Genomic DNA, 56921 nt, shown 5'->3' on the forward strand with positions numbered 1-56921 from the left:
ACACGGGGGTATCGCACACGGAGGTGTCGCGCTCCGAGTACTGCGTGATCGCCTGCGCGGAGGCCTGGCGCGGGTCGGGTGAGATCCTGGCGAGCCCGATGGGCCTGATCCCCTCCCTCGGCGCCCGCCTGGCCCGGCTGACCTTCGCGCCGGACCTGCTGCTGACCGACGGCGAGGCGACACTGGTCCGCCCGGACGGGACGCCCGAGGGCTGGCTGCCCTACCGGCAGCACCTGGCCCTGGTCTCCGGCGGACGCCGGCACGTGATGATGGGCGCGAGCCAGCTCGACCGGTACGGCAACCAGAACATCTCCTGCATCGGCGACTGGTCCCGCCCCCGGCGCCAGTTGCTGGGCGTGCGTGGCGCGCCCCTGAACACACTGAACAACCCGACGAGTTACTGGGTCCCGAAGCACTCCCGGCGGGTGTTCGTACCCAAGGTCGACATGGTGTGCGGGGTGGGGTACGACCGGGTCGCCGCGCACCCGGGCACGGAGCGCTTCCACCGCATCCCGAGGGTCGTCACCGATCTGGCCGTCCTCGACTTCGAGACCCCCGACCGCTCGATGCGGCTGGCGGCGCTGCACCCGGGGGTGAGCGTGGACCGGGTCCGGGAGGCGACGGACTTCGAGCTGACCGTGCCGGACGAGGTGCCCTGCACCAGGGAGCCCACCGGCGAGGAGCTGCGGCTGATCCGTGAGGTGCTGGATCCGGCCGGCGCCCGGGCCAGGGAGGTCGCGGGCTGATGGAGACCGCGCTGACCCGGCTGGCCGGGATCCGGCACCCGATCGTGCAGACGGGCATGGGCTGGGTGGCGGGCCCCCGCCTGGTCTCGGCCACGGCCAACGCCGGAGCCCTCGGCATCCTGGCGTCCGCCACGATGACCCTGGACCAGCTGCGGGCCGCGATAGCCGAGGTGCGCTGCCGCACGGACGCCCCCTTCGGGGTGAACCTGCGGGCGGACGCGGCCGACGCCGGCGACCGGGTCCGGCTGATCGTCGAGGGCGGTGTGCGGGTGGCGTCCTTCGCGCTCGCCCCCTCCCCCGAGCTGATCGCCGAGCTGAAGGAGGCGGGGGTGGTGGTGATCCCGTCCGTCGGGGCGCGGCGGCACGCCGAGAAGGTGGCGGCGTGGGGTGCGGACGCGGTGATCGTGCAGGGCGGCGAGGGCGGCGGGCACACCGGCGAGGTCGCCACGAGCGTGCTGCTGCCGCAGGTGGTGGACGCGGTGCGGATACCGGTGGTGGCCGCCGGGGGTTTCTTCGACGGCCGGGGGCTGGTGGCGGCGCTGGCGTACGGGGCGGCGGGGGTCGCGATGGGCACGCGGTTCCTGCTCACCTCGGACTCGACGGTGCCGGACGCGGTGAAGGCGAGGTATCTGGCGGCGACGGTCAGGGACGTCACGGTCACCCGGGCGGTCGACGGGCTGCCGCACCGGATGCTGCGGACCGACCTGGTGACCGCGCTGGAGCGCTCGGGCCGGGCCCGGAGCCTGCTGCACGCGATACGGCGCGCGGCGGAGTTCCGGAAGCTGTCCGGGCTCACCTGGCGGCAGATGGTTCAGGACGGCCTGGCCCTCCGGCACGGCAAGGACCTGACGTGGAGCCAGGTCCTGCTGGCCGCGAACACGCCGATGCTGCTCAGATCGGCGATGGTGGAGGGCCGCACGGACCTCGGGGTGATGGCGTCCGGTCAGGTCGCCGGGGTGATCGACGACCTGCCGTCCTGCGCCGAGCTGGTGGAACGCGTCATGAAGGAGGCGGAGGAGGCGAGGGCGCGTCTCGCTGCCGCCCGATGAGCGCGACGTTCACAGCCGCTCCATGACCGTCACGTTCGCCTGTCCCCCGCCCTCGCACATCGACACCATCCCCAACGGCCCCCTCGCACTGCTCGGCCCCAGGGGGCCTCACAGGCTTCGGCGGCCTGCGACCGACTCCGTCCGCCGAAGTCGTGGCCAGGCCGCCCTACTCACTCCCGTACTCCGTCACAGCCGCTCGATGACCGTCACGTTCGCCTGTCCCCCGCCCTCGCACATCGTCTGGAGGCCGTAGCGGCCTCCGGTGCGTTCCAGTTCGTGGAGGAGGGTCGTCATCAGTTTGGCGCCGGTCGCGCCGAGGGGGTGGCCGAGGGCTATCGCGCCGCCGTTGACGTTGACCTTCGCGGGGTCGGCGCCGGTCTCCTTGAGCCAGGCGAGGACGACCGGGGCGAAGGCCTCATTGATCTCGACGAGGTCGAGGGCGTCGATGGTGAGGCCGGTCTTCTTCAGGGCGTGGGCGGTGGCCGGGATCGGGGCGGAGAGCATCCGGATGGGGTCCTCGCCGCGGACGGAGAGGTGGTGGACGCGGGCGCGCGGGCGCAACCCGTGTTCGCGGACCGCGCGTTCGGAGGCGAGGAGCAGGGCGGCGGCGCCGTCGGAGACCTGGGAGGAGCAGGCGGCGGTGATGGTGCCGCCGTCGAGGACCGGCTTCAGGGCGGCCATCTTCTCCAGGGAGGTGTCCCGGCGCGGCCCCTCGTCCACGGCGACCGGCCCGTAGGGGACCGTCTCCCGCTCGAAGCGCCCCTCGTCGATGGCGCGCAGGGCCCGCCGGTGGGAGCGCAGCGCGAACTCCTCCTGGTCCTGCCTGCTGATGCCCCACTTGGCGGCGATCATCTCGGCGCCGGCGAACTGGTTGACGGGCCGGGTGCCGTACCGGGCCCGCCAGCCCTCGCTGCCCAGGAAGGGGCCGTCGGTCAGTCCCAGGGGCTCGGCGGCCTGGCGGGAGGCGAAGGCGATGGGTATCTGGGACATGTTCTGGACACCGCCGGCGACCACCAGGTCCTGGGTGCCGGAGAGCACGGCCTGGGCGGCGAAGTGCACGGCCTGCTGCGAGGACCCGCACTGCCGGTCGACGGTGACGCCCGGCACCTCCTCGGGCAGCCCGGCGGCCAGCCAGCAGGTGCGGGCGATGTCACCGGCCTGCGGCCCCACCGCGTCGAGGCAGCCGAAGACGACGTCCTCGACGGCGGCCGGGTCCACTCCGGCCCGCGCGACCAGTTCCCTGAGCACATGCGCGCCCAGGTCGGCCGGGTGGACCGCGCTCAGTCCTCCCCCGCGCCGCCCGACGGGCGTCCGGACCGCTTCGACGATGTAGGCCTCGGCCATGGCAACTCCCCAATGCGTCACGTCACGTGCGTACGGCGATCCCGTCCAGCACCATCGAGAGGTACTGCCGGGCGATCTCCTCCGGGCTGTGCTGCCCGCCGGGCCGGTACCAGGAGGCGGCGACCCACACGGTGTCGCGCACGAACCGGTAGGTGAGGCGGACGTCGAGGTCGGCGCGGAAGACGCGCGCGGCGACCCCGCGCTCCAGCGTGGCCAGCCACGCCTTCTCGAACCTGTGCTGTGACTCGGCGAGGAAGCCGAACCGCTCCTGTGCGACCAGCTGCTTGCTCTCCTTCTGGTAGATGGCGACGGCGGCGCGGTGCCGGTCGATCTCCCTGAAGGACTCGGTGACCAGGGCTTCGAGGGTCTCGCGGGGACCGAGCCCGGCGGCCAGGACGGTGTCGTAGCCGTCCCAGAGCTCGTCGAGGAAGGTCCGCAAAATCTCCTCCAGCATCGACTCCTTGGAGTCGAAGTGGTAGTAGAGGCTGCCCGCGAGCATGCCCACGTGGTCCGCGATCTTGCGTACGGTGGTGGCGTTGTAGCCCTGCTCGGCGAAGACCTCGGCGGCGGTCTCGAGGAGTTCGCGGCGGCGGGCCTGAGTGGCGGCGGCCGCGGGCTTTCTCGTCGCGGTCACGTGGGGCTTCTTCTTGGTCGGCACGGGTACATTCTGGTCCTACGGGTGCTGGCTGCTGACGGAGACGACCTCGCCGGTGAGGTAGGAGGAGTAGCCGGACGCCAGGAAGACGATGGCGTTGGCCACCTCCCACGGCTCGGCGTACCGCCCGAAGGCCTCGCGGGCGGTGAGCTCCTCCAGCAGCTCGGCGGAGGTCACCTTCACCAGGTGCGGGTGCATGGCGAGGCTCGGTGCCACGGCGTTGACCCGCACGCCATACCCGGCCGCCTCGATCGCCGCACAGCGGGTCAGCGCCATCACCCCGGCCTTGGCGGCGGCGTAGTGGGCCTGTCCGGCCTGTGCCCGCCAGCCGACGACGGAGGAGTTGTTGACGATCACCCCGCCCTGCCCGCTCTCCCGGAAGTGCTCGCGGAAGAGCCGCAGGGCGGCCCGCACGCACCGGAAGGTTCCGTTGAGGGTGACGTCGAGCACGCGTGACCACTGGTCGTCACTCATGTCGACGAGAGCAGAAGTCCCGCCGAGACCCGCGTTGTTGACGACGATGTCCAGCCGTCCGTGGGTCCGCACGGCGGTGTCGAACAGGGCCCGCACCTGGGTCTCGTCGGTGACGTCGCAGGGCAGGGCGGTCACGGCTCCCGGATGGCGGCCGGCCAGCTCGGCCTCGTACTCCTTCAGCCGCCGCGCGTGCGCGTCGCTGATCAGCACGCGGGCGCCCTCCTCCAGGAAGCGGCGCGCGGTCGCCCCGCCGATCCCCGCCCCGGCCGCGGCGGTGACGACGGCGGTACGCCCCTCCAGCAGCCCGTGCCCGGGCACGTACTCCGGACTCTCGACGCCTGTCATGGGCCCACGCTAACCTACCAAACACTTGTTAGGGAAGGACGGTGACGGCGACCGTGGACCTGACCCACAGCCCGGCGGACGAGGAGTTCCGCGCCGAGGCCCGCGCCTGGCTGCGGGCGCACGTGCCGCGCCGCCCGCTCCCCTCCCTGGAGACGGCGGCGGGCTTCGCGGCGCACCGCGCCTGGGAGGCCGAACTGGCCGCGGACCGCTGGTCGGTGGTGTCCTGGCCCGAGGAGTACGGCGGCCGGGGCGCGGGGCTGCTGCGGTGGCTGGTCTTCGAGGAGGAGTACTGGGCGGCGGGCGCGCCCGGCCGGGTCGGCCAGAACGGCGTCAGCCTGCTCGCGCCGACCCTGTTCGAGCACGGGACGGAGGAGCAGCGTGCCCGGGTGCTGCCGTCGATGGCCACCGGGGAGGTGGTCTGGGCGCAGGCGTGGTCCGAGCCCGGGGCCGGTTCCGACCTGGCGTCCCTCACCTCCAGGGCGGTGCGCACGGACGGCGGCTGGCTGCTCCGCGGGCAGAAGACCTGGTCGTCACGGGCGGCCTTCGCGGACCGCGCGTTCGGCCTGTTCCGCAGCGAGCCGCACCGGCCCAGGCCGCACCAGGGGCTGACCTACCTGATGTTCGACCTGCGCGCGCCGGGGGTGACCGTGCGCCCGATCGGCCGCCTCGACGGGAAGCCGGCGTTCGCGGAGCTGTTCCTGGACGAGGTGTTCGTGCCCGACGAGGACGTGATCGGCGAGCCGGGCCAGGGCTGGCGGATCGCGATGTCGACGGCGGGGAACGAGCGGGGGCTGACGCTGCGGTCGCCGGGGCGGTTCCTGGCCGCCGCCGGCCGGCTGCGGGACCTCTGGCAGGCGCGGGGCGGCCCGGCGTCCACCGCGGACCGGGTGGCCGACGCCGTCGTCGGCGCCCGCGCGTACCAGCTGTTCACCTACGCGGCCGCAGCCCGCTTCCTGGACGGTGAGTCGCTCGGCCCCGAGTCCAGCCTGAACAAGGTGTTCTGGTCGGAGCTGGACCTGGCAATGCACGAGACGGCGCTCGATCTGCTCGGCGCGGAGGGCGAGTTGGCGGACACCACGTGGTCCGAGGGCTATGTCTTCGCCCTCGCCGGTCCGATCTACGCGGGCACCAACGAGATCCAGCGCGACATCATCGCCGAGCGGCTGCTCGGCCTCCCGAAGGGACGCCGCTGACATGCGTTTCCTCCTCGACACCGAGCAGCGGGACTTCGCCGGCGCGCTGCGGGCACTGCTGACGGCGGCGGACACACCGTCGGTGGTACGGGACTGGAGCCGCGGCGAGCGGGCGAGCGGGCGGACGCTGTGGGGCCGGGTCGCGGAGGCGGGGGTGTTCGGGCTGGCGGTGCCCGAGGAGTACGGCGGGGTGGGCCGCCGGCCCGTTGAACTCGCCGTCGCCTGCGTCGAGCTGGGGCGGCACGTGGTACCGGGGCCGGTGGCGGAGACGGTGGCGGCGGCCGTGCTGCTCGATGACGGCGAGGGCCTCGCCAAGCGGTTCCTGCCGGGGATCGCGTCGGGGGAGACCATGGCCACGGTCGCGTTCGAGAGCCACGGGTACGGGTTCGCGCTGGACGGGGACGCGGCCGATGTGCGGCTCGCGGCCACGCCGGAGGGCCTGCGCCTGTCCCCCGGCGCCGGAGCGGTACGCCAGTCCCTGGACCCCGCCCGCCGGCTCGCACCGCTCTTTCCCGCCGGTGAGCTGATCAGCGCGGAGCCGCCGTGGGCCGAGGCACTGGTCTGGGCCCGGCTGGCCACGGCCGCGCAGGCGCTGGGAGTGGGGCTGGCGCTGCTCGACAGAACGGTGGCGTACGTGAAGCAGCGGACGCAGTTCAACGTGCCCATCGGGTCGTTCCAGGCGGTCAGGCACCGGCTGGCCGATGTGAAGATCGCTCTGGAGTTCGCCCGGCCGATGGTCTTCGGGGCGGCGGTGACCATGGCTCCGGCGGATGTGGCCGCGGCGAAGCTCGGCGCGTGCGAGGCGGCCCACGCCGCGGCGCGGGCCGCGCTTCAGCTGCACGGGGCGATCGGCTACACCGCGGAGTACGAACTGTCGTTGTGGCTGACGAAGGCGCGGGCGTTGCGGGGGGCCTGGGGGGCACCGGAGGACTGCCGGCGAGACGTGCTCGAAGGTCGTACCTGAACTGCGGGCCGGTGGGGGCCTGTCGCGCCCAGGCGGCGGCAGCCGCATGTCGAGAACAGCCCCGCGCCCCTGGAAGAAGGGGCGTTGTCCCTCCGGGTGATCAATGGTGGTCCCCGCTCGTGATCTCCCGGTACTCCTCCTTCGTCGGCTTCGGGATGTGGGTGTCGGGGCCGAACATGCCCTTGGCCAGACCGGCCCGTACCCGCTGGGAGACGGTGACCTTGCGCCGTACCCCGTTCGCGTCCTCGGCCGGCCCGGTCTCGTACGGCGGGTTCTGTTCGTGCTGGGTCAGGACGAACAGGCGGTCCTGGCTGAGGGGTTCGTGGACCTCGATGTACTCGCCGTGCGGGAGCAGCTTGATGAGGCCGGTCTCCCTGCCGTGCAGGACCTTGTCGCGGTCCTGGCGCTGCAGGCCGAGGCAGATCCGTTTGGTGACGACGAAGGCGAGGACCGGGACGACGAAGACGGAGATCCGGACGAACCAGGTGATCGAGTTGATGGAGAGATGGAGATGGGTGGCGACGACGTCGTTGCCGCCGCCGACCAGCAGGACGAAGTAGAGGCTGAGCCAGGCCACGCCGAGGGCGGTGCGGACGGGGACGTTGCGCGGGCGGTCGAGGATGTGGTGCTCACGTCTGTCGCCGGTGATCCACGCCTCGACGAACGGGTAGATGCCGATGGCCAGCAGGAAGAGCGGGAAGAGCGAGAAGGGGATGAGGACGCCCAGTTCCAGGGTGTGACCCCAGGCGTTGATCTCCCAGCCGGGCATCACGCGGATCAGGCCCTCGGAGAAGCCGAGGTACCAGTCGGGCTGGGCACCGGTGGTCACCAGGTCGGGACGGTAGGGGCCGAAGGCCCACACCGGGTTGATGGTGGCGATGCCGCCGATGAGCGCGAGGATGCCGAAGACGAGGAAGAAGAAGCCGCCGGCCTTGGCCATGTAGACCGGCAGGAAGGGCATGCCGACCACGCTCTTCTGGTCGCGTCCGGGCGCCGGGTACTGGGTGTGCTTGTGGTAGAAGACCAGGATCAGGTGGGCGACGACCAGGCCCAGCATGATCCCGGGCAGCAGCAGCACGTGGATCGGGAAGAAGCGGGAGATGATGTCGTGGCCGGGGAACTCCCCGCCGAACAGGAACATCGAGAGGTACGAGCCGACGATCGGGATCGACAGGATCGCGCCGTCGGCGAACCGGACGCCGGTGCCGGAGAGCAGGTCGTCGGGGAGCGAGTAGCCGGTCAGGCCGGTGAGGATGGCGAGGAACAGCAGGGTCCACCCGAACAGCCAGTTGATCTCACGGGGCTTGCGGAAGGCGCCGGTGAAGAACACCCGCATCATGTGGACGAGCATGCCGGCCACGAAGACCAGCGCCGCCCAGTGGTGGATCTGCCGGATCAGCAGGCCGCCGCGCACGTCGAAGCTGATGTGCAGCGTCGACTCGTACGCTTTGGTCATGATGATGCCGTTCAGCGGCCGGTAGGTGCCGTGGTAGACCACCTCGGCGCCGCTGGGCTCGAAGAACAGGGTGAGGTAGATGCCCGTGAGGATCAGGATGAGGAAGCTGTAGAGGCAGACCTCGCCCAGCATGAAGGACCAGTGGTCCGGGAACACCTTGCGCATGTTCGCCTTGGCCAGGGCGTAGATCCCGAGCCGCCCGTCGGCCCAGTCGGCGAGCTTCTCGCCCTTGCCGGGCGGCTCCGCCCGGTCCGCGGAACTCCCCACCCGTGCCTGTCCGTTCACCGTTCGTGCGCCGTCGTCCATACGTCGCCCGCCTCCCCGCCGGATCACCCCTCAGGGTGGCACGGCAGACCCCCGGCAGCCAACGGTGCGGCGTCAAGTCGGCCGGGGCGGCCGAGTCGGCCCGCGGTCAGCCGGCGCGTACGATGCCCGCCGCCCGCGCCGCCGCCAGCCACTGCGGGAACTCGCCGACGAGACGGTCGTACAACTCGCCGTCCGGCACCTGCCGCGGGTCGGGACCCGCGTGGAAGAACCCCGCGTTGTCCACCACCCGCCTGCCCGGCACCGCCAGTTCGTCGAGCTTGCGCAGGAAGTCGAACTGTTTGCTGTGCGGGTCGCCGAAGCCGACGAACTGCCAGAACAGCGGCAGCCTGGCCGCCTTGCACAGGTAGCGTTCCGCGGCGAGCTTGTTGATCGGGCCGCCGTCGGTCTGGAAGACGACCAGGGCGGGATCGGTGGCACCGCTGTCCAGGTAGTGGTCGATCACCGCGTCCATGGCCAGGTGGTAGCTGGTCTTGCCCATGTGCCCGAGCCCGGCCGCGATCTTCTCGATGCGGCCGGTGTGTTCGGCCAGCTTGATGTCGGTGACCGCGTCGATGTCGGTGGAGAAGAAGACGACGGGGACCCGGCCGTCGTCGTCCAGGTGTGCGGAGAGGCCGAGCACCCGATCGGCGAGTGCCTGCACGCTGCCGTCCGCGTAGTACGGCTTCATCGAGCCGGAGTAGTCGACGACCAGGTAGACGGCGGCGCGCAGCCCGTCGAGGCCGTGCTTGGTGAGGGAGACACCGGCCGCCTTGTACGAGCCGGCCAGCGCGGGCGCGGTCCGCTCCACCTTGCTGAGACTGATCGCGGCCATGCTCTGTGCCCCCTCGCCCTGGTTCAGGAGGCCGAGGTTACTTGATCGTGAAAAGGCGACGGCGCCCGCCCTGTCGTCCGGTCGGGGACTGGGGGGCGGGCGCCGTCAGTGTCCGTACGCCTTTGTACGGGACGTCTGTTGAGGTGTGCCTCAGACCATCAGCGAGCGGTCCGTCGGGCGGATCGGGGCCGGGAGGTCGCTCACGCCCGTGAGGAAGCGGTCGACGCCCTTGGCTGCCGAACGGCCCTCGGCGATCGCCCAGACGATCAGGGACTGGCCGCGGCCCGCGTCACCGGCGACGAAGACGCCGGGGACGTTGGTCTGGAAGTCGGCGTCGCGGGCGATGTTGCCGCGCTCGTCGAGGTCGAGACCGAACTGCTCGACCAGGCCGTTGGCCCGGTCGGTGCCGGTGAAGCCCATGGCGAGGGTGACCAGCTGGGCCGGGATCCTGCGCTCGGTGCCCGGCTTCGGGGTGAGCTTGCCGTCGATGAACTCCACCTCGGTGAGGTGCAGCCACTGGACGTTGCCGTCCTCGTCGCCCTCGAAGTGGGTGGTGGAGACGGAGTAGACCCGCTCGCCGCCCTCCTCGTGCGCCGAGGTGACCTTGTAGAGCATCGGGAAGGTCGGCCACGGCTGGTTCGGCGCCCGGTCCTCGCCCGGCCTGGGCATGATCTCCAGCTGGGTGACCGAGGCCGCGCCCTGGCGGTGGGCGGTGCCCACGCAGTCCGCGCCGGTGTCGCCGCCGCCGATCACGATCACGTGCTTGCCCTCGGCCGAGACGGGAGAGGTGACGTAGTCGCCCTCCTGGACCTTGTTGGCCAGGGGCAGGTACTCCATGGCCTGGTAGACGCCCTTGAGCTCGCGGCCGGGGACCGGCAGGTCACGGGCGGTCGTGGCGCCGGCGGCGATGACGACCGCGTCGTACCGCTTCCTCAGGTCGGTCGCCTTGAGGTCGCGGCCGATCTCGATACCGGTACGGAAGCGGGTGCCCTCCGCGCGCATCTGCTCGATACGGCGGTTGATGTGCCGCTTCTCCATCTTGAACTCGGGGATGCCGTAGCGGAGCAGGCCGCCGACGCGGTCGGCGCGCTCGTAGACGGCGACGGTGTGACCGGCCCGGGTGAGCTGCTGGGCGGCGGCCAGGCCCGCGGGGCCCGAGCCGATGACGGCGACGGTCTTGCCGGACAGGCGCTCGGGGGCCTGCGCGGCGACCGTGCCCGCCTCCCACGCCTTGTCGATGATCGAGACCTCGACGTTCTTGATGGTGACGGCCGGCTGGTTGATGCCGAGCACGCACGCCGACTCACAGGGGGCCGGGCAGAGGCGACCGGTGAACTCCGGGAAGTTGTTGGTCGCGTGCAGCCGCTCGGAGGCGGCCGTCCAGTCCTCGCGGTAGGCGAAGTCGTTCCACTCGGGGATCAGGTTCCCGAGCGGACAGCCGTTGTGGCAGAACGGGATGCCGCAGTCCATGCACCGGCTGGCCTGCTCGCTGATGATCGGCAGCAGTGAGCCGGGGACGTAGACCTCGTTCCAGTCCTTGACGCGCTCGCTGACGGGACGGGTCTTGGCGACCTCACGGCCGTGCTTCAGGAAGCCCTTCGGGTCAGCCATTGATCGCCGCCTCCATCATCTTCTCGTGGGTCTCGGTCTCGGAGAGACCGGCTCGCTCGGCGGCGTCCTTGGCGGCGAGCACTGCCTTGTACGTGCTGGGGATGATCTTGCTGAACCGCTGCGCGGCCGTGTCCCAGTCGGCGAGCAGCTTCTCGGCGACCGTCGAGCCGGTCTCCTCGGCGTGCCGGCGCACCACGTCGTGCAGCCACTGCCTGTCGGCGTCGTCGAGGGCCTCGACGGCGCCGGCGTTGCCGGCGTTGACGTTGTCGACGTTCAGGTCGATCACGTACGCGACGCCACCGGACATGCCGGCCGCGAAGTTGCGGCCCGTCTCGCCGAGGACCACCGCGTGACCGCCGGTCATGTACTCGCAGCCGTGGTCGCCCACGCCCTCCGAGACGACCAGCGCGCCGGAGTTGCGGACGCAGAACCGCTCGCCGGTGCGGCCGCGCAGGAACAGCTCGCCGCCGGTCGCGCCGTACGCGATGGTGTTGCCCGCGATCGTCGAGAACTCGGCCAGGTGGTCGGCCGCCCGGTCCGGACGCACGATCACGCGGCCGCCCGAGAGGCCCTTGCCGACGTAGTCGTTGGCGTCGCCCTCCAGCCGGAGCGTGACACCGCGCGGCAGGAAGGCGCCGAAGGACTGGCCGGCCGAGCCGGTGAAGGTGATGTCGATGGTGTCGTCGGGCAGACCCGCGCCGCCGAACTTCTTCGTCACCTCGTGGCCGAGCATGGTGCCGACCGTGCGGTTGATGTTGCGGACCTTGACCTGGGCGCGCACCGGCTGGGCGTCGGTGGCGCTGGAGGCGGCCAGGGCGTCGGAGGCGAGCTTGATCAGCTCGTTGTCCAGGGCCTTCTCCAGGCCGTGGTCCTGCGCGACGGTCCGGTGCAGCGCCGCGCCCTCGGGCAGCTCGGGCACGTGGAAGAGCGGGGCCAGATCCAGGCCCTGCGCCTTCCAGTGGTTGACGGCCCGGGTGACGTCGAGCGTCTCGGCGTGGCCGACGGCCTCCTCGATGGAGCGGAAGCCCAGCTCGGCGAGGATCTCGCGGACCTCCTCCGCGATGAACTTGAAGAAGTTCACCACGTACTCGGCCTTGCCGGAGAAGCGGTCGCGCAGCACCGGGTTCTGGGTGGCGACGCCGACCGGGCAGGTGTCCAGGTGGCAGACACGCATCATGATGCAGCCGGAGACGACGAGCGGCGCGGTCGCGAAACCGAACTCCTCGGCGCCGAGCAGCGCGGCGATGACGACGTCACGGCCGGTCTTGAGCTGGCCGTCGGTCTGTACGACGATCCGGTCCCGCAGGCCGTTGAGCAGCAGGGTCTGCTGGGTCTCGGCGAGGCCGAGCTCCCAGGGGCCGCCCGCGTGCTTCAGCGAGGTCAGCGGGGAGGCGCCCGTACCGCCGTCGTGACCGGAGATGAGCACGACGTCCGCGTGGGCCTTGGACACACCGGCCGCGACCGTGCCGACGCCGACCTCGGAGACCAGCTTGACGTGAATCCGCGCCTTCGGGTTCGCGTTCTTGAGGTCGTGGATCAGCTGGGCCAGGTCCTCGATGGAGTAGATGTCGTGGTGCGGCGGCGGGGAGATCAGGCCGACACCCGGGGTGGAGTGCCGGGTCTTGGCGACCCACGGGTAGACCTTGTGGCCGGGCAGCTGGCCGCCCTCGCCGGGCTTGGCGCCCTGGGCCATCTTGATCTGGATGTCGTCGGCGTTGACCAGGTACTCGGAGGTCACGCCGAAGCGGCCGGAGGCGACCTGCTTGATGGCGGACCGGCGGGCCGGGTCGTACAGCCGGTCCGGGTCCTCGCCGCCCTCACCGGTGTTGGACTTGCCGCCCAGCTGGTTCATGGCGATGGCGAGGGTCTCGTGGGCCTCGCGCGAGATGGAGCCGTAGGACATGGCGCCGGTCGAGAACCGCTTGACGATCTCGGAGACCGGCTCGACCTCGTCGATGGAGATCGACGGGCGGTCGCTCTTGAAGCCGAACAGGCCGCGGAGCGTCATCAGCCGCTCGGACTGCTCGTTCACGCGGTCCGTGTACTTCTTGAAGATGTCGTAGCGGTTGGCGCGCGTCGAGTGCTGGAGGCGGAAGACCGTCTCCGGGTCGAACAGGTGCGGCTCGCCCTCGCGACGCCACTGGTACTCGCCGCCTATGTCGAGGGCGCGGTGCGCCGGCGCGATGCCGGAGGCCGGGTAGGCCTTGGCGTGGCGGGCGGCGACCTCCTTGGCGATGACGTCGATGCCGACGCCGCCGATCTTGGAGGCGGTGCCGTTGAAGTACTTCTCGACGAAGCCCTCTTCGAGACCGACGGCCTCGAAGACCTGGGCGCCGCGGTAGGAGGCGACCGTCGAGATGCCCATCTTGGACATGACCTTCAGGACGCCCTTGCCGAGGGCGTAGATCAGGTTGCGGATGGCCTGCTCGGACTCCATGCCCGGCAGGAAGGTGCCCGCGCGGACCAGGTCCTCGACGGACTCCATGGCCAGGTAGGGGTTGACGGCGGCGGCGCCGAAACCGATCAGCAGGGCGACGTGGTGGACCTCGCGGACGTCACCGGCCTCGACCAGCAGACCCACCTGGGTGCGCTGCTTGGTGCGGATGAGGTGGTGGTGGACGGCCGCGGTGAGCAGCAGCGACGGGATCGGCGCGTGCTCGGCGTCGGAGTGCCGGTCGGACAGCACGATCAGGCGGGCGCCGTTCTCGATGGCCGCGTCGGCCTCGGCGCAGATCTCGTCGATCCGCGCGGCGAGCGCCTCGCCGCCGCCGGAGACCCGGTACAGGCCGGAGAGGGTCGCGGCCTTGAAGCCGGGCATGTCGCCGTCGGCGTTGATGTGGATGAGCTTGGCCAGCTCGTCGTTGTCGATCACCGGGAAGGGCAGCACGACCGAGCGGCAGGAGGCGGCGTTCGGGTCGAGCAGGTTGCCCGAGGGGCCGAGCGACGAGCGCAGGCTCGTCACCAGCTCTTCCCGGATGGCGTCCAGCGGCGGGTTGGTGACCTGCGCGAACAGCTGGGTGAAGTAGTCGAAGAGCAGCCGGGGGCGCTCGCTGAGCGCCGCGATCGGCGAGTCGGTGCCCATGGAGCCGATCGGCTCGGCGCCGGCCTTGGCCATCGGCGCGAGGATGACGCGCAGCTCTTCCTCGGTGTAGCCGAAGGTCTGCTGGCGGCGGGTGACCGAGGCGTGGGTGTGCACGATGTGCTCGCGCTCGGGCAGGTCGCCCAGCTCGATCTCGCCGGCCTCCAGCCACTCCGCGTACGGCTGCGCGGTGACGAGGGCCGACTTGATCTCGTCGTCCTCGATGATGCGGTGCTCGGCGGTGTCGACGAGGAACATCTTGCCGGGCTGCAGCCGGCCCTTGCGGATGACCTTGGCGGGGTCGATGTCGAGGACGCCGACCTCGGAGGCGAGGACGACCAGGCCCTCGTCGGTGACCCAGTAGCGGCCGGGGCGCAGACCGTTGCGGTCGAGAACGGCGCCGACCTGGACGCCGTCGGTGAAGGTGACGGTGGCGGGGCCGTCCCAGGGCTCCATCATCGTGGCGTGGAAACCGTAGAAGGCGCGGCGGGCCGCGTCCATGGAGTCGTGGTTCTCCCACGCCTCCGGGATCATCATCAGCACGGAGTGCGGCAGCGAACGCCCGCCCAGGTGCAGGAGCTCCAGCACCTCGTCGAAGGACGCCGAGTCGGAGGCGTCGGGCGTACAGATCGGGAAGACGCGGTCCAGCTTGTCCTGCGGGCCGAACAGGTCGGAGACCAGCTGCGACTCGCGGGCGGCCATCCAGTTGCGGTTGCCCTTGACGGTGTTGATCTCACCGTTGTGGGCGACGAACCGGTAGGGGTGCGCGAGCGGCCACGACGGGAAGGTGTTCGTGGAGAACCGGGAGTGCACGAGCGCGATCGCGGACGCGAAGCGGCGGTCGGACAGGTCCGGGAAGAAGGGCTCGAGCTGGCCGGTGGTCAGCATGCCCTTGTAGACGATGGTCCGCGCGGACAGCGACGGGAAGTAGACGCCCACCTCGCGCTCGGCGCGCTTGCGCAGCACGAACGCCTTGCGGTCCAGCGCGATGCCCTCGCTGGCGTGGTCGGTGACGAAGACCTGCCGGAAGACCGGCATGGTGGAGCGGGCGGTGGCGCCGAGCAGCCCCGGGGCGACCGGAACCTCGCGCCAGCCGAGGACGGTGAGGCCCTCCTCGTCCGCGATCGTCTCGATCCGCGAGACGGCGTCCTGGGCACCGTCCTCCGGGAGGAAGGCGATACCGACGGCGTACGAACCGGCCGCCGGCAGCTCGAATCCGGCCACCTCGCGGAAGAAGGCGTCGGGCACCTGGGAGAGGATGCCCGCACCGTCACCCGAGTCGGGCTCGGAGCCGGTCGCGCCGCGGTGCTCCAGGTTGCGCAGAACCGTGAGTGCCTGCTCGACCAGCACATGGCTCGCCTCGCCGGTGAGGGTGGCCACGAAGCCGACGCCACAGGCGTCGCGCTCGTTGCGGGGGTCGTACATACCCTGCGCAGCAGGGCGAGCATCCATGAACGACCGATTCTGGCCATTCGTGGAGTGCTGGGACGGCTGGCGCGGCGTACGCATCGGCTCTCCCGTCGTCGTCAGTGGCATATAGCAGGTGCCGAGGGACGACGCTGGCCCTCTGCGTTTTTGTTGCGAAATTTCACGCAGGTTACATGATGGAGCGATTCTCGGGAACTGGATACACCGTTCCGACATGCGGACGCCGCAGGGGGTTACGGCGAGGGACCGCACAAAGCGGTCAAGGTGGTGGGGGACCGATCCGGACAGATCCGTGTCCATCGGTCCGCGGGGGGCGGGGTGAGCGTCGCGCCACCCCACAGGTGCCCGGCAGGCGTCATTGCCTGCGGCGCTTACGGCTCATGCCCAGTGGTTAAGCATTCGAAACCAGCGAGTAACGGGTACTTATGCGGCCCAACGCATAGGTACCAGTCGCACTATCCTACGGCCGTCCCGAACAGAGTACCCAGGACGTACGTCACACCGGCGGCCGCGCCACCCAGCGCGAGCTGCCGCAGGCCGCTGAACCACCAGCTCCGCGCGGTCACCTTGGCCACCACGGCACCACACCCGAACAGCCCGAAGAGCGCCAGCAGCAGGGCGGGCCAGAGCGCGGTCGCGCCGAGCAGGAACGGCAGCACGGGCAGCAGCGCGCCCAGCGCGAACGCCCCGAAGGAGGAGACGGCGGCAACCAGCGGGGAGGGCAGCTCGCCGGGGTCGATCCCGAGCTCCTCCCGGGCGTGTATCTCCAGCGCCTGCTCCGGGTCGGCGGACAGCTGCCGGGCGACCTCCCGCGCGAGCGCCGGCTCCACGCCCCTCGCCTCGTACAGGGCGGCCAGCTCGGCCTCCTCGTCCTGCGGATGCCTGCGCAGCTCGGCGCGCTCGACATCCAGCTCGGCCTCGACGAGCTCGCGCTGCGAGGCGACGGAGGTGTACTCGCCGGCGGCCATCGAGAAGGCGCCGGCGGCCAGCCCCGCGAGCCCGGTGATGATGATGGTCTGGTGACCGACGGACCCGCCCGCGACACCGGTCATCAGGGCGAGGTTGGAGACCAGTCCGTCCATGGCACCGAAGACGGCGGGCCGCAGCCACCCGCCGTTGACATCCCGGTGGGTGTGGTTGTCGCGGTGGGCCTCGTGCAGGGACGCCTGGGTCTCGATGACGGCCATGTGGGTTCCCCCAAAAGTTCTCGCAGCACGCCTCCAGATAAGCTGAGGCAAAGCTAACTTTGGACAAGTTCTATCTTTCGACAACGCTCACGATACGTCGCGGCATTCCCCGTCGCCAGCAAGGAAAGGCTCGGCTAACCTGCGGTTTTACGCCTCTCCGCTCACACGGGCGAGATGCCGCGCAGATGTCGACCGGGTGATGTGAAGGCCCTCCAGGCTGCGGTCAACCGCCGTTGGTGGGACACATCCGCAAACGGTTCCGCGCCCCCGCGCGAAGCCCCTCCCGGAGAGGCCCGCCCATGTCATCGATCGTCTGCACGCCGCCGGTCCCCACTCCCGACGAGCCCGCCTCCGAACTGCGGGACCGGGCTCGGGGAGCGCTGCTGGGCCTGGCCGTGGGCGACGCGCTCGGGGCGCCGGCGGAGAACATGAAGCCCTCCGAGATCCGCGCCCGCTGGGGCCGCGTCACGGGATACCTGACCGACCGCCCCGCCGGTACGGACGACACCGAGTACGCGATCTTCTCCGGCCTCCTCCTCGCCCGCCATGGCTCGGCACTCACCAGCGCCCATGTCGAGGCGGCCTGGCACGAGTGGATCGCCGACCGCGCCGAGGGCCCCTTCAAGGGCGCCGGCTTCAGCGAGCGCGGGACCCTGGAGAACCTCCGCCGGGGCCTGGCCGCCCCCATCTCCGCCCAGCACCGGCACGCCTGGAGCGACGGCCTCGCGATGCGGGCGGCCCCCTTCGGCGTCTTCGCGGCGGGCCGCCCCGCCGAGGCGGCCCGGCTCGTCGCCGTCGACGGCTCGGTGAGCCACGAGGGCGAGGGCATCTACGGCGGCCAGGCGGTGGCGGCGGGGGTCGCGGCGGCGATGGCCGGGGCCCCTCCGACGGCGGTGGTGGCGGCGGCCCTCGCGGTGATCCCGGACGACTCGTGGACGGCCCGCTCGCTGCGCCGCGCGGTGTCGGTCGCCCACCGCGGCGAACGCGCGGTCCGCACCGCGGTGGTCATCGGCGGCTACCCCTGGACCGACCTGGCCCCGGAGGCGGTCGCGCTGGCCTTCGGCGCGTACGCGGCGGCGGACGGCGACTTCCGCGACGCGGTGCTGACGGCCGTCAACATGGGCCGCGACGCGGACACGACAGCCGCGGTGGCCGGCGCGCTGGCGGGCGCGACGCGGGGCGAGACATCGATCCCACCGGAGTGGGGTGCGGCGATCGGCCCGGCCCGGGGCAGCTGCCTGCCGTCGATGGCGGGCCGCCACGTACTGGAGGTGGCGGAACTGCTGACGGCGGCGGCTTGGGGGACAACGGGGCCACGCTCCTCACCACCGGCGCCCCCGCCGACCGAACCGCACCCCTCGGCGCCGCCCGCACCACCAACTCCGACCGCCACCGAGCCACCACCCCCGACACCGGCCTCACTGCCCACCGAGCCACCCTCCTCAGCACCGACCGCACCGCCCACCGAGCCGCAACCCGCTACGCCGGCCCTGCGCCCGGCCGAGCCACAACCCGCTACGCCGGCCCTGCGGCCGGCCGAGCCACAACCCGCTACGCCGGCCCTGCGGCCGGCCGAGCCGCCACCCCCCGCACCGGTCCTTCCGCCGAGTGAGGCGGGTGGTGGGCGTGGGAGGTCTCGGGGGTTCAGGGGGCGGAGCCCGCTGGTGGCCGGGTGTGGTGAGGGGTTCCGGTGACCCGGCGTCGTATCGAGGGCCTCCTCCTCGGGCTCGCCGCAGGCGACGCCGCCGGCTGGCCCTCCGCGCGGCACCGCGCATCCCGCATGCCGGAATGGACCCGCCGCCTCACCCGCGAACTCGACACCTTCGCCGAGCACAACGCGACCACCACCCTCCCCGTCCCCATCGCCCTCAACCAGCCCCCCGAGCCCCTCCGACTCGGCCCCTCCGACGACGCCGAGTGGGCGGCTTTCGCCGCGGAGGCCGTCCTGCGCGCCGGCGACGACACCGTCCTCGGCGACCTCAGCCGTGAGCTCCGTACCCGCGCCGCCATCGACCTCACCTGGACCGCCGTCGCCTCCGAGGTCGCCGCCGCGGCCGAACGCGCCCCGGAGATCGAGTCGGCCGTACTCCCGCTGCGCGCCCGCATCTCCGTCCGCGCCGGCCTCGGCAACCTCGCCGCCGGCCTGCGCCCGCCCGCCACCGGCCACGACAACCCGCACTACTTCGACGACGCGGCCTGCGTCCGCGCCTGCGCGCTCGCCGTCGCCTACCCCGGCGACCCCCGACGCGCCGCCGACCTCGCCGAGTTCGACGCCCGCTACACCCAGGACGGCGACGGCGTGCACGGCGCCCGGGCCATGGCCGCGGCCCTCGCCCTCGCCCTCGTCGGCGCCGAGGTCGAGACCTGCGTGGCGGCCGCCCTCACCGAACTCCCCGACGCCACCGAGATCGGCCGCAACGCCCGGCACGCCCTCACCCTGGCCGGCACCTCGGACTCCGCGTTCGCCCTGATCCCCCTCCTCGAACACCAAATCGTCGACCACGTCTACAGCTACGGCATCGCCGCCGCCGAAACCGTCCCGGTCGCCCTCGCCCTCGCCACCGCCGCGCGCGGCCGGATCGCCGAGGCCGTGCCCGCCGCCGCCTGCCTCTCCCGGGTCGCCGACTCGGCCCCCGCCCTGGCCGGCGCGCTCACCGGCGCCCTCGGCGGCGCCGAAGAGATCCCGGAGTCCTGGCGGGACGCCTGCCGCACCCTCTCCGGCTGCGCCCTCCCCCGCCTCACCGACACCGACCTCGTGGAACTCGCCGAACTCCTGGAAGCCACACAACCGGCCCGTCCAGGTGGATGATTCGGTGCATGACGCCCAAAGGAGAAGAAAGCGCCGGAGCTTCGCTCGACGACCGGATCACCGGAGCACTGGTCGGGGCCGCCGTCGGCGACGCCCTCGGCGGTCCGGTGGAGGGATACTCCCCCGACCAGATCCTCGAACGGCACGGCGGCCGCGTCCACGGCATCGTCGGTCCCTGGAACGGCGACGCCTGGCGCACCGCCCGCCCCATCGCGCCGTACCACAAGGGCGACGGGCACGTCACCGACGACACGTTGATGACCCATGCGCTGGTACGGGTGTACGACAGGGTCCGCGACCATCTCGACGCGTACGCGATCGCCGACCACCTGGTCCCGGACCTGATGACCAACCCCCGCTGGATTCCGGAGCTGGAGACGGAGACCCTCCTCCTCCACCGCGTCTTCCTCGCCGAGAAGTGGCTGGCGACCCGCCTGCACCACGGCCACGCCGACCCCCGCGAGGCCGGCGTCGGCAACATCGTCAACTGCGGCGCCGCGATGTACATGGCCCCGGTCGGCCTGGTCAACGCGGCGAACCCGCGGGCCGCGTACGCCGAGGCCCTGGATGTCGCGGGCGCCCACCAGTCGTCGTACGGCAGAGAGGCGGCGGGCGTCTTCGCGGCGGCGGTGGCGGCGGCGACGGCGCCCGGCGCGACGGCGGATTCGGTGGTCGGCGTCTGCCTGGCCGTGGCGCGGGACGGCACGCGCACGGCGATCGAGAAGGTCTGTGAAACGGCCGCGCACCACACGGACTTCGAGTCGGCGCTCGTCCCGCTCCGCGAGGCGATCGCCCCCTACGACACGGTGGGCCCCGACTACCGGTCCCCCTCCCTGGGCGCCCGCCGTCCCTCCCGCCTGCACTCCATCGAGGAACTCCCCATCGCCCTGGGCATGTTGCTGGTGGCCGACGGGGACCACCGGCACGCCGTCCTCGGTGCCGTCAACTACGGCAGGGACTGCGACTCGATCGCGACGATGGCGGGCGCGATCGCCGGGGCGCTGGGATCGCCGGTTCCGCAGGAGTGGTCGAAGCACGTCGCGGAGGCCAGCCGCCTCGACCTCTGGGAACCGCCCCGCACGCTGGCCGCCGTGACCCGCGAGATCTTCACCCGCGACACGGAACGCCGCCGTGCCCACGAGGAGTCCTTCGCCCGCCTCGGAGGCTCCAGTTGCTCCGCCTGACCTGGGTCCAGCCGGAGGACCTGCTGGGCCATGAGCTGCGCCAGGCCCGCCAGGACGGACGGGAGCCGTCGGCCGTCGAGGCGAGGTGGCGGGCGGCGGGGGGTACGGACGCGCCGCCGCGCGCGGGCGCGTCGCCGGACCGGGCGTCGCGCTATCTGCGCCAGCTCGCGGAGGACCTGCTCGACGAACTCGCCGATCTCCCCAGCAGGTTGAACGAGCCGACGGAGCTGGCCGAGATCAAGGCACTGTGTCCCCAGTGGCCGGACGCGCCCCGGGGAGGGCGGTGCGGGCCGTCGTGCGGCTGCGGGTGCGATGTGGCTGATCGCGCCCACGCGGCGGCAGCCGCACATCGACTGGAGCCCCGCGCCCCTGACGGGGCGCCGCACAGTTGCGGGCGGTCGTGCCTCCCCCAGTGCCTCAAGGGCCTGGGAGGTGCCCCCAGGGGCGATGGGGGTCCCCTCGCGCGAGCGAAGCCGAGCGTGGGGGAGGGCGGGCGCTGGAGGTCCCCCCGGCCGAAGGCTGGGGGAGGCGCCCGGCAAGCGCCGGCAGGCGTCCCCGCCCCCGCGCCGCCCCCCAACGCCCGCGCCTACCACGCCGCCTGGCTGGGCCGGGCCGTCGGCTGCCTGCTCGGCAAACCGGTCGAGAAGCTGCCCCTCCACGCCATCCGCGAACTCGCCCGCGCCACCGGCAACTGGCCCCTGCACCACTACTTCACCGCCCACGGCGTCCCCCGGGACCTCCTTCTCGCCCACCCCTGGAACCGCCGCTCCGCCCCCACCTCCCTCGCCGAGAACATCGCCGGCATGCCCGAGGACGACGACCTCAACTACCCTCTCCTCAACCTCCTCCTGCTGCAACGCCACGGCAGGGACTTCACCACCACCGACGTGGCCGCCCTCTGGCTCGACGAGCTACCCGCCGGCCGCACCTTCACCGCCGAGCGCGTCGCCTACCGCAACCTGCTCACCGGCATCGAACCCCCGCACACCGCCCGCCACCGCAACCCCTTCCGCGAGTGGATCGGCGCTCTCATCCGCGCCGACGCGCACGGCTGGACCAACCCCGGCGACCCGGCCGCCGCCGCCGAACAGGCCCACCGCGACGCCACCCTCACCCACACCGCCAACGGCGTCTACGCGGCGATGTTCACGGCGGCCGTCATCGCCACCGCCGCCACCGGCACCCACGACGTCCACGCCTGTCTGCGCACCGGCCGATCCGTCGTCCCGCCCCACTCGCGCCTCGCCCACGCCATCGATCACGCGATCCGGCTCGCCGGGGAACACGCCGACTTCGACACCGTCGTCGACGAACTCCACGCCACCCACTCCGCCACCCACCACTGGGTGCACGCCATCCCCAACACCGCCCTGATCGCCGCCGCCCTCACCCACGCCGACGGCGACTTCACCGGCTCCGTCGGCCGTGCCGTGAGCGGCGGTTGGGACACCGACTCGAACGGCGCGACGGCGGGATCCGTCGCCGGACTGCTCGCCGGTGACCCCGACGCCCTCCCGGACCGCTGGACGACCCCGCTCAAGAACCGACTCGCCACCTCCGTCGCCGGTTTCGACGGCACCGGCTTCGACGCCCTCGCCCACCTCACCCACCTGGAGGCGACCCGCTCATGACCCACATCGCCGTACTGGGCAGCTTGAACATGGACCTCGTCGCGTACGCCGAGAAAGCCCCACAGCTCGGCGAGACCGTGACGGGACGAGCATTCCGCACGATCCCCGGCGGCAAGGGCGCCAACCAGGCGATCGCCGCCGCCCGCGCCGGCGCCACCGTCTCGATGATCGGCGCGGTCGGCCACGACGTCTACGGCGCCCGGATGCGCGAGACCCTCGAACACTCCGGCGTGGACACGGACTCGCTGCGCACGATCGAGGGCCCCTCCGGCACCGCGCACATCGTCGTGGACGACGAGGGCGGCAACGCGATCGTCGTGGTCCCCGGCGCGAACGGCACCGTCGACCATCTCTCCCCCGGCGACGAGGGCGTCATCGCCTCCGCCGACACGCTCCTGCTCCAGTTGGAGATCCCCCTCGCGGCGGTGGTGGCCGGAGCGCAGGCCGCCCGCCGGCACGGCGTCCGGACCATCCTCACCCCGTCCCCGGCCCGCCCGCTCCCGTTCGAACTCCTCAACAGCATCGACCTGCTGGTGCCGAACGAGCGGGAGGCGGCCACCCTCACCGACCGCACCGACCCGCGCGACGCGGCGGCCGCGCTCCTCGACCGGGTGCCGCAGGTCGTCGTCACGCTCGGCGGGGCCGGCAGCCTCTACCTCACCCGCGACGCCGCACCCCTGGTCATCCCCGCACCCCGGGTGACCGTCGTGGACTCGACGGGCGCGGGCGACACCTTCGTCGGCGCCCTCGCGGTGGCCCTGGCCGAGGAGAAGCCGATCCGGGAGGCCCTGTCCTGGGCGGCCGCAGCGGCGGCGATCTCCGTACAGCGGGAAGGGGCTACGGCGTCGATGCCGTACCGCCCGGAGATCGAGGCCCAGTACACCGCATGAACACGACACCCACGCCACCCACGGGCCCGGCGACGCATCCCGAGGCCCCGCTCCCGCCCCTCACCGGTCTGCGCGTCCTCGATCTCGCCACCCTCTTCGCCGGTCCGCTCGCCGCCACCCTGCTCGGCGACTTCGGCGCCGAGGTCGTCAAGGTGGAGCACCCCGCCAAGCCCGACCCCTCCCGGGGCCACGGCCCGGCCAAACACGGCGTCGGCCTGTGGTGGAAGCTCCTCGGCCGCAACAAGCGCGCCATCACCCTCGACCTGTCCAAGCCCGGCGGCCGTGCCACGCTCCTCCGGCTCGCCGCCACCGCCGACGTGATCGTCGAGAACTTCCGCCCCGGCACCCTGGAGAAGTGGGACCTCGGCTGGGCGGAACTCTCCGCCGCCAACCCGCGCCTGGTCCTGGCCCGGGTCACCGCCTTCGGCCAGTTCGGCCCCTACGCCCGTCGCCCCGGCTTCGGCACCCTCGCCGAGGCGATGAGCGGCTTCGCGGCGATCACCGGCGAACCGGACGCCCCGCCGACGCTGCCCCCGTTCGGGCTCGCCGACTCCATCGCGGCGCTGGCCACCGCGTACGCGGTGATGACCGCGCTCGCCGCCCGGGACCGCACCGGCGAGGGCCAGGTCGTCGACATGGCGATCATCGAGCCGATCCTGGCCGTCCTCGGCCCGCAGCCCACCTGGTACGACCAGCTCGGCTACGTCCAGGCACGGACCGGCAACCGGTCCGCCAACAACGCCCCGCGCAACACCTACCGCACGGCGGACGGCAGCTGGGTCGCCGTGTCCACCTCGGCCCAGTCGATCGCGGAACGCGTGCTGCGGCTGGTCGGGCGCCCGGAGCTGATCGACGAGCCGTGGTTCGCGACCGGCGCCGGCCGGGCCGCGCACGCCGACGTCCTCGACGCGGCCGTCGGCGGCTGGGTCGCCACCCGCTCCCGTGCCGAGGTGCTGGCCGAGTTCGAGAAGGCGGAGGCGGCGGTGGCGCCCGTCCAGGACGTACGGGACGTCATGGCGGACCCGCAGTACCAGGCGCTGAACACGATCACCACCGTGCCCGACCCCGAGCTGGGCCCGCTGCGCATGCAGAACGTGCTCTTCCGGCTCTCGGCCACCCCCGGCGCGATCCGCTGGACCGGCCGTCCGCACGGCGCCGACACGGAGGAGGTCCTGGCCGAGCTGGGCCTGACCCCGGCCCAGGTGCGGGCCCTGCGTGCGGAGGGCGCCGTATGACCACCGCGCCGTTCCCGCTGACCTGGCTGTACGTGCCCGGCGACCGGCCCCGTGTGGTCGCCAAGGCGCTGGCCTCCGGAGCCGATGTGGTGGTGATCGACCTGGAGGACGCGGTCGCCCCCGACCGCAAGGACTACGCCCGCGCCGCCACCGCGGAGCTCCTCACCCACTCCCAGCAGGTGCCGGTGCACGTCCGGATCAACGCCCTGGACACCCCCTGGGCGCAGGCCGATCTCCAGGCCCTCGTCTCCCTCCCCGGCCTCGACGGCCTGCGCCTCCCCAAAGTGACGAGCCCCGAGGACATCCGCCGGCTCGCCGCCCTGACCACCGCGCTCCCCCTCTACGCCCTGCTCGAATCGGCCCTCGGCATCGAACACGCCTACGCCATCGCCGCCGCCCACCCCGCCCTGCGGGGCATCTCCCTGGGCGAGGCGGACCTACGGGCCGACCTGGGCGTACGGGACGACATCGGCCTCGACTGGTCCCGTTCCCGGATCGTGGTGGCCGCGCGGGCGGCGGGCCTCGCCCCACCGCCCCAGTCGGTCCACCCCGACACCCGCGACCTGGGCGGCCTCGCCGCCTCCTGCGCCCACGGCCGCGCCCTGGGCTTCCTGGGCCGCGCCGCGATCCACCCCCGCCAGCTCCCGATCATCGAACGGGCCTACCTCCCCACGGAGGCCGAACTGGAACAGGCCGAAAGAGTCATCAAGGCAGCCACCACGGAACAAGGCGCCCAAGCCCTCCCCGACGGCAGCTTCATCGACGCGGCGGTGGTGGCCGCGGCCCGCAGAACCCTCTCCCTGACCGACCGCCGCTGACCTCTTGAGCCGGTCATCGCCGGCCCCCTTGTTCCATCGCAACTTCTTCCCGCGACGGCGACTTCCTTCTCCGCCACCGCGACGATCTTTTTCTTCCGCCGCGACGGCGCTGTCCGGCGGTGCCGGACCCGGCGCAACCCCGGCGGCCCGCACGCGAAGAGGGCGCCCGGTTCAGTCCCGGGCGCCCTCTTCGCCGTACAACGGCAGGTCAGCTCTTCTTGGTCCCCGAGCCAGCCTCGTCCTTGACCTCGTCGGCGTCGTCGTCCTCGGCGTCGTCCTCGGCATCGGCAACGGCATCGGGGTTACCCGCGTCCTTCGCCTCAGCGGCCTCCACCGTCTCCGCGGCCTCCACCGTCTCCGCGGCCTCCACCGTCTCCGCGGCCTCCGCGTCGCCGCCGGACTCGGCCTCACCCTCGATGACGCCCGGCTCGACCACCGCCTCCCGGCCCGGCCGCTTCTTCGCGGAGAGCACCATGTACAGCACCGCGAGCAGGAACACGATCAACGCGGTCCAGTCGTTGAGCCGGAGACCGAGAATGTGGTGGGCGTCGTCGACGCGCATGTACTCGATCCAGCCGCGGCCCACACAGTACGCGGCGACGTACAGCGCGAAGGCCCGCCCGTGGCCGAGCTTGAAGCGGCGGTCCGCCCAGATGACCAGGAAGCCGACGCCGACACACCACAGCGACTCGTAGAGGAAGGTCGGGTGGTAGTAGCCCGGGATCCGGCCGCCCTCGGAGGAGGTGATGTGCAGGGCCCACGGCACATGGGTCTCGCGGCCGTACAGCTCCTGGTTGAACCAGTTGCCCCAGCGGCCGATCGCCTGGGCGAAGGCGATGCCGGGAGCGATGGCGTCGGCGTAGGCCGGTAGCGGGATACCCCGGCGCCGGCACCCGATCCACGCGCCCACCGCACCCAGCGCGATCGCGCCCCAGATGCCGAGACCGCCCTGCCAGACCTTGAACGCGTCGACCCAGTCACGGCCCGCGCTGAAGTACAGCTCGTAGTCCGTGATCACGTGGTACAGACGCCCGCCGACCAGGCCGAACGGTACGGCCCAGACCGCGATGTCGGCCACGGTGCCGGCCCGCCCGCCCCGGGCGGTCCAGCGCTTGTTTCCGAGCCAGACGGCTACGAAGACACCGATGATGATGCAGAACGCGTAGCCACGCAGCGGAATGGGTCCGAGGTGGATCACTCCGCGCGACGGGCTGGGAATGTAGGCAATCTCTTCCATGGCAGGGTCGACGCTACCGTGCCGGGCCGGGCCGACGGCAACCAGCCCGGCTACGGCTCCATAACGGGGGCGTGAGAAACGCTTACCCCCCTCTCTACCGCTTGTTCGCGTCCTCGACCAGCTGCTTCAGCTTGGCCGGGGTCATGGTCTGGTCCTGGTAGATGTTCTTGCCGTCGAGCAGGACGGTCGGCGTGCCGTTGAACTTCGCCGCCTGGAAGGCCTGGTTGGATTTCGCGACCCAGGAGTTGTGCGTGCCGTCCTTGACGCACTTCTGGAACGCCGGCGTGTTCAGCCCCTGCACCTGCCCGGCCAGCTCGATCAGCTTGTCGTTGTTCGCGAACGCGTCGTCCGTTTCCTTCGGCTGGTTCTCGTACAGCACGTCGTGGAAGTCCCGGAACTTCCCGGCGTCCTGGGCGCAGGCCGCCGCGTTGGCCGCGTTGCGGGAGCCGCTGCCGCCGAGGTTGCCGTCGATCAGCGTGACCAGGTGGTACTCGACTCTGAGCCGGCCGGTGTCGGCCAGCTCGTGGAGCGTCGGCCGGTACGCCGTCTCGAAGGCCTGGCAGGCCGGGCAGCGGAAGTCCTCCCAGACGGTGAGCGTCGCCTTGGCGCCGTCCTTGCCGACCGGGATCGCGAGGCTGTCCTTGCCCTGCGCGCCGGAGGGCGCCACGACCGGGCCCGAGCTCGCACCGCTCTTGTCCTTGCCCGCGTTCGCGGCGATCACGCCGACCACCGCCGCCAGACCCAGGACACAGACGACGCTCGCGCCCACGATCAGCGCGCGCCGCCGCTTGTCCGCGGCCCGCTGCTTCTCGCGCTCGGCCGCCAGCCGCTCACGGGCCATCCGCTTTCCGTCACGATTCTTCTCGCTCACACCCCCAGAACGAACCGGGGAGGCGCACCGCGCCTCCCCGGTCCCAGGTCCACCCGTTCGAGTGACCGAATGTTCTGTCATGCCGGGCGGTGCCCCCTATGGGGCATGCCTGCCCATACGGGTCATGCCTGTCCGCGCACGCCCTTCGCCAGCTCCCCGGCGAGTTCCCGGACGGCCGCCACGCCGGCCGCTTGGTCCGGCGCGTCCAGCATCCGCTTCACGAAGGCCGAACCGACGATCACACCGTCGGCGAAGCCGGCGACCTCGGCGGCCTGGGCCGCGTCGGAGACTCCGAGGCCGACGCAGACGGGCAGCTCGGTGCCGGTGGCCCGGGTGCGCTCGACCAGGTTCTGGGCCTGCGTGCCGACCGATGCGCGGGTACCGGTGACGCCCATCAGCGAGGCCGCGTAGACGAACCCGCTGCCCGCCGCGGTGATCTTCGCGAGCCGCTCGTCCTTGCTGCTCGGCGCCACGACGAAGACCGTCGCGAGGCCGTGCTTCTCGGCGTGCTCCCGCCACAGGGCCGACTCCTGGACCGGCAGGTCGGGCAGGATGCAGCCCGCGCCGCCCGCCTCGGCGAGCTCCGCGGTGAAGCGCTCGACGCCGTAGCGGTCGATGGGGTTCCAGTACGTCATGACGAGGATCGGCTTGCCGGTGGCCGCGGAGGCCTCCTTGACCGTGCGCATGACGTCCGCGATCTTCACACCGCCGCGCAGGGCGATGTCGTCGGCGGTCTGGATGACCGGACCGTCCAGGACCGGGTCGCTGTGCGGCAGCCCGACCTCGACGACGTCCGCGCCGCCGTCCAGCACGGCCTTGATCGCCTCGATGCCGCCGTCCACGGTCGGGAACCCGGCCGGGAGATAGGCGATGAGCGCGGACCGGCCTTCGGCCTTGGCACCGGCGAGGGCGTCGTCCAGCGCCCGAATGTTCCCGCTCACTTGGCGTCCCCCTCGATCTCGGCGGTGGCGGTGGCGTCGGCGGCGACCTCGGCGTCGGGGTCGTACAGCCCGAAGTAGCGCGCGGCGGTGTCCATGTCCTTGTCGCCACGGCCGGACAGGTTGACGACGATCAGCCCGTCCTTGCCGAGCTCCCTGCCGACCTCCAGGGCGCCGGCGAGGGCATGGGCGCTCTCGATGGCCGGGATGATGCCCTCGGTACGGGAGAGCAGGCTCAGGGCCTGCATGGCCGCGTCGTCGGTGACCGCACGGTACTCGCCGCGGCCGGAGTCCTTGAGGTAGGAGTGCTCGGGGCCGATGCCCGGGTAGTCCAGACCGGCCGAGATCGAGTACGGCTCGGTGATCTGGCCCTCGTCGTCCTGGAGCACGTAGGACCGGGAGCCGTGCAGGATGCCGGGCTCGCCGGCGGTGAGGGTGGCCGCGTGCTCGCCGGTCTCCACGCCGTGGCCCGCGGGCTCGCAGCCGATGAGGCGGACGCCCTCGTCGGGGATGAAGGCGTGGAAGAGGCCGATGGCGTTGGAGCCGCCGCCGACGCAGGCGACGGCCGCGTCGGGGAGCCGGCCGGCCCGCTCCAGGAGCTGGCGGCGGGCCTCGACGCCGATGACCCGGTGGAAGTCGCGGACCATCGCCGGGAAGGGGTGCGGGCCGGCGACCGTGCCGAAGAGGTAATGGGTGTGGTCGACGTTGGCCACCCAGTCGCGGAACGCCTCGTTGATCGCGTCCTTGAGGGTGCGGCTGCCGGACTTCACGGCGATGACCTCGGCGCCGAGGATGCGCATCCGGGCCACGTTCAGGGCCTGGCGCCTGGTGTCGATCTCGCCCATGTAGATCGTGCAGTCGAGGCCGAACAGCGCACAGGCGGTGGCCGTCGCCACGCCGTGCTGTCCGGCGCCGGTCTCCGCGATCACCCGGGTCTTGCCCATGCGCTTGGTGAGCAGGGCCTGGCCGAGCACGTTGTTGATCTTGTGCGAGCCGGTGTGGTTGAGGTCCTCGCGCTTGAGGAAGACGCGGGCGCCGCCGGCGTGTTCCGCGAAGCGGGGGACCTCGGTGAGGGCGCTGGGGCGGCCGGTGTAGTTGACCATCAGGTCGTCGAGTTCGCGGGCGAACTCGGGGTCGTGCTTGGCCTTGTCGTACTCGACGGCGACCTCGTCCACGGCGGCGACGAGGGCTTCGGGGATGAACTTGCCGCCGAAGGCGCCAAAATAGCCCTCGGGGGAGGGCACCTGGCCTTCGGGGTCAGGGAAGAAGAAATCGCTGGGCATGCAGAAACCTCACGGTGAGTGCCGATGAAAAACACTGTTCGCCGTGGGGGCGGAGCCTGGTGTACGACCTCAGGCCGTGTGTGGCTGGTCGCGCAGTTCCCCGCGCCCCTTTGGGGCGCGCTGCCATCGACGTCCGTTCACCTGGCCGGGCTCGTCTCCGATGACATAACGCACCCGACGACCGTGGACACGCCTCGCCGGGGCTCGGCAGCCCCGGGGGCGGCAGCCGCGCGCGAGACGGGCGTACCGGTCCACGGTCGTCATGGTGGGAGTCATCGGGGTCAGCCTACCGGCTGCTCAGGGCCTGCCGTGCCGGAGCGCGGGGTGTTCGCCCGCCGCCACCAGGTCGGCCACCGCCGACTTGGGGTCGCGGCCCGTGACCAGGGACTCGCCGACCAGGACCGCGTCGGCGCCCGCGTTGGCGTACGCGATCAGGTCGTGCGGGCCGCGGACGCCGGACTCGGCGACCTTGACGATGCGGGCGGGGATCTCGGGGGCGACCCGCTCGAAGGTGGAGCGGTCGACCTCCAGGGTCTTCAGGTTGCGCGCGTTGACGCCGATCACCTTGGCGCCCGCGTCCACCGCGCGCTCGACCTCGTCCTCGTCGTGGACCTCGACGAGCGGGGTGAGGCCGATGGACTCGGCGCGCTCGATCAGCGACTCCAGGGCCGGCTGGTCGAGGGCGGCGACGATCAGCAGCGCGAGGTCGGCGCCGTACGCGCGCGCCTCCCACAGCTGGTACGACGTGACGATGAAGTCCTTGCGCAGCACCGGGATGTCCACCCGGGCCCGGACCGCCTCCAGGTCGGCCAGCGAGCCGCCGAAGCGGCGCTGCTCGGTCAGGACCGAGATGACGGCCGCGCCGCCCGCCTCGTAGTCCGCGGCGAGCCCGGCCGGGTCCGCGATCGCGGCCAGCGCGCCCTTGGACGGGCTGGAGCGCTTCACCTCGCAGATGACCTTGACGCCCTCACCGCGCAGCGCGGCCACGCCGTCCTTGGCGGCCGGGGCCTTCGCCGCGCGCTCCTTGAGCTCGTCGAGGCTGACGCGCGCCTGCCGCTCCGCGAGGTCGGCACGGACTCCGTCGATGATCTCGTCGAGCACACTCACGCGAGCGGTCCCCTTCCGGTTCCGGACGGTTCTTCCAGACGGGTGTCAAAACCCATGGTCATATCGATGGTATCCGCAGGACGGCACCGGCCCCGCATCCAGCCGACGCCGGTCCCACTACCTGGACATTCACAGTTGATCAAGGATGCAACCAGCCACCGAGGGGCAGGTTCCGGACAACGGTGAAGACCAGCAGCAGTACGCCCAGGCTCCACATCTGCGCCGGCCTGAGCTCGATCCGGACCGGCCGGCCGCGCACCGCGCGCATCACCCAGACGGTCCACACCACGGCGAAGCCCGCATAGGCGAGCACGCCCATCGCGTTGTCCCGCAGCGCGGCCAGGAAGTCGCCGTGGATGAACGCGTGGGCGCTGCGCAGGCCGCCGCAGCCGGGGCAGTACAGGCCGGTGAGCCGGTACAGCGGGCAGACCGGATAGTGGCCGGGCTGGTTGGGATCGACGGCGCCGACGTAGGCGAAGGCTCCGACGACGGCGCCCAGCACGGAGACGGGTACGGCCAGCCGGCCCCTGAGGGAGGGCATCACCGGCGGGGCGGCTGCGCTGTGGCTGTCGGCGTTCACGCCTCGCATTGTGCCCCGTACGGTCGGCGCACGCGCGCGAGGGGCGCCCGATGCCTCGGGGCGCCCCTCGGGATGCGGTGCGGATCAGCTCTCGGCGGCAGCCGGTTCGCGAGTGGCGGCGGGGGCGCTGGTGTACACGAGCGCGCCGCTTTCCTTGGGCTGGCCGAGACCCATAGAGCGCATGATCATGCCGACCACGCCGCCGAGGAGCACGATCACCATGCTGGCCCAGAAGCCCACCGGCTGCGCCATCACCATGAATGCGCCCGCGGCGCAGAAACCGACGAAGGCGATGATGACGCCGGTCCAGGCGGCCGGGGTGTGACCGTGGTTGCTGCCCGCCATGACTTGCTCCTCGTTACTGGTACGTGTCGTACGGGCCCGGGCTCGTACGTGTCCTTCCGGATTCTCGTCCTCCATTGTCCCGTACCCGCCCGCGTGCCGGACGCGGGGGTGGCGTCTGATTCGCCACACCGCCCAGCGCCCCGCGCCCCATAGGGGCGCGGGGAACTGCGCGCCCAGCCACAACGGCGCCGCAGCCAACCGACTCGGCCCGCCACCCTTACGGCGCCCCCGGCGAAGCGTCACGCGCCGGTAGGGTCCTCGCCCCGGTCCAGCGCCTTCCAGATGTCCTCGGGCCGGTCGGGATCCACCGGCTTCGGTGCCCGGCGCGGCCGCTGCGCCGCCGTGCCGCGCTCGTAGCGGCCGGACATGGCCGGCCACAGGCCGCCGTAGCGCAGCGCCAGCAGCCCGGCGACCAGGATGAGCGCACCACCGGCCGCGGCGACGTACGGCCAGCCGGTGTGACTGAGCGCGTCGACCGTGGCGGACGTGTCCCCGCTGGCCTCGGCCGCCTTCTCGTCGAGCGCGGACCCGTCGGACGCGCCCAGCAGGGCCGCGGCGGCGATGCCGGCGCCGGAGAGTGCGAGCAGCGCGGAGACCAGGAGGCGGCCGGCCCGGCGGACGGCGAAGACGGCCACGAGCGCGGCGAGGCCCACTATGGCGAGGGCCGCGGGCACGCCCGTGACGTCGCTGCCCTTGGCGGTCAGCGGGAAGGCGCCACCGGCCACCGTGGCGGTGCCCTCCGCCCAGCGCTGCCTGCTGGACAGCAGGGCCACGGCGGCGCCGAGCGCGCCGGACAGCAGCGCCACAGCGAGGCTGCGGCGGCCGGACCGGGCGGGCTCGCCGGCTTCGGAACGGGGGTGAGGAACAGCAGTCACGTACTCCACTATCGCCTGAACCCGTGGCGAACGGTCACCCGGGGTCGGGTGAGAAGCGCCCTACTTTCCCAGCCTGTTGGCCGTGTGCACGGCCCGCAGGACCGCCGCCGCCTTGTTGCGGCACTCCTGGTCCTCGGCTGCCGGGTCGGAATCGGCGACGATGCCGGCGCCCGCCTGGACGTACGCCGTGCCGTCGCGGAGCAGGGCGGTGCGGATGGCGATGGCGGTGTCGGAGTCGCCGGCGAAGTCGAGGTAGCCGACGCAGCCGCCGTACAGCCCCCTTCTGGACGGCTCCAGTTCGTCGATGATCTGCATCGCCCGGGGCTTGGGGGCGCCGGAGAGGGTGCCGGCCGGGAAGCAGGCGGTGAGGACGTCGAAGGCGGTGCGGCCCCCGGCGACCTTTCCGGTGACCGTCGAGACGATGTGCATGACGTGCGAGTACCGCTCGACGGACATGAAGTCGACGACCTCGACGGAGCCCGGCTCGCAGACCCGCCCCAGGTCGTTGCGCCCGAGGTCGACGAGCATCAGGTGCTCGGCGCGCTCCTTGGGGTCGGCCAGCAGTTCCTCGGCGAGGGCCTGGTCCTCCTGCGGGGTGGCCCCGCGCGGCCGGGTGCCGGCGATGGGGTGCACCATGGCCTGCCCGCCCTCGACCTTGACCAGCGCCTCGGGGCTGGATCCCACGACGTCGAAGCCGTCGAAGCGGAAGAGGTACATGTACGGCGACGGGTTGGTGGCCCTGAGGACCCGGTAGACGTCCAGCGCACTGGCCGTGCACGGGGTCTCGAAGCGCTGGGAGGGGACGACCTGGAAGGCCTCGCCCGCGCGGATGCGCTCCTTGATGTCCTCGACGGCCGTCTGGAAGTCGGGGCCGCCCCACAGCGCGGTGTACTCGGGGAGTTCGGAGGGCGGCAGGACGGCGGGCGGCTGGGCGACCGGGCGGGAGAGGTCCGCCTCCATTGCGTCCAGGCGGGCCACGGCGTCGGCGTGGGCCTCGTCCACGCCGGTGTCGAGGTCGTTGTGGTTGATCGCGTTGGCGATCAGCAGGACCGAGCCCTCCCAGTGGTCCATGACGGCGAGGTCGCTGGTGAGGAGCATGGTCAGCTCGGGGAGCCCGAGGTCGTCGCGCTCGCCCGGGCCGATCTTCTCCAGGCGGCGCACGATGTCGTAGCCGAGGTAGCCGACCATGCCGCCGGTGAAGGGGGGCAGTTCCTGGGTGTGCGGGGTGTGCAGGGCCTCGATGGTGGCGCGCAGGGCGGCCAGCGGGTCGCCGTCGACGGGCACGCCGACCGGCGGGGTGCCGAGCCAGTGGGCCTGGCCGTCGCGGGCGGTGAGGGTGGCGGCGGAGCGGACGCCGATGAAGGAGTACCGAGACCACTGGTACGCCGTACGGCCGTTCTCGGCGGACTCCAGCAGGAAGGTGCCGGGGCGCTCGGCGGCGAGCTTGCGGTAGAGCGCGACCGGGGTGTCGCCGTCGGCGAGGAGCTTGCGGGTGACCGGGATGACACGCCGGTCGGTCGCGAGCTTGCGGAAGGTCTCGAGGTCCATGGCGGCAGACCTTACTGATCGGAGGACGGGACGCCGGAACCGGCGCCGTCCCTGCGGAGCACGTCGGCGTCGAAGCAGGTGCGGTCACCGGTGTGGCAGGCGGCGCCGACCTGGTCGACCTTGACCAGCACGGTGTCGGCGTCGCAGTCGAGGGCGACGGACTTGACCCACTGGAAGTGGCCGGAGGTGTCGCCCTTGACCCAGTACTCCTGGCGGCTGCGCGACCAGTAGGTGCAGCGTCCGGTGGTGAGGGTCCGGTGCAGCGCCTCGTCGTCCATCCAGCCGAGCATCAGTACCTCGCCGGTGTCGTACTGCTGGGCGATGGCGGGCAGGAGTCCGTCGGCGCTGCGCTTGAGGCGGGCTGCGATCTCCGGGGCGAGGCCACTGGACGGGGGCGTGCCTGTCGTACCGGTCGTACTGGTCATGGGAGCCATTGTGCCGCGCGGCACCGACAGTCACGGTCCGTGTCCACTGTCCGGACGGTGAGTGTGGTCGTAGGCTGGCGGTATGTCGACCTTCGCCAAGCGTGAACGGCTTCTGCTCGCCGACCTCTTGGAGACCGCCGGTCCCGAGGCACCGACCCTCTGCGAGGGCTGGACCACCCGTGATCTGGCCGCGCACGTGGTGGTGCGCGAACGCCGGCCGGACGCGGCCGGGGGCACGGTGATCAAGCAGCTGGCGCCGCGGCTGGAGAAGGTGACGGCCGAGTTCGCGGCGAAGCCGTACGAGGAGCTGATCCAGCTGATCCGCACCGGCCCGCCGCGGTTCTCGCCGTTCCAGCTCAAGCAGGTGGACGAGGCGGCGAACACGGTCGAGTTCTACGTGCACGCCGAGGACGTCCGCCGGGCCCAGCCGGACTGGTCGGCGCGGGAGCTGGACCCGGTCTTCCAGGACGCCCTGTGGTCCCGTCTGGAGCGCACCGCCCGGCTGCTCGGCCGGGGTGTGCCGACGGGCCTGGTGCTGCGCCGCCCGGACGGCCAGACGGCGGTCGCCCACCGCGGTGCCCCGGTGGTGACGGTGACCGGCGAGCCCTCCGAGCTGCTGATGTTCGCCTTCGGCCGGCAGAGCACGGCCAGGGTCGACGTGGCCGGCGACGAGAACGCGATCGCCAAGCTGACCGAGTCCAGGAAGCTGGGCATCTGAGGAGCCCGCCGTGATCAAGGTCGCGATGACGAGCGTGTACGTGGACGACGTGCCGAAGGCGCACGCCTTCTACACCGACGTCCTCGGCTTCGAGACCCGCACCTGTCTGGACCTGGGCGGCGGCACCCCGTTCATCACGGTCGGCGCGCCGCAGGGCGCCCAGCCGGACCTGCAGCTCCTGCTGGAACCGGGCCATGGCCCCCTCGCGGACCCGTACCGCAAGGCCGTGTACGAGGCGGGCCTGCCGGCGATCGTCTTCTCCGTCGACGACCTCCGTTCGGAGTACGACCGCCTGCGCGCCCTGGGCGTCCGCTTCCCGCACGGGCCGCGGGACCAGGGCCCGGTGATCGCCGCCGTCCTCGACGACACGGTCGGCAACCTGATCCAGCTCACCCAGCCGAAGGGCTGACCGCCGTCAGCGGGGCGGCCCGGCCACGGCCGGCGTGGCGTCACCGCACCGGGTGCCCCGCCTCGCGCAGGGTCTGCTTGACCTCGCCGATCCGCAGGTCGCCGAAGTGGAAGACGGAGGCGGCGAGGACCGCGTCCGCGCCCGCCGCGACGGCCGGGGGGAAGTGGGAGAGGGCGCCGGCGCCACCGGAGGCGATGACCGGGACGGTGACGTGCTTGCGGACGGCGGCGATCATTTCGAGGTCGTAGCCGTCCTTGGTGCCGTCCGCGTCCATCGAGTTGAGCAGGATCTCGCCCGCGCCCAGCTCGGCGGCCCGGTGCGCCCACTCGACCGCGTCGATGCCGGTGCCGCGGCGGCCGCCGTGGGTGGTGACCTCGAAGGAGGCGGGCGAGCCACCGCGGGAGGGGGTGCGGCGGGCGTCGACCGACAGGACCAGGACCTGGCGGCCGAAGCGTTCCGCGATCTCGCGGATCAGGTCGGGGCGGGCGATGGCCGCCGTGTTGACGCCCACCTTGTCCGCGCCGGCGCGCAGCAGCTTGTCGACGTCCTCGGCGGCGCGGACGCCACCGCCCACCGTCAGCGGGATGAACACCTGCTCGGCCGTACGGCGCACCACGTCGTAGGTGGTCTCCCGGTCGCCGGAGGACGCGGTGATGTCCAGGAAGGTCAGCTCGTCGGCGCCCTCCGCGTCGTACACCTTGGCCATCTCGACCGGGTCGCCCGCGTCACGCAGGTTCTGGAAGTTGACGCCCTTGACGACCCGGCCGTTGTCCACGTCCAGGCAGGGGATGACTCGGACCGCCAGAGTCATGAATCCACGGCTCCTCTGTATGCCTCTAGCTCTGCCTCGACCAGGATGCGCGGGTCGACGAAGCCGGTCACCACGACGAACGTGGTCACCGGGCGCACCGGGTCGAAGACCTCCTTGTGGGCGCGTCCCACCGCGTCCATGTCGCGCGCGTGCGCGAGGAACAGGCGGGTGCGGATCACGGACTCCGGTCCCAGCCCGAACTCCGCGATCGCCTCCAGGGCGGTGGCGAAGGCCACCTTGGCCTGCTCGTACGGGTCGCCCTCCCCGTACAGCACGGTGCCCTTGAAGGACGTCGTACCGCCCACCAGCACCCGGTCGCCCGCCGCGACGGCGCGGGCGAAACCGAAGGTCTCCTCCCAGGGACTTTCGCTCTGCACGCGCCGTACGGCCTCTGACGTCATCGGGACACAGCCTCCAGAGCCTCTTCCAAGGTGAACGCCTTGGCGTACAGAGCCTTTCCGACGATGGCGCCCTCGACACCGAGGGGTACCAGGTCGGCCAGGGCCCGCAGGTCGTCCAGTGACGACACGCCGCCGGAGGCCACGACCGGCCGGTCCGTCGCCGCGCACACGTTGCGCAGCAGTTCCAGGTTCGGGCCCTGGAGGGTGCCGTCCTTGGCGATGTCGGTGACGACGTAGCGCGCGCAGCCCTCCTTGTCGAGGCGGGCGAGCGTCTCGTAGAGGTCGCCGCCGTCGCGGGTCCAGCCGCGGCCCCTGAGGGTCGTACCGCGCACGTCCAGGCCGACGGCGATCTTGTCGCCGTGCTCGGCGATGACCTTGGCGACCCACTCCGGGGTCTCCAGGGCGGCCGTGCCGAGGTTCACCCGGGTGCAGCCGGTGGCGAGCGCGGCGGCCAGGGTGGCGTCGTCGCGGATGCCGCCGGACAGCTCGACCCTGATGTCCATCGCCTCGGTGACCTCGGCGACCAGTGCCCGGTTGTCGCCGGTGCCGAACGCCGCGTCCAGGTCGACCAGGTGCAGCCACTCGGCGCCCGACCGCTGCCAGGCGAGGGCGGCCTCCAGCGGGGAGCCGTAGGAGGTCTCGGTCCCGGACTCGCCGTGCACGAGGCGCACGGCCTGGCCGTCGCGGACGTCGACGGCGGGAAGGAGTTCGAGCTTGCTCACAGTGTTCCGATCCAGTTGGTGAGGAGCTGGGCGCCGGCGTCGCCGGACTTCTCGGGGTGGAACTGGGTGGCCCACAGCGCGCCGTTCTCCACGGCGGCCACGAACGGCTTGCCGTGCGTCGTCCAGGTCACCAGCGGCGCCCGCAGCGCGGCGTTGTGCGTCTCCAGCGACCAGTCGTGGACGGCGTAGGAGTGCACGAAGTAGAAGCGCGCGTCGGCGTCCAGGCCGGCGAACAGCTCGGAGCCGGCCGGTGCGTCCACGGTGTTCCAGCCCATGTGGGGGACGATCTCGGCCTGGAGCGGCTCGACCGAGCCGGGCCACTCGTCGAGGCCGTCGGTCTCCACGCCGTGCTCGATGCCGCGCGCGAACAGGATCTGCATGCCGACGCAGATGCCCATCACCGGCCGCCCGCCGGACAGCCGGCGGTCGATGATCCAGTCCCCGCGCGCCCCGCGCAGGCCCGCCATGCAGGCGGCGAAGGCGCCGACGCCCGGCACCAGCAGGCCGTCCGCGTTCATGGCCTTGTCGAAGTCACGGGTGATCTCGACGTCGGCCCCGGCACGGGCGAGGGCGCGCTCGGCGGACCGGACGTTGCCGAAGCCGTAGTCGAAGACCACCACACGCTTGGGAGCGGTCAATTCCACACCTCCAGCCTCATGACGCCCGCCACCAGGCACATCGCGGCGCCGATCGAGAGCAGCACGATCAGGCTGGTGGGCATCTTCTGCTTGACGAAGGAGATGATTCCGCCGACCAGGAAGAGGCCGACGACGATCAGGATGGTGGACAGCCCGGTCATGGCTTTACAGCGCGCCCTTCGTCGAGGGGAGGATGCCAGCCGCGCGCGGGTCGCGCTCCGAGGCGTAGCGCAGCGCCCTGGCGAGCGCCTTGAACTGGCATTCCACGATGTGGTGTGCGTTGCGCCCGTAGGGCACGTGCACGTGGAGTGCGACCTGGGCCTGGGCCACGAAGGACTCCAGGATGTGCCGGGTCATGGTGGTGTCGTACTCGCCGATCATCGGGGCCATGTTCTCCGGCTCCGTGTGCACGAGGTACGGGCGGCCGGACAGGTCGACGGTGACCTGGGCGAGGGACTCGTCCAGCGGGACCGTGCAGTTGCCGAAGCGGTAGATGCCCACCTTGTCGCCGAGGGCCTGCTTGAAGGCGGCGCCGAGGGCGAGGGCGGTGTCCTCGATGGTGTGGTGCGAGTCGATGTGCAGGTCGCCGTCGGTCTTCACGGTGAGGTCGAACAGGCCGTGCCGGCCGAGCTGGTCGAGCATGTGGTCGTAGAAGCCGACGCCGGTGGCGATGTCGGTCCTGCCGGTGCCGTCGAGGTCGATCTCGACGAGGACCGCGGTCTCCTTGGTGGTGCGCTCCACGCGCCCTACGCGGGTCATGCGTCCAGCTCCTTCTTGACTTCACGTACCGCGTCGAGGAACGCGTCGTTCTCTTCGGGGGTTCCGGCGGACACCCGCAGGAAGCCGGGCACGCCGTTGTCGCGGACGAGGACGCCCCTCTCGAGGATCCGCTGCCACACCGCGTGCGGGTCCTCGAACCGGCCGAACTGTACGAAGTTGGCGTCGGACTCGGTGACTTCGAGGCCCGCCGCGCGCAGCTCGGCGACCAGCCGGTCCCGCTCGGCCTTCAGCTGTTCGACGTACTTCAGCAGCGTGTCGGTGTGCTCCAGGGCCGCCAGCGCGGTCGCCTGGGTGATCGCCGACAGGTGGTACGGCAGCCGTACGAGCTGGACCGCGTCGACCACCGCGGGGTCCGCGGCGAGGTAGCCGAGGCGCAGCCCGGCCGCGCCGAACGCCTTCGACATGGTCCGGGAGACGACGAGATTCGGCCGACCTTCGAGCAGCGGCAGCAGCGAGGCGCCGTGACTGAACTCGACGTAGGCCTCGTCGACGATCACCATCGACGGCTTGGCGGCCTGGGCGGCCGCGTAGAGCGCGAGGACCGTCTCGGGCGGCACCGCGTTGCCCGTGGGGTTGTTGGGAGTGGTGATGAAGACGACGTCCGGCTTGTGCTCGGCGACGGCCGCCGAGGCCGCCGCGACGTCGAGGGTGAAGTCCTCGTTGCGGGGGCCGGAGATCCAGCGGGTGCCGGTGGAGCGGGAGATGAGCGAGTGCATCGAGTAGGACGGCTCGAAGCCGATCGCCGTACGGCCCGGTCCGCCGAAGGTCTGCAGCAGTTGCTGGATGACCTCGTTGGAGCCGTTGGCCGCCCACACGTTCTCGACGGAGAGCGGGTGGTTGCCGGTCTTCGTCAGGTACCTGGCCAGCTCGGTGCGGAGCTGGACGGCGTCCCGGTCGGGGTAGCGGTTCAGGCCACGGGCGGCCTCGCGCACCCGCTCCGCGATCCGCTCGACCAGCGGTTCGGGCAGCGGGTACGGGTTCTCGTTGGTGTTCAGCCGTACCGGAACGTCCAGCTGGGGCGCGCCGTAGGGGGACTTGCCGCGCAGCTCGTCCCGTACGGGGAGATCGTCGATGCCTGTCACTTGCTCTCGGGTACCTTCCAGCCGAACCGTGCCTTGACCGCGGCGCCGTGCGCGGGCAGGTCCTCCGCCTCCGCCAGCGTGACCACGTGGTGCGCGACCTCGGCCAGCGCGTCCTTCGTGTAGTCGACGATGTGGATGCCGCGCAGGAAGGACTGCACGGACAGCCCGGAGGAGTGGCAGGCGCAGCCGCCCGTGGGCAGCACGTGGTTGGACCCGGCGGCGTAGTCGCCGAGGGAGACCGGCGCCCAGGGCCCGATGAAGATCGCGCCCGCGTTCTTCACCCGGTCGGCCACGGCGGGGGCGTCGGCCGTCTGGATCTCCAGGTGCTCGGCGCCGTACGCGTCGACGACCCTGAGGCCCTCCTCGACGCCGTCGACCAGGACGATCGCGGACTGCCGGCCGCTCAGGGCCGGAACGATCCGGTCGTCGACGTGCCTGGTGGCCGCGATTTGCGGTTCCAGTTCCTTCTCGACCGCGTCCGCCAGCTCCGTCGAGTCGGTGACCAGCACCGCCGCCGCGAGCGGGTCGTGCTCGGCCTGGCTGATCAGGTCGGCGGCGACGTGCACCGGGTCGGCGGTGGCGTCCGCGAGGACCGCGATCTCGGTCGGGCCGGCCTCGGCGTCGATGCCGATCCGGCCGGTGAAGTAGCGCTTGGCGGCGGCCACCCAGATGTTGCCGGGGCCGGTCACCATGTTGGCGGGCGGGCAGGACTCGGTGCCGTACGCGAACATCGCCACGGCGGTGGCGCCACCGGCCGCGTACACCTCGTCGACGCCGAGCAGGGCGCAGGCGGCGAGGATCGTCGGGTGCGGCAGGCCGCCGAACTCGGCCTGGGGCGGGGAGGCGAGCGCGATGGACCCGACGCCGGCCTCCTGCGCGGGCACCACGTTCATGACCACGGAGGACGGGTAGACCGACCGGCCGCCGGGCGCGTACAGCCCGACGCGCTCCACGGGCACCCACTTCTCGGTCACGGACCCGCCCGGCACGACCTGGGTCGTGTGGGTCGTACGGCGCTGCTCGCGGTGGACGAGACGGGCGCGCCGGATGGACTCCTCCAGGGCCGCGCGCACGGCCGGGTCGAGCTCCTCCAGCGCCTTGGCCAGGGCCTCGGCCGGGACCCGCACCCGCTCCAGCGTCACCCCGTCGAACTTCTCGGCGAAGTCGATCAGCGCCGCGTCGCCCCGATGATGCACGGCCTCGCAGATCGGGCGCACCTTCTCCAGGGCGGCCGAGACGTCGAAGTCGGCTCGGGGCAGCAGGTCGCGCAGGGCGGGGCCCTCGGGAAGGGCGTCGCCGCGCAGATCGATTCGAGAGATCACGTGACCAATTCTCTCAGACGGCACTCGGGGCCCGTCCGTGCGTATCAATGGCTGATACAGAACGTGGGCCAACGGCCGGTACATAGCCTGGCCTGAACCCGGAAGATCACCGTCACGTTGTGTGTTCGGGATCTCACGCACCGGGCATCACCGGTTGTACCGACATGACTCACGAATGGCCGAGGAAGAAGGAAGAGCCGTGACCGAGGGGGACGGCGTCCGGGACGGGGACCTGCCGGACGATCTGACCGCGGCCGAGGCCGGCATGTGGCAGGCGTTCCGCAACGGCAGTGTGTACGACCTGAGCAGCGGCGACGCGCACGTGGACGATCCGCACGGCGGCCACCCGTGGGGACCGGAGCGGACCGTGCGGGCGCGGATCGTCTGCTGGCTGCTGCTCGACGGTCCGCCGGCGCTGGACGGCCGGGTGTCCTCGCTGAAGCTGGCCGGCGTCCGGATCACCGGCACCCTGGACCTGGCGGGCGGCACGGTCAAGCCGTACGTGGAGCTGCGCGGCTGCCGGTTCGACGAGGAGATACTTCTGCCGGAGGCGTACTTCACGACCGTGCGGTTCGTGGACTGCGCGGCGCCACGCCTTGAGGCGGCCCGGGTGCACACGGAGGGTGACCTGCATCTGCCGCGCTGCCGTTTCCTCGGCGGGGTCCGGCTGACCGACGCCCACATCGGCACCGATCTGCTGCTGAACCAGGCGGTGGTGTACCGGGACCGCAGCGGGCGCTCGATCGCGGCGGACGGCATGACCGTCGGCCAGGACCTGCAGGCGGAGCTCCTGGAGACGCACGGGGAGCTGAGCCTGCGCAGCGCCAAGGTGGGCGTCTCGCTGAGCCTGCGCGGGGCGCGGCTGCGCAATCCCGACGGGCGGTTCGCGCTGAACGCGCCCCAGCTGACGGTCGGCCGGACCCTCTACCTGACCCCGGCCGGGGTGGGCGGCCCCTGGCTCAGCGGGACGACCCCGGCGCACGGGACGCGGATCCAGCGCTTCGAGTGCCAGGGCGGGATCCGGCTCGACGACGGGCGGTTCGGGGACGCGGTCGACCTGGAGCGGGCGCGGTTCGTCCTCACGGACGACCAGAACCTGTCGCTGCGCCGGGTACAGACGCCGGAACTGCGGTTCCTCGGCGAGGAGCCGCAGCGCGGCGGGGTGCTGCTGTCGGGCGCCCGGACCACCAACCTGGTCGACCGGGCGGTCAGCTGGCCGGGGCCGGGACGGCTGCACATGGGCGGGTTCGTCTACGAGAACCTGGTACCGCAGGGCCCGTTCCCGCTGACCCGGCGCCTGGAGTGGGTGGCGGCGGCGACCGCCGAGTACAACCCGGAGCCGTACGAGCGCCTCGCGGCCGTGCTGCGGGCCGCCGGCGAGGACGAGGACGCGCGCGAGGTGCTGCTCGCCAAGCAGCGGCGGCGCCGCGAGACGCTGCCGCTGGCCGCCAAGCTCTGGGGGTACGCGCAGGACCTGACGGTGGCCTACGGCTACCGGCCGGGCCGGGCGGCGGTGTGGATGGCGGTGCTGTGGGCGGCGGGCACGCTCGCGTTCACGCACGCCCCGCATCCGCCGATGAACTCCGGTGGCCATCCGGCCTGGGATCCGGCGCTGTTCGTCCTGGACCTGCTGCTGCCGGTGATCGACCTGGGCCAGGCCGGCCAGTGGCGGCTCACCGGCGGCTGGCAGTGGGCGGCGGCGGCGATGATCCTGCTGGGCTGGATCCTGGCGACGACGGTGGCGGCCGGGGCGACGAGGCTGCTGCGGCGGGGCTGACCCCTTGGGCCGCTGAGGCGGGTGAGCGGCCGGACGGTGCCGCCGGGGCGGCTGAGCGGGGCCGCTGACAGGTACCCAGCAGGTGAGCGACGGTCACCTTTTACTCGCCCTTGACTACTGAGGGTACAACTTTCGTGGAGTTGGCCATACCGTCTGGCGCTGCCCCGACCTGCGGACTTTCAATGGTGGACGCCATGGCTTCGCTGCGCGCGCTCTTCCGTCCCCCGCGGAGGGCAACGACCGCCTCGCCTCTCGCCGCCGGAGGGCTCCCGGCCGACGACGAGGTGTTCCTCGACGCGCCCGACGAGCGGCTCGCTCCGGTGCTGGTCGCGGCGGGCCGGGGCGAGTACGCACCCGTCGCGGGTCTGCTGGCCGGCACCCGGAGGACGGCCGAGTGGGAGGAACGGGACCGGTACGCGCACCGGCTCGCCCTCTTCGCCCGCTGCCGCGCCGAGTGGCTCGACCAGTGGGCCATGGCCGCCCCGCACGACCCGGACCTGCTGGTGGTCCAGGCCCAGCTCGCGGTGGACCACGCCTGGGACTCCCCCGCCCGCGCGGAACTCCTGCGCCCGCTCAGCCCCCTGATCACGGCGGCCGCGCGCGGCGACGACCGGGACCCGGTGCCGTGGCGGATCGCGCTCGACCACGCCCGGGGGACGAACGCCGGCCACCGGTACTTCGAGGAGCTGTGGGAGGCGGCGGTCCGCCGCGCCCCGCACCACTACGGCTGCCATGTGGCGGCGCTGCGCTATCTGGGCACGTACTGGCACGGCTCGCACCGCGAGTGCTTCGACTTCGCCGACCTGGCCGCGCAGGACGCGCCGCCGGACTCGCTCGTCCAGGCCCTGCCGGTCCGCGCGGCCTTCGCCTACCTCACCGACGGCTGCGGCCCGGGGGTGCCGCGGGCCCGTCTGGACGCGGCGGCCGACCGGGCGACCGCCCTGTCCGCGCGGTTCCCAGCGGCCGATCCCTGGCCCGCCGAGATCCGCAACACGTTGATGTACCTGCTGGTCCGCCTGGAACGCTGGGAGGCCGCCCGCACCCAGCTGCGGCTGATCGGCCCGTACGTCACGTCCTTCCCCTGGGGCCGGCTCTCCGACGACCCGCTGGGCCATTTCGTACGCCTGCGCGACCACCTGCTGGCCGGTACGGAACCGCCGCCCGAGGCCGCGTCGATCCCCTCCCCGAGGACCGCGGGACGCCCACGGACCGGGCACGGCGGACATGTTCCCGCCGATGACCACTAGGCTGTGGCGCCGTGACCACCGTCCGTCTTCCCCTCTTCCCGCTGAACTCGGTGCTGTTCCCGGGGCTGGTGCTGCCGCTGAACGTCTTCGAGGAGCGCTATCGCGCCATGATGCGCGACCTGCTGAAGACACCCGAGGAAGAACCGCGCCGGTTCGCCGTCGTGGCGATCCGCGACGGCCACGAGGTGGCGGCGAGCGCGCCGGGCATGCCGGACCCGACCGCCCAGCCCGAGAAGGGCCCGGCGGCCGGCTTCGGGCCCGAGCCTCTCAAGTCCTTCCACCGGGTGGGCTGTGTGGCGGACGCGGCGACGATCCGGGAGCGGGCGAACGGCACGTTCGAGGTGCTGGCGACCGGGACGAACCGGGTGCGGCTGCTCTCCGTCGACGCGTCGGGACCGTTCCTGACGGCGGAGCTGGAGCAGCTGCCGGAGGAACAGGGCGACGAGGCCGGCGCGCTGGCCGAGGGTGTCCTGCGGGCCTTCCGTCAGTACCAGAAGCGCCTGGCGGGCGCGCGGGAACGCTCGCTGTCCACCGGCGTCGACCTCCCGGACGAACCGTCCGTCGTCTCCTACCTGGTCGCGGCCGCGATGATGCACGACACCCCCACCAAGCAGCGCCTGCTCCAGGCGCCCGACACGGCGTCCCGCCTCCGCGACGAGCTGAAACTCCTTCGCGCCGAGACCGCGATCATCCGTAATCTGCCGTCCCTGCCCGCCGCGGAGCTGACGCGGGCGCCGACGAGTCTGAACTGAGCCGGGGTTTTCTGAACATGGCGAAGAAGCCGAAGAAGCAGCAGTCCGGGGGCGGCGGCACCCCGGCGACGGTGGCCCTGAACACAGCGGGGATGGACTTCACGGTCCACTCCTACGACCACGACCCCGCGCATCCGTCCTACGGGGAGGAGGCCGCGGAGGCGATGGGCGTGTCCCCGGACCGCGTCTTCAAGACCCTGGTCGCGGACGTGGACGGGACGCTCACCGTGGCGGTGGTCCCGGTGGCCGGCAGCCTTGACCTCAAGGCCCTGGCGACCGCGGTCGGCGGCAAGCGCGCGGCGATGGCCGACCCGGCCCTGGCCGAGCGCACGACGGGCTACATCCGCGGCGGCATCTCCCCGCTCGGCCAGCGCAGGAAACTCCCCACGGTCCTGGACGCGTCGGCGTCGGCCCACCTCACGATCTGCGTCTCGGCGGGCCGCCGCGGCCTGGAGGTGGAACTCGCCCCGACCGACCTGGCCACCCTCACGAACGCCACCCTGGCCCCCATCGGGCGTCCCTGATCGACGAGTCTCGCTGGCCGGCCCCGCGCCCCCACCGGAGCGCTCCGCAGCCGCCTGAGACGACAACCCGGCCGCGGGCCCTCATGGGCCGGTCGCGCAGTCCCCCGCGCCCCTGGCTCTTCTGCCGCCACGCCCGATCACCAGTCACCGAACGTGGCCCGCACCCCCACCACCAGCCCGTCCGGCGTTTGAGGACGAGGCCGTTCAGGCCGATGCGGGGGTTCGGGGGCGGCAGCCCCCGGAGCGGGCGGTCGAAGGGGGCCCACCCCCTGGAGGACGGGACGTGGACGGGACGGGCAGGGGCGGCGGGGGCGAGAAAGACCTACGCCGGTGGAGCGGCGTACGGTCCGTCCTCGTAGGGCGGCTCCGGGTCCCGCGGACCGAACAGCGCCGTCAGCCCCAGATGCACCACCAACGCCCCCAACGACCATGCCAGCAACGCCCCCTTCGCCCCGAGCTTCAGCGGCGCCGAGAACGTCACCCCCTTCCCCACGGCCTTCGCATGGGCGATCACATCCTGCTCCGGCCCCAGCCACACCCCGAGCCGCCAGGCCAGGAACGACGCGAGCAGCCCCCCGACCCCCAGCGCCACCACCAGCGGCACACCCCCACGCCGCCGCCACAGGAACACCACGACCGCGCTCACCACCCCGAAGGCCAGCGCGAGCAGTGTGAACGTCCCGTCCACCCCCGCCGCCTGCTCCCCCTCGCTGTCCTTGAGGTAGACCGCCCAGCTCTTGCCTGACTGGTCCCCCACCAACGGCACATGCGGCGCCAGCCACAGCCACAGCAGCCCGAGCAGCACACCGCTGACCGCCACCGCGACGGCGATCACCGCGGCCTCCCGCAGTTCGGTCTTCATCCCGGGACCGTCCTGTCCGTACTCGCCGTGATGCCCGCCCCGGCCGTACTGGCCGTACTCGCCGTGCTGTCCGTACTCTCCCGCGGCCTCCCCGTCGGGCGGCGGTGCCTGCCGGGCCTGGTGCGAGGACTGGTCGTGCGGCGGCGGAGGCGGCGTCAACGGTGCGGTCACGATGCCATCGTGCCAGGTCGGCCTGTGGGGCGCGTCACCGGACGGCCGCCCTGCGGTACGCCCACGTGGCGACGGCCAGTGAGACGACCCCCACCCCCGCGCACACGCCCAGGTCAGCGAGGACCACGGCCCAGTCGGGCCGCGCCCCGAAGGTATGGGCGTAGGCCTCGACGCCGTACGTGGAAGGCAGCAGGTCGCGGGCGAACTGGATGAACCCCGGCATCCGGTCCGGCGGCAGCACCCCGAGCAGCAGCGCCGCCGACATGCCCAGCTGCCCGAGCAGCGTGGCCAGTTCGGGGCGCGGTGCGAGCAGTCCACAGGCCGCGCCGAGCCCCGCCAGCGCCGCCCCCGCGAGCGGGATCACGGCGAGCAGGATCCACAGGTTCCCGAGCGGCAGCCCGAAGAGCACGCACCCGAAGACGGCCGTCACCAGCGTCCCGGGCACGGTGAAGGACGCGTACGCCGCGGCCGCCCCGAGCACCACCGAGGCCGGCGGCACGGGCAGCGTGGCGTAATGGTCGAGCCCGCCGCTCGCCCGCAGCTGTCCGAAGTACTGCGCCAGCAGGTTCAGCGCCACGAAGGCCACCACGACCACCGCCGAGCCCGCCACCACCGACTCGGCCTCGCCCCGCGAGTCCACCACCCCGCGCATCATGACCATGATGCCGACGGACTGGAAGGTCGCGACGAACAGCAGCGGGATCCGGGCCACCCGGGCCCGGGACAGCTGCGCCCGGTAGACGGCCAGCAGCGCCGGCCACAGCCGCGCGCGCGGGCCCAGCTCGGCCGCCGGGGCGCCCGGCGCCGTCTCCTCCACGGCCTGGGCACCGCCCGGCAGAACCTCCGCGGGTACGACACTCACGTCGCTCTGCTCCCTTTCCGTGCGGCACCTGCGGCCCGTACCGCCGCCGCGTCTTTCCGTACGCGCCCGGCCGCCGCCCCGTTCACCCTCACGCCTTCACCAGCCCCTGCCGTGCGGCGCCGCCCAGCGCCAGGTAGACGTCCTCCAGGCTGGGCGTGGCGAGGGTGAAGTCGTCGAGGGCGCCGAACGCGGCCCCGCCGGTCACCGTGGCGACGACGGTACGCGCCTCCTCGGGCGCGAGCCGCAGCGTCCAGCGCCGGCCGGACTCGACGGCGCGCTCCCGCAGGACGGCCACCTCGGGCACGTCCAGCGGGGCCTCCTCCCGCCACACCAGCTCGACCCGCACCTCGCCGGCGACCCGTTCCTTGAGCCGGGCCGGGGTGTCGCAGGCGATGACCCGGCCCTGGTCGATGACGGCGACCCGGTCGAGAACCGTCTCGGCCTCGATGACGTTGTGGGTGACCAGCACCACGGTGGCCCCCCGCTCGGCCCGACGCCGGTCCACGGCGGCCCACACGGCCCGCCTGGCGACCGGGTCCATGCCGGTCGTCGGCTCGTCGAGCACGAGCAGCGGCCGCTCCCCGACCAGCGCGGCGGCGAAGCACGCGAGCCGCCGCTGTCCCCCGGAGAGCTTCTTGAGCGCCCGTCCGGCGATCGGCGTCAGGCCCAGCTCCTCCAGCACGGCGTCGCGCTCGCTCCGGGCCTGCCGTACGTCCAGTCCGCGCAGCCGCCCGGTGGTCTCGGCGGCGAGGGACACGGTCAGCTCGTCGAGGGCGCTGGACTCCTGCCCGAGGTAGGCGAGGAGCCGCGCGGCCCGCTCCGGGTGCCGCACGATGTCGTGCCCGAGGATCTCGACGCTGCCCGTGTCGGGCCGCAGCAGCCCGGTGAGCTGCCGTACGAGCGTCGACTTGCCGGCCCCGTTCGGCCCGAGCAGCCCGAAGATCTCCCCGCGCCGGACCACGAGCTCCACCCTGTCGGTGGCCCGCACCGCGGGCACGGCGGGGGCGCCACGCCGTCCTTTGACCGCGGCGTAGGTCTTGGTCAGCCCACGCACCGCACACACGACATCACCCTGTCGCCGAAGTGCCCGACCCACGCCCGTACTCACAAGGAACGAGCCTACGGGGTCACCCCGGTTTACTCGCCTTTGGGGCGCCTCGGCTTTCACATCCGCGGCTGGGCCGCGGAGGCGCCAGCGGCCCCCGGCGGCCCGCAGTCGCCGCCGCGCCGCCCGGCCCCGCCCCGTCCGCTACTCTCCCGCCGACGCGTGCTCCCCGGCCCCCGCCGGAACATCGAACTCTCTCCAGAACCCCGCCCGAATGGCGTACCGGTCGTGCTCGTCGATCTGGTCGTCCTTGTGCGCCAGCAGCCCGAAGCGCGCCGCGTACCGCAACAGCTCCCCGTCGATCCGGTGCGGAATCCGCGGATACATCTCCGACAGCTTCTGCAGATGGCTCTGGTCCCCGAGCCGCGACATCCACCGCCGCGCGAACACCTGCCCGACCTCGTACGGATCCCCGCCGACGGTCGTGATGTCCTCCTCCCGGTCGGCCCACCGCTGCTCCGCGGTGGTCAGCTGCGCCAGTGTCGGCATGGACGCCGCCTCCGCCGACTCCGCCGCGCCCCCCGGCCGGTCCACCCACCCCTTGTCGGAGGACCACCGCAGCGTGGCCGTCGTCGCCGGATGCTGGACCGGCTGGGCCCCCGGCGCCCGCAGCGCGGCGAGATCCTTGGGCGTCGGCACCCCCTTCGGCGCCGGCATCCGCTCCGCCGTCCCGTTCTCCACCGCCCGCGCCGCGGGTGCCCGGTCGGCATTCTCGGTCCCCGCCTCCGCCGCGGCCGCCAGCGACGACTCCGGCAGCGGCGCCGAGAGGATCGCGGCGATCTCCGGCCGCGGCACCGGCTGCGGCGCGCAGACCCCGGTCAGCTCCTTGGCCCGTACCGCCTGGGTGATCCACGCCCGGTCCAGCACCCGCCGCTCGTCGGCCTCGGCGACCAGGTCCTCGGACTGGTTGTAGTCCCCGTCGGCGGCCTGTACGGCCCACAGGTGTACGGCGACCCCGTGCTCCTTGGCAGCCATCATGCCCGGCAGCAGGTCCCCGTCGCCGGTCACCAGCACGACGTCGGAGCAGGCGCGGTTGCGGGCCAGCTCGGTCAGCTCGGCGTGCATGGCCGCGTCCACGCCCTTCTGCGCCCAGCGTCCGTCGCTGCGGGTCAGCGCGCCGAGCCGGACGGTCACCCGGGGCATCACGCGCAGCCTGCGGTGTTCCGGCTGGGGAACACGGTCGGGGGCGCCGTCGAACCAGTAGATGCGCAGCAGTGGACGCTCGGTGTCGGACTCCGCGCGGTCGCGCAACGCCTGGATCAGCGCGGCGTGGTCGACGGTGATCCGGGATCGGGAGGGCTCACCGGCGAGGAGACTGGCGGCGGCACCCAGCAGATACCCGGCGTCCACCAGGACAATGCAGCGGTCCACGCGACTCACCCTCTTTCCGGGAGGTTTGCTTTCGGGGCTTCCTTCGAGTCTGCCCGACCACGCGGGGGTTAACGGCCCGAACTCGATCTTCGGCGTGGCGTTTCGGGGCCTCGTCCTCCGACAAGCCCTGTTACAGACGGTAATTATCCGAAATGCGCCTGTTGTCAGCCTATGTGAATCTGAATTTGGCCCCTAGATCCCCCACAGGAGGCAGATCACCATGGCCAAGAACAAGAACCGCAAGGGTGGCTCCCAGAACCGCGCCTCGCAGGCCGAGCAGACCCACGAGCACGGGCAGCGTACGTCGAACGAGCCCCAGGACTCGCCGGTGTCGCACATCCAGGGCAGCCCTGCCGATGTTGCTCGTAAGAAGCAGAAGAGCTTCGGCCACAACTGAGCGGATCGATCAGGTCCCACCCGGCAGTTGAAGCCCAGCCGTGCAGGAGGGGCGCACCCGTTGCGGGTGCGCCCCTTCCGCGCGTGTACGGACCGGAAACCCTATCCGGCCAGGCAGGACGGGCCGAGCAGCACCTTGAGGTCGCCGAACAGCGCCGGGTCCGGCTTCACCCGGTGCCGGTCGAGCCGCAGCACGGTGGTCTTGGTCGGGCCCTGCAGCTTGATCCGGACCTCGCTGTCGCCCTTGTGGTGGCTGAGGATCTCGCCGAGGCGGCTGACCATCGGCGGGGTGACCCTGGTGGCCGGGATGGTGAGGATCACGGGCGCGTTGGTGCCGGCGTTCGAGAGGTCCGGGACGGCCAGCTCCATGGCGACGAGCCGGGGCACGTCCTCGCGCTTGTCGAGGCGGCCCTTGACGAACACGACCGCGTCCTCGACGAGTTGGGTCGAGATCAGCTGGTAGGTCGCCGGGAAGAACATGCACTCGATGGAACCGGCCAGGTCCTCGACGGTGGCGATCGCCCAGGCGTTGCCCTGCTTGGTCATCTTGCGCTGCAGGCCCGAGATGATGCCGCCGATGGTGACCACCGCGCCGTCCGCGTGCTCACCGCCGGTCAGCTGGGCGATGCCCGCGTCCGCCTTGTCCGAGAGCACGTGCTCCAGGCCGAAGAGCGGGTGGTCGGAGACGTACAGACCGAGCATCTCCCGCTCCTGGGCGAGCAGATAGGCCTTGTCCCACTCGTCCTCGGTGAACTGCACGTCGAGTCCGAAGCCGGGCTCGCTGGTCTCCTCCTCGCCCATGCCGCCGAAGAGGTCGAACTGGCCCTCGGCCTCCTTGCGTTTGACCGCGACCACGTTGTCGATCATCGGCTCGAACTGTGCGGTGAGGCCCTTGCGGGTGTGCCCGAGGGTGTCGAACGCGCCCGCCTTGATCAGCGACTCCGTGGTGCGCTTGTTGCACGCGACGGCCTCGACCTTGTCGAGGTAGTCGGGGAAGGAGGCGTACTTGCCCTTGGCCTTGCGGCTCTTGATGATCGACTCGACCACGTTGGTACCGACGTTGCGCACGGCCTCCAGGCCGAACAGGATCACGTCGTCGCCCTGCGCGGCGAAGTTGTGCACCGACTCGTTGACGTTCGGCGGGAGCACCTTGATGCCCATGCGGCGGCATTCGTTGAGGTAGATCGCCGACTTGTCCTTGTCGTCCTTGACGGAGGTCAGCAGCGCGGCCATGTACTCGGCCGGGTAGTTCGCCTTGAGGTAGGCGGTCCAGTAGGAGACCAGGCCGTACGCGGCGGAGTGCGCCTTGTTGAACGCGTAGCCGGCGAACGGGACCAGGACGTCCCACAGGGCCTGGATCGCCTCGTCGCTGTAGCCGTTCTTCTTGGCGCCGGCCTGGAAGATGGTGAAGTTCTTGGCCAGTTCGTCGGGCTTCTTCTTGCCCATCACGCGACGCAGGATGTCGGCCTCGCCGAGCGAGTAGCCGGCGATGATCTGGGCGGCCTTCTGCACCTGCTCCTGATAGACGATCAGGCCGTAGGTGACCGCGAGGACCTCTTCGAGGGGCTCCTCCAGCTCCTTGTGGATCGGGGTGATCTCCTGGAGCTTGTTCTTGCGGAGCGCGTAGTTGGTGTGCGAGTCCATGCCCATCGGGCCCGGACGGTAGAGCGCCGACACGGCGGAGATGTCTTCGAAGTTGTCGGGCTTCATCAGGCGCAGCAGGGAGCGCATGGGGCCGCCGTCGAACTGGAAGACGCCCAGGGTGTCACCGCGCTGGAGCAGTTCGAAGGTCGTCGGGTCGTCCAGCGGCAGCGACAGCAGGTCGATGTCGACGCCCTTGTTGGACTTCACCATCTTGACGGCGTCGTCCATGATCGTCAGGTTGCGCAGACCCAGGAAGTCCATCTTCAGCAGGCCGAGCGACTCACAGCTCGGATAGTCCCACTGTGTGATGGTCACGCCGTCGGTGTGCCGCACCCACACCGGGACGTGCTCGGTGATGGTCTCGCTGGACATGATCACGCCGGCGGCGTGCACACCCATCTGCCGGACCAGGCCCTCGACGCCCTTGGCGGTGTCGATGACCTTCTTCACGTCCGGTTCGTTCTCGTACATCCCCCGGACCTCGCCCGCCTCGTTGTAGCGGGGGTGCGCGGGGTTGGTGATGCCGTCCAGGTCGATGCCCTTGCCGAGGACGTCGGCAGGCATGGCCTTGGTGATGCGGTCGCCCATCGCGTACGGGTAGCCGAGGACGCGCGCGGAGTCCTTGATCGCGTTCTTGGCCTTGATCTTGCCGTAGGTGCCGATCATGGCGACCTTGTCGGCGCCGTACTTCTCGGTCACGTACCTGATCACCTCGACGCGCCGGCGCTCGTCGAAGTCGATGTCGACGTCGGGCATGGAGACGCGCTCGGGGTTGAGGAACCGCTCGAAGATCAGGCCGTGCGGGATCGGGTCGAGGTCGGTGATGCCCATGGCGTAGGCGACGATCGAGCCGGCCGCGGAGCCTCGGCCGGGGCCGACCGCGATGCCGTTGTTCTTGGCCCACATGATGAAGTCGGCGACGACGAGGAAGTAGCCCGGGAACCCCATCTGGATGATGACGTCCATCTCGTACTCGACCTGCTTCTGCCGGTCCTCGGGGACACCGCCGGGGAAGCGGCGGTCCATGCCCCGGCGGACCTCCTCCTTGAACCAGGTGACCTCGGTGTAGCCCTCGGGGATGTCGAACTTCGGCATGAGGTTCCTGGCCTCGAACATGCCGGTGGTGTCGACCATCTCGGCGACCAGGAGCGTGTTGGCGCAGCCCTCCTGCCAGGCGTCCGAGGAGTCGATGGCGTACATCTCGTCCGTGGACTTCAGGTAGTAGCCGGTGCCGTCGAACTTGAAGCGGTCCGGATCGGAGAGGTTCTTGCCGGTCTGGATGCACAGCAGGGCGTCGTGGGCGGTCGCCTCGTGCGCGTACGTGTAGTGCGAGTCGTTCGTCACCAGCGGCGGGATGCCGAGTTTCTTCCCGATGTCCAGCAGGCCCTCGCGGACCCGGTGCTCGATGTCGATGCCGTGGTCCATCAGCTCCAGGAAGTAACGGTCCTTGCCGAAGATGTCCTGGTACTCGGCGGCGGCCTTGAGGGCCTCGTCGTACTGGCCGAGGCGCAGCCGGGTCTGGAGTTCGCCGGAGGGGCAGCCGGTGGAGGCGACGATCCCCTCGGACCACTGGGCGATGGTCTCCTTGTCCATCCGGGGCCACTTCTGCAGCCAGCCCTCGGCGTACGCGTCCGAGGAGAGCCGGAAGAGGTTGTGCAGGCCCGTGCTGTTCACGGCCCACATCGTCTTGTGGGTGTAACCGCCGGAACCGGAGACGTCGTCCCGCTTCTGGTGCGGCTGGCCCCACTGGATCTTGCGCTTGTTGCGCCGGGACTCGGGGGCGACGTACGCCTCGATCCCGATGATCGGGGTGACCCCGGCCTTCTTCGCGGAGTGGAAGAAGTCGTACGCTCCGTGCAGGTTGCCGTGGTCGGACATGGCGATGTGGGTCATGCCCATCTCGTTGCAGGCGTTGAACATGTCCTTGAGCCGCGCGGCACCGTCCAGCAGCGAGTACTGGGTGTGGACGTGCAGGTGCGTGAAAGGCGGCTTTGACACGGTTTCGGCCTCCAAGTGAACCGGGGCGGCGCGAAGCGCCTCGTTGAGGGGCGGCGGTCGGGCGACGGGCGGGCAGGCGTCGACGATCTTCCGACCGGCTGCGGACAGTCTGGTGGGACATCGGAATCCTATGCCTCGGCACTGACACCCGGCGGGCTCCCCCGCGTACCTTCGTCCGAGAAAGGCGGGCACTCCCGGGGACCTTCGCACGTTGGTCCGGCGAGAGATCCGTGCCACATGTCAGGCAGCACCCGTACCAGGAGGCACCCAGCGATGTCGGTCCCCCAGCTCAACGACGAGCAGCGCGGCGAGGAGATCCTCGCCGTCTTCGACACCGCCTTCGGCGAGCTCCTGGCCGCCGACCCGGCCGCGTTCCGCGTGAAGTTCCGGAAGATGGCGGCCTCGGCCTTCGCCTTCTACCGGGGCACGGCCGCGCTCTTCTACCACGACCTGGACGCGGAGACCGCCGGGGGAGGCGGCCGGATATACACCGGCCCGTACCTGGACGAGCGCACCTCGCGGGTGTGGATCCACGGCGACCTGCACGCGGAGAACTTCGGCACCTACATGGATTCCAACGGCCGCCTGGTCTTCAACGTCAACGACTTCGACGAGGCCTACGTCGGCCCGTTCACCTGGGACCTGAAGCGCTTCGCCGCCTCCATCGCGCTGATCGGGTACGCGAAGGCGCTCAGCGACGAGCAGATCACCGAGCTGGTCGAGGTGTACGCGGACGCCTACCGCGAGCGCATCCACGCGCTGGCGACGGGCGCGAAGAGCGACGAGGTGCCGCCCTTCACCCTGGACACCGCCGAGGGCCCGCTGCTCGGCGCGCTGCGCGCGGCCCGCTCGCTGACCCGTTTCGAGCTGCTGGACTCGATGACGGAGATCCGCGACTGGGAGCGCCGGTTCGCCGCCGGCGGCGGCTCCATCGAGCTGGACGCCGCCACCCGCTACAAGGTGCTCGCGGCCTTCGACGGCTACCTGGAGACGCTCCCCGAGTCGTCCCTGTCCCGTCCGGACTCCTACCGCGTCAAGGACGTCGTGGGCCGCCGCGGGATCGGCATCGGCTCGGCCGGCCTGCCGTCGTACAACATCCTCCTGGAGGGCGCCACCGACGCCCTGGAGAACGACGTGGTGATCTACATCAAGCAGGCCCAGACACCGGCCGTCTCCCGGCACGTCACGGACCCGGCGATCCGGGAGTACTTCCAGCACGAGGGCCACCGCACGGTGATCTCGCAGCGCGCCCTGCAGGCGCACGCCGACCCGTGGCTGGGCTGGACCGAGCTGGACGGCGCGGGACAGCTGGTCGCCGAGGTGTCGCCGTACGCGGTGGACCTGGACTGGAGCGACATCGACGACCCGGAGGAGATCGCGGCGGTCGTCGCCGACCTCGGCCGGGCCACGGCGTCCATGCACTCGGCGGCCGACGACACCTCCGGCGAGTCCCTGGTGCCGTTCTCCACCGAGCGGGCCATCGACGCGGCGATCGCCGCCGACGAGGACGGATTCGCGGGCCTGCTCACCGACTTCGCGCACAGCTACGGCGCACGCGCGCGTGCCGACCACCAGATCTTCGTCGACCTGTTCCGCAACGGCCGCATTCCAGGCCTGTAACCTTCGCCGATTCTCAGGGCCCTTTTAGGGGTCCCCTACATGAGTACGTGACAGACTCTCCACCGCTATGGACATATCCGGGACCCAGCTCAGAGTCGTGCGCGCGGCGCTGTTCACGGCCTTCGTCGTGACGCTCAGCACCGCGTCGCACGTGCTGCTGTCCCGGGCCCCGCTGCCGTTCACGACGGTGGCGGCGGTCGCCGCCGGCGTGTTCCTCACCGCGTACGCGCTGGCGGGCCGCGAGCGCGGCTTCGGGCGGATCGCGGCCCTGTTGATCCCCCTGGAGCTGGCCGCCGACACGGTCTTCACCACCGGCCAGCACGCCTGCTACGGCCGGGCGGGCGGCCCCATCGCCGGCCCGTTGCGGGCGGTCGGCTTCGACGTGCTCTGCCACGGCGGCACGGTCGGCACCCCGCTGGCCCGCATGGCCGGCGGCTCCCGCGCCACCGCGGTCCTCGCGCAGGCCGACCCGGCCGCCGCCTGGCTGCTGCTCGCCGCGCACGTCGGCGTCGGGCTGCTCGCCGCCGCCTGGCTGCGCCGCGGCGAGCGCGCCCTGACCCAGTTGCTGCGCGCCGTGGCCGCCACCACCTTCCGCCCGCTGCTCCTCGCGGTCGCGGCCGGCACGGTCCGGCCGGCTCCGGTGCCACGGCTGCCGCGCCCGGCGCCCCGCCCGGCCGCCACCCGTGCCCTGCTCCTCGTGCACTCCCTGGGACGGCGCGGACCGCCGTGCTCCGGGGCGCTCGCCCTGCCCTTCGGCTGAGCGCCCTTCTCTCCCGAGCACGCCCGTCGTCCGAGCACGACGAGTCCCCCACACGTATCCCGCGCACGACATGTGCGCGTCCCCCTATGGAGATCACCGACATGAGCAAGCGGAACAGCCCAGCTGCCAAGAACGCGGCCCGGGAGCGGCTGCGCGCCGAGCGCGAGAAGCAGGCCAAGCGCGCGAAGGTCAAGCGGCAGGTCATCGTGGCCTGCTCGGTCGTGGCCGTGCTGGCCGCGGCGGGCGGCATAGGTTACGCCGTCGTCCAGGCCAACAAGCCCGGCTACTGGGAGTCGGAGAAGGACGCCAAGGTCGTCGCCCCGGCCAACACGACGGGTACCGACGGCACCACGGTCGTCATCGGCAAGTCCACCGCCGCGAAGACCCTGAAGGTCTACGAGGACCCGCGCTGCCCGATCTGCGCCCAGTTCGAGCAGACGGTCGGTCCGACGGTGAAGAAGGACATCGACGACGGCAAGTTCAAGATCCAGTACATCGGTGGCA

The 56921-nt window shown here is 71.9% G+C and carries 53 protein-coding genes (1 of these 53 running past the window's edge); 21 read left to right on the forward strand and 32 right to left on the reverse strand.

The annotated features are described in order from the left end of the window. Nucleotides 1-23: 23 nt before the first annotated feature. Complete coding sequence (locus tag LQ326_RS27785; protein WP_234541284.1) at nucleotides 24-746, forward strand: CoA-transferase subunit beta; 723 nt, start codon at nucleotides 24-26, stop codon at nucleotides 744-746. Beyond that, on the forward strand, nucleotides 746-1795 hold the full coding sequence (locus tag LQ326_RS27790) for an NAD(P)H-dependent flavin oxidoreductase (protein WP_234541286.1): 1050 nt from the start codon (nucleotides 746-748) through the stop codon (nucleotides 1793-1795). The genes LQ326_RS27785 and LQ326_RS27790 overlap by 1 nt, the downstream gene beginning before the upstream one ends. Before the next feature lie 186 nt (nucleotides 1796-1981). Here the strand turns inward: LQ326_RS27790 and LQ326_RS27795 are convergent, their stop codons facing one another. From LQ326_RS27795 to LQ326_RS27805, 3 genes are read right to left on the reverse strand one after another with little or no spacing between them, the layout of a single operon-like run. Further along, nucleotides 1982-3139: an acetyl-CoA C-acetyltransferase gene (locus LQ326_RS27795; RefSeq protein WP_234541297.1), complete on the reverse strand. Its 1158-nt coding sequence runs from the start codon at nucleotides 3137-3139 to the stop codon at nucleotides 1982-1984. A 22-nt stretch (nucleotides 3140-3161) separates the two neighbouring features. Next, the gene (locus tag LQ326_RS27800) at nucleotides 3162-3797 is read right to left on the reverse strand and encodes a TetR/AcrR family transcriptional regulator (protein WP_372496968.1); all 636 of its coding nucleotides are present in this window, start codon (nucleotides 3795-3797) and stop codon (nucleotides 3162-3164) included. A 15-nt stretch (nucleotides 3798-3812) separates the two neighbouring features. After that, nucleotides 3813-4613, reverse strand: a complete 801-nt coding sequence (locus tag LQ326_RS27805) for an SDR family oxidoreductase (RefSeq protein ID WP_234541306.1) — start codon at nucleotides 4611-4613, stop codon at nucleotides 3813-3815. Nucleotides 4614-4666: 53 nt separating this feature from the next. Here LQ326_RS27805 and LQ326_RS27810 point away from each other — a divergent pair, with 53 nt between their 5' ends. After that, nucleotides 4667-5806: an acyl-CoA dehydrogenase family protein gene (locus tag LQ326_RS27810; protein WP_234541425.1), complete on the forward strand. Its 1140-nt coding sequence runs from the start codon at nucleotides 4667-4669 to the stop codon at nucleotides 5804-5806. A 1-nt stretch (nucleotide 5807) separates the two neighbouring features. Then, nucleotides 5808-6770, forward strand: a complete 963-nt coding sequence (locus LQ326_RS27815; protein ID WP_234541307.1) for an acyl-CoA dehydrogenase family protein — start codon at nucleotides 5808-5810, stop codon at nucleotides 6768-6770. A gap of 100 nt (nucleotides 6771-6870) precedes the next feature. Here LQ326_RS27815 and qcrB read toward each other — a convergent pair whose 3' ends face one another. The 5 genes from qcrB to LQ326_RS27840 form a co-directional block, all read right to left on the reverse strand. Continuing rightward, entirely contained in the window at nucleotides 6871-8532 is a 1662-nt protein-coding gene (gene qcrB, locus LQ326_RS27820) for a cytochrome bc1 complex cytochrome b subunit (RefSeq protein WP_234541309.1), read from the reverse strand. Nucleotides 8533-8638: 106 nt separating this feature from the next. After that, a complete protein-coding gene (locus LQ326_RS27825) occupies nucleotides 8639-9364 on the reverse strand; it encodes a vWA domain-containing protein (protein ID WP_234541311.1) in 726 nt (241 codons plus the stop codon). Nucleotides 9365-9514: 150 nt separating this feature from the next. Then, on the reverse strand, nucleotides 9515-10975 hold the full coding sequence (locus LQ326_RS27830) for a glutamate synthase subunit beta (RefSeq protein ID WP_234541313.1): 1461 nt from the start codon (nucleotides 10973-10975) through the stop codon (nucleotides 9515-9517). Next, the gene (gltB, locus tag LQ326_RS27835) at nucleotides 10968-15563 is read right to left on the reverse strand and encodes a glutamate synthase large subunit (protein ID WP_234541316.1); all 4596 of its coding nucleotides are present in this window, start codon (nucleotides 15561-15563) and stop codon (nucleotides 10968-10970) included. Before gltB ends, LQ326_RS27830 begins: the two co-directional genes overlap by 8 nt. Before the next feature lie 374 nt (nucleotides 15564-15937). After that, complete coding sequence (locus LQ326_RS27840; protein ID WP_234541318.1) at nucleotides 15938-16669, reverse strand: VIT1/CCC1 transporter family protein; 732 nt, start codon at nucleotides 16667-16669, stop codon at nucleotides 15938-15940. A gap of 299 nt (nucleotides 16670-16968) precedes the next feature. Here LQ326_RS27840 and LQ326_RS27845 point away from each other — a divergent pair, with 299 nt between their 5' ends. The 7 genes from LQ326_RS27845 to LQ326_RS27875 are packed head-to-tail and all read left to right on the forward strand — an operon-like array spanning nucleotide 16969 to nucleotide 25236. After that, the gene (locus LQ326_RS27845; protein ID WP_372496970.1) at nucleotides 16969-18363 is read left to right on the forward strand and encodes an ADP-ribosylglycohydrolase family protein; all 1395 of its coding nucleotides are present in this window, start codon (nucleotides 16969-16971) and stop codon (nucleotides 18361-18363) included. Further along, nucleotides 18360-19478 carry an ADP-ribosylglycohydrolase family protein gene (locus LQ326_RS27850; protein ID WP_234541319.1) on the forward strand — a complete coding sequence of 373 codons (1119 nt, stop codon included), beginning with the start codon at nucleotides 18360-18362 and terminating at the stop codon, nucleotides 19476-19478. The genes LQ326_RS27845 and LQ326_RS27850 overlap by 4 nt, the downstream gene beginning before the upstream one ends. A gap of 8 nt (nucleotides 19479-19486) precedes the next feature. After that, the gene (locus tag LQ326_RS27855; RefSeq protein ID WP_234541321.1) at nucleotides 19487-20662 is read left to right on the forward strand and encodes an ADP-ribosylglycohydrolase family protein; all 1176 of its coding nucleotides are present in this window, start codon (nucleotides 19487-19489) and stop codon (nucleotides 20660-20662) included. Continuing rightward, nucleotides 20650-22293, forward strand: coding sequence for an ADP-ribosylglycohydrolase family protein (locus tag LQ326_RS27860; RefSeq protein WP_234541323.1), 1644 nt, complete (start codon nucleotides 20650-20652; stop codon nucleotides 22291-22293). The genes LQ326_RS27855 and LQ326_RS27860 overlap by 13 nt, the downstream gene beginning before the upstream one ends. Continuing rightward, a complete protein-coding gene (gene rbsK, locus LQ326_RS27865; RefSeq protein ID WP_234541325.1) occupies nucleotides 22290-23183 on the forward strand; it encodes a ribokinase in 894 nt (297 codons plus the stop codon). The genes LQ326_RS27860 and rbsK overlap by 4 nt, the downstream gene beginning before the upstream one ends. Beyond that, nucleotides 23180-24418, forward strand: a complete 1239-nt coding sequence (locus tag LQ326_RS27870; RefSeq protein WP_234541330.1) for a CaiB/BaiF CoA transferase family protein — start codon at nucleotides 23180-23182, stop codon at nucleotides 24416-24418. Before rbsK ends, LQ326_RS27870 begins: the two co-directional genes overlap by 4 nt. Beyond that, nucleotides 24415-25236 carry an HpcH/HpaI aldolase/citrate lyase family protein gene (locus LQ326_RS27875; RefSeq protein WP_234541331.1) on the forward strand — a complete coding sequence of 274 codons (822 nt, stop codon included), beginning with the start codon at nucleotides 24415-24417 and terminating at the stop codon, nucleotides 25234-25236. Before LQ326_RS27870 ends, LQ326_RS27875 begins: the two co-directional genes overlap by 4 nt. Before the next feature lie 208 nt (nucleotides 25237-25444). On the opposite strand, the gene lgt is transcribed toward LQ326_RS27875, so the two are convergent. The 11 genes from lgt to hisI all read right to left on the reverse strand — a co-directional run bounded on the left by lgt (nucleotide 25445) and on the right by hisI (nucleotide 34454). Continuing rightward, nucleotides 25445-26473 carry a prolipoprotein diacylglyceryl transferase gene (gene lgt, locus LQ326_RS27880; RefSeq protein WP_234541332.1) on the reverse strand — a complete coding sequence of 343 codons (1029 nt, stop codon included), beginning with the start codon at nucleotides 26471-26473 and terminating at the stop codon, nucleotides 25445-25447. A 94-nt stretch (nucleotides 26474-26567) separates the two neighbouring features. Continuing rightward, nucleotides 26568-27344: a DsbA family protein gene (locus LQ326_RS27885; RefSeq protein ID WP_234541335.1), complete on the reverse strand. Its 777-nt coding sequence runs from the start codon at nucleotides 27342-27344 to the stop codon at nucleotides 26568-26570. Nucleotides 27345-27466: 122 nt separating this feature from the next. After that, on the reverse strand, nucleotides 27467-28285 hold the full coding sequence (gene trpA / locus LQ326_RS27890) for a tryptophan synthase subunit alpha (protein ID WP_234541338.1): 819 nt from the start codon (nucleotides 28283-28285) through the stop codon (nucleotides 27467-27469). Continuing rightward, complete coding sequence (trpB, locus tag LQ326_RS27895; RefSeq protein ID WP_234541339.1) at nucleotides 28282-29565, reverse strand: tryptophan synthase subunit beta; 1284 nt, start codon at nucleotides 29563-29565, stop codon at nucleotides 28282-28284. The genes trpA and trpB overlap by 4 nt, the downstream gene beginning before the upstream one ends. Nucleotides 29566-29634: 69 nt before the next feature. After that, complete coding sequence (trpM, locus tag LQ326_RS48800) at nucleotides 29635-29841, reverse strand: tryptophan biosynthesis modulator TrpM (RefSeq protein ID WP_372496971.1); 207 nt, start codon at nucleotides 29839-29841, stop codon at nucleotides 29635-29637. A gap of 21 nt (nucleotides 29842-29862) precedes the next feature. Further along, nucleotides 29863-30672, reverse strand: a complete 810-nt coding sequence (gene trpC, locus LQ326_RS27900) for an indole-3-glycerol phosphate synthase TrpC (protein WP_181804541.1) — start codon at nucleotides 30670-30672, stop codon at nucleotides 29863-29865. 139 nt (nucleotides 30673-30811) lie between these two features. Beyond that, nucleotides 30812-31261, reverse strand: a complete 450-nt coding sequence (locus tag LQ326_RS27905; protein WP_234541342.1) for a DUF2752 domain-containing protein — start codon at nucleotides 31259-31261, stop codon at nucleotides 30812-30814. 75 nt (nucleotides 31262-31336) lie between these two features. Next, nucleotides 31337-31597 (reverse strand): HGxxPAAW family protein, encoded by a 261-nt coding sequence (locus LQ326_RS27910; RefSeq protein ID WP_234541343.1) that lies wholly within the window; start codon nucleotides 31595-31597, stop codon nucleotides 31337-31339. Nucleotides 31598-31836: 239 nt separating this feature from the next. Beyond that, nucleotides 31837-32481, reverse strand: a complete 645-nt coding sequence (locus LQ326_RS27915; RefSeq protein WP_234541345.1) for a TIGR02234 family membrane protein — start codon at nucleotides 32479-32481, stop codon at nucleotides 31837-31839. A 51-nt stretch (nucleotides 32482-32532) separates the two neighbouring features. Beyond that, nucleotides 32533-34020, reverse strand: coding sequence for an anthranilate synthase component I (locus LQ326_RS27920; RefSeq protein ID WP_234541347.1), 1488 nt, complete (start codon nucleotides 34018-34020; stop codon nucleotides 32533-32535). Between the two features lie 11 nt (nucleotides 34021-34031). Continuing rightward, a complete protein-coding gene (gene hisI / locus LQ326_RS27925; RefSeq protein WP_234541427.1) occupies nucleotides 34032-34454 on the reverse strand; it encodes a phosphoribosyl-AMP cyclohydrolase in 423 nt (140 codons plus the stop codon). Nucleotides 34455-34527: 73 nt separating this feature from the next. On the opposite strand from hisI, the gene LQ326_RS27930 reads away from it, so the two are divergent. Next, nucleotides 34528-35163 (forward strand): TIGR03085 family metal-binding protein, encoded by a 636-nt coding sequence (locus LQ326_RS27930; protein ID WP_181802569.1) that lies wholly within the window; start codon nucleotides 34528-34530, stop codon nucleotides 35161-35163. A 10-nt stretch (nucleotides 35164-35173) separates the two neighbouring features. Further along, complete coding sequence (locus LQ326_RS27935; RefSeq protein WP_234541348.1) at nucleotides 35174-35572, forward strand: VOC family protein; 399 nt, start codon at nucleotides 35174-35176, stop codon at nucleotides 35570-35572. A 40-nt stretch (nucleotides 35573-35612) separates the two neighbouring features. Here LQ326_RS27935 and hisF read toward each other — a convergent pair whose 3' ends face one another. From hisF to hisD, 8 genes are read right to left on the reverse strand one after another with little or no spacing between them, the layout of a single operon-like run. Next, nucleotides 35613-36383 (reverse strand): imidazole glycerol phosphate synthase subunit HisF, encoded by a 771-nt coding sequence (gene hisF / locus LQ326_RS27940; protein WP_234541350.1) that lies wholly within the window; start codon nucleotides 36381-36383, stop codon nucleotides 35613-35615. After that, on the reverse strand, nucleotides 36380-36784 hold the full coding sequence (locus tag LQ326_RS27945; RefSeq protein WP_234541351.1) for a RidA family protein: 405 nt from the start codon (nucleotides 36782-36784) through the stop codon (nucleotides 36380-36382). Before LQ326_RS27945 ends, hisF begins: the two co-directional genes overlap by 4 nt. Then, nucleotides 36781-37506 carry a bifunctional 1-(5-phosphoribosyl)-5-((5-phosphoribosylamino)methylideneamino)imidazole-4-carboxamide isomerase/phosphoribosylanthranilate isomerase PriA gene (gene priA, locus LQ326_RS27950; RefSeq protein WP_181802565.1) on the reverse strand — a complete coding sequence of 242 codons (726 nt, stop codon included), beginning with the start codon at nucleotides 37504-37506 and terminating at the stop codon, nucleotides 36781-36783. The genes LQ326_RS27945 and priA overlap by 4 nt, the downstream gene beginning before the upstream one ends. Next, a complete protein-coding gene (gene hisH, locus LQ326_RS27955) occupies nucleotides 37503-38144 on the reverse strand; it encodes an imidazole glycerol phosphate synthase subunit HisH (RefSeq protein ID WP_234541352.1) in 642 nt (213 codons plus the stop codon). The genes priA and hisH overlap by 4 nt, the downstream gene beginning before the upstream one ends. Further along, the gene (locus LQ326_RS27960; RefSeq protein WP_234541353.1) at nucleotides 38141-38305 is read right to left on the reverse strand and encodes a hypothetical protein; all 165 of its coding nucleotides are present in this window, start codon (nucleotides 38303-38305) and stop codon (nucleotides 38141-38143) included. The genes hisH and LQ326_RS27960 overlap by 4 nt, the downstream gene beginning before the upstream one ends. Before the next feature lie 4 nt (nucleotides 38306-38309). Next, the gene (gene hisB / locus LQ326_RS27965) at nucleotides 38310-38903 is read right to left on the reverse strand and encodes an imidazoleglycerol-phosphate dehydratase HisB (RefSeq protein ID WP_234541355.1); all 594 of its coding nucleotides are present in this window, start codon (nucleotides 38901-38903) and stop codon (nucleotides 38310-38312) included. Further along, nucleotides 38900-40006, reverse strand: a complete 1107-nt coding sequence (locus LQ326_RS27970; RefSeq protein WP_234541357.1) for a histidinol-phosphate transaminase — start codon at nucleotides 40004-40006, stop codon at nucleotides 38900-38902. Before LQ326_RS27970 ends, hisB begins: the two co-directional genes overlap by 4 nt. After that, a complete protein-coding gene (gene hisD / locus LQ326_RS27975; protein ID WP_234541358.1) occupies nucleotides 40003-41328 on the reverse strand; it encodes a histidinol dehydrogenase in 1326 nt (441 codons plus the stop codon). Before hisD ends, LQ326_RS27970 begins: the two co-directional genes overlap by 4 nt. 199 nt (nucleotides 41329-41527) lie before the next feature. On the opposite strand from hisD, the gene LQ326_RS27980 reads away from it, so the two are divergent. The 4 genes from LQ326_RS27980 (at nucleotide 41528) to ybaK (ending at nucleotide 45628) form a co-directional block, all read left to right on the forward strand. Further along, the gene (locus LQ326_RS27980; RefSeq protein ID WP_234541359.1) at nucleotides 41528-43105 is read left to right on the forward strand and encodes an oxidoreductase; all 1578 of its coding nucleotides are present in this window, start codon (nucleotides 41528-41530) and stop codon (nucleotides 43103-43105) included. Nucleotides 43106-43287: 182 nt separating this feature from the next. Then, entirely contained in the window at nucleotides 43288-44352 is a 1065-nt protein-coding gene (locus tag LQ326_RS27985; protein WP_372496972.1) for a hypothetical protein, read from the forward strand. A gap of 11 nt (nucleotides 44353-44363) precedes the next feature. Next, nucleotides 44364-45104: an LON peptidase substrate-binding domain-containing protein gene (locus LQ326_RS27990; protein ID WP_234541362.1), complete on the forward strand. Its 741-nt coding sequence runs from the start codon at nucleotides 44364-44366 to the stop codon at nucleotides 45102-45104. 17 nt (nucleotides 45105-45121) lie between these two features. After that, nucleotides 45122-45628: a Cys-tRNA(Pro) deacylase gene (gene ybaK, locus LQ326_RS27995; RefSeq protein WP_234541363.1), complete on the forward strand. Its 507-nt coding sequence runs from the start codon at nucleotides 45122-45124 to the stop codon at nucleotides 45626-45628. Nucleotides 45629-45950: 322 nt separating this feature from the next. Here ybaK and LQ326_RS28000 read toward each other — a convergent pair whose 3' ends face one another. The 4 genes from LQ326_RS28000 to LQ326_RS28015 form a co-directional block, all read right to left on the reverse strand. Continuing rightward, complete coding sequence (locus LQ326_RS28000) at nucleotides 45951-46661, reverse strand: AAA family ATPase (RefSeq protein WP_234541364.1); 711 nt, start codon at nucleotides 46659-46661, stop codon at nucleotides 45951-45953. 34 nt (nucleotides 46662-46695) lie between these two features. Continuing rightward, entirely contained in the window at nucleotides 46696-47523 is an 828-nt protein-coding gene (locus tag LQ326_RS28005; RefSeq protein WP_234541366.1) for an ABC transporter permease, read from the reverse strand. An 88-nt stretch (nucleotides 47524-47611) separates the two neighbouring features. After that, nucleotides 47612-48586: an ABC transporter ATP-binding protein gene (locus LQ326_RS28010; RefSeq protein ID WP_372496973.1), complete on the reverse strand. Its 975-nt coding sequence runs from the start codon at nucleotides 48584-48586 to the stop codon at nucleotides 47612-47614. A gap of 186 nt (nucleotides 48587-48772) precedes the next feature. Further along, nucleotides 48773-49999, reverse strand: coding sequence for an NYN domain-containing protein (locus LQ326_RS28015; RefSeq protein ID WP_234541368.1), 1227 nt, complete (start codon nucleotides 49997-49999; stop codon nucleotides 48773-48775). A 220-nt stretch (nucleotides 50000-50219) separates the two neighbouring features. Between LQ326_RS28015 and LQ326_RS28020 the strand changes: the two genes are divergently transcribed. Then, a complete protein-coding gene (locus tag LQ326_RS28020; RefSeq protein ID WP_181802551.1) occupies nucleotides 50220-50396 on the forward strand; it encodes a hypothetical protein in 177 nt (58 codons plus the stop codon). A 101-nt stretch (nucleotides 50397-50497) separates the two neighbouring features. On the opposite strand, the gene dnaE is transcribed toward LQ326_RS28020, so the two are convergent. Next, on the reverse strand, nucleotides 50498-54037 hold the full coding sequence (gene dnaE, locus LQ326_RS28025; protein ID WP_234541369.1) for a DNA polymerase III subunit alpha: 3540 nt from the start codon (nucleotides 54035-54037) through the stop codon (nucleotides 50498-50500). Nucleotides 54038-54310: 273 nt separating this feature from the next. Between dnaE and LQ326_RS28030 the strand changes: the two genes are divergently transcribed. From LQ326_RS28030 to LQ326_RS28040, 3 genes are all read left to right on the forward strand, one after another. Further along, nucleotides 54311-55657: a DUF2252 domain-containing protein gene (locus LQ326_RS28030; protein WP_234541370.1), complete on the forward strand. Its 1347-nt coding sequence runs from the start codon at nucleotides 54311-54313 to the stop codon at nucleotides 55655-55657. Nucleotides 55658-55724: 67 nt separating this feature from the next. After that, nucleotides 55725-56417, forward strand: coding sequence for a hypothetical protein (locus tag LQ326_RS28035; RefSeq protein WP_234541371.1), 693 nt, complete (start codon nucleotides 55725-55727; stop codon nucleotides 56415-56417). A 101-nt stretch (nucleotides 56418-56518) separates the two neighbouring features. Then, nucleotides 56519-56921, forward strand: the start of a protein-coding gene (locus LQ326_RS28040) for a thioredoxin domain-containing protein (RefSeq protein WP_234541373.1). It continues 446 nt past the right edge of the window; the window shows 403 of its 849 coding nt (coding positions 1-403); the start codon lies at nucleotides 56519-56521; the stop codon falls past the right edge of the window.

The organism is Streptomyces shenzhenensis (assembly GCF_021462265.1).
In the GTDB taxonomy this organism is placed as follows: Bacteria; Actinomycetota; Actinomycetes; order Streptomycetales; family Streptomycetaceae; genus Streptomyces; species Streptomyces shenzhenensis.

Coding starts and splice junctions, on each gene's coding strand:
- lgt (WP_234541332.1), bottom strand. CDS start 26,473: ATGGAAGAGATTGCCTACATTCCCAGCCCGTCGCGCGGAGTGATCCAC.
- LQ326_RS27910 (WP_234541343.1), bottom strand. CDS start 31,597: ATGGCGGGCAGCAACCACGGTCACACCCCGGCCGCCTGGACCGGCGTC.
- LQ326_RS27790 (WP_234541286.1), top strand. CDS start 746: ATGGAGACCGCGCTGACCCGGCTGGCCGGGATCCGGCACCCGATCGTG.
- qcrB (WP_234541309.1), bottom strand. CDS start 8,532: ATGGACGACGGCGCACGAACGGTGAACGGACAGGCACGGGTGGGGAGT.
- LQ326_RS27825 (WP_234541311.1), bottom strand. CDS start 9,364: ATGGCCGCGATCAGTCTCAGCAAGGTGGAGCGGACCGCGCCCGCGCTG.
- hisF (WP_234541350.1), bottom strand. CDS start 36,383: ATGACTCTGGCGGTCCGAGTCATCCCCTGCCTGGACGTGGACAACGGC.
- LQ326_RS27840 (WP_234541318.1), bottom strand. CDS start 16,669: ATGGCCGTCATCGAGACCCAGGCGTCCCTGCACGAGGCCCACCGCGAC.
- LQ326_RS28030 (WP_234541370.1), top strand. CDS start 54,311: ATGTCGGTCCCCCAGCTCAACGACGAGCAGCGCGGCGAGGAGATCCTC.
- LQ326_RS27870 (WP_234541330.1), top strand. CDS start 23,180: ATGAACACGACACCCACGCCACCCACGGGCCCGGCGACGCATCCCGAG.
- rbsK (WP_234541325.1), top strand. CDS start 22,290: ATGACCCACATCGCCGTACTGGGCAGCTTGAACATGGACCTCGTCGCG.
- trpB (WP_234541339.1), bottom strand. CDS start 29,565: ATGCCCAGCGATTTCTTCTTCCCTGACCCCGAAGGCCAGGTGCCCTCC.
- LQ326_RS27960 (WP_234541353.1), bottom strand. CDS start 38,305: ATGACCGGGCTGTCCACCATCCTGATCGTCGTCGGCCTCTTCCTGGTC.
- LQ326_RS27920 (WP_234541347.1), bottom strand. CDS start 34,020: ATGGACCTCGAGACCTTCCGCAAGCTCGCGACCGACCGGCGTGTCATC.
- LQ326_RS27905 (WP_234541342.1), bottom strand. CDS start 31,261: ATGCGAGGCGTGAACGCCGACAGCCACAGCGCAGCCGCCCCGCCGGTG.
- LQ326_RS28035 (WP_234541371.1), top strand. CDS start 55,725: ATGGACATATCCGGGACCCAGCTCAGAGTCGTGCGCGCGGCGCTGTTC.
- LQ326_RS27875 (WP_234541331.1), top strand. CDS start 24,415: ATGACCACCGCGCCGTTCCCGCTGACCTGGCTGTACGTGCCCGGCGAC.
- ybaK (WP_234541363.1), top strand. CDS start 45,122: ATGGCGAAGAAGCCGAAGAAGCAGCAGTCCGGGGGCGGCGGCACCCCG.
- trpM (WP_372496971.1), bottom strand. CDS start 29,841: ATGACTCCCACCATGACGACCGTGGACCGGTACGCCCGTCTCGCGCGC.
- LQ326_RS27805 (WP_234541306.1), bottom strand. CDS start 4,613: ATGACAGGCGTCGAGAGTCCGGAGTACGTGCCCGGGCACGGGCTGCTG.
- LQ326_RS27855 (WP_234541321.1), top strand. CDS start 19,487: ATGACGCCCAAAGGAGAAGAAAGCGCCGGAGCTTCGCTCGACGACCGG.
- hisB (WP_234541355.1), bottom strand. CDS start 38,903: ATGACCCGCGTAGGGCGCGTGGAGCGCACCACCAAGGAGACCGCGGTC.
- LQ326_RS27815 (WP_234541307.1), top strand. CDS start 5,808: ATGCGTTTCCTCCTCGACACCGAGCAGCGGGACTTCGCCGGCGCGCTG.
- LQ326_RS27795 (WP_234541297.1), bottom strand. CDS start 3,139: ATGGCCGAGGCCTACATCGTCGAAGCGGTCCGGACGCCCGTCGGGCGG.
- LQ326_RS27930 (WP_181802569.1), top strand. CDS start 34,528: ATGTCGACCTTCGCCAAGCGTGAACGGCTTCTGCTCGCCGACCTCTTG.
- gltB (WP_234541316.1), bottom strand. CDS start 15,563: ATGCGTACGCCGCGCCAGCCGTCCCAGCACTCCACGAATGGCCAGAAT.
- LQ326_RS27830 (WP_234541313.1), bottom strand. CDS start 10,975: ATGGCTGACCCGAAGGGCTTCCTGAAGCACGGCCGTGAGGTCGCCAAG.
- LQ326_RS27945 (WP_234541351.1), bottom strand. CDS start 36,784: ATGACGTCAGAGGCCGTACGGCGCGTGCAGAGCGAAAGTCCCTGGGAG.
- hisI (WP_234541427.1), bottom strand. CDS start 34,454: ATGGCTCCCATGACCAGTACGACCGGTACGACAGGCACGCCCCCGTCC.
- LQ326_RS27845 (WP_372496970.1), top strand. CDS start 16,969: ATGTCATCGATCGTCTGCACGCCGCCGGTCCCCACTCCCGACGAGCCC.
- LQ326_RS28020 (WP_181802551.1), top strand. CDS start 50,220: ATGGCCAAGAACAAGAACCGCAAGGGTGGCTCCCAGAACCGCGCCTCG.
- LQ326_RS27985 (WP_372496972.1), top strand. CDS start 43,288: ATGGTGGACGCCATGGCTTCGCTGCGCGCGCTCTTCCGTCCCCCGCGG.